Annotated in this window: 51 protein-coding genes and 4 pseudogenes (1 of these 55 running past the window's edge); 32 read left to right on the top strand and 23 right to left on the bottom strand. The window is 42.9% G+C overall.

What is annotated here, in order from left to right; all coding sequences use genetic code 11:
• Window positions 1–98: 98 nt before the first annotated feature.
• The 3 genes from H6G86_RS07785 to H6G86_RS07795 are packed head-to-tail and all read right to left on the bottom strand — an operon-like array spanning window position 99 to window position 1,759.
• Window positions 99–497 (bottom strand): anti-sigma regulatory factor, encoded by a 399-nt coding sequence (locus H6G86_RS07785; RefSeq protein ID WP_190933838.1) that lies wholly within the window; start codon window positions 495–497, stop codon window positions 99–101.
• Entirely contained in the window at window positions 484–897 is a 414-nt protein-coding gene (locus tag H6G86_RS07790; RefSeq protein WP_012408853.1) for an STAS domain-containing protein, read from the bottom strand. The genes H6G86_RS07785 and H6G86_RS07790 overlap by 14 nt, the downstream gene beginning before the upstream one ends.
• Window positions 898–907: 10 nt before the next feature.
• Complete coding sequence (locus H6G86_RS07795; RefSeq protein WP_190933839.1) at window positions 908–1,759, bottom strand: STAS domain-containing protein; 852 nt, start codon at window positions 1,757–1,759, stop codon at window positions 908–910.
• A 438-nt stretch (window positions 1,760–2,197) separates the two neighbouring features.
• On the opposite strand from H6G86_RS07795, the gene H6G86_RS07800 reads away from it, so the two are divergent.
• Window positions 2,198–2,737 (top strand): PAS domain-containing protein, encoded by a 540-nt coding sequence (locus tag H6G86_RS07800; protein ID WP_190933840.1) that lies wholly within the window; start codon window positions 2,198–2,200, stop codon window positions 2,735–2,737.
• An 80-nt stretch (window positions 2,738–2,817) separates the two neighbouring features.
• Here H6G86_RS07800 and H6G86_RS38570 read toward each other — a convergent pair whose 3' ends face one another.
• Both H6G86_RS38570 and H6G86_RS38575 read right to left on the bottom strand, forming a co-directional pair.
• Entirely contained in the window at window positions 2,818–3,006 is a 189-nt protein-coding gene (locus H6G86_RS38570; protein ID WP_242064729.1) for a helix-turn-helix domain-containing protein, read from the bottom strand.
• A gap of 13 nt (window positions 3,007–3,019) precedes the next feature.
• Window positions 3,020–3,460, bottom strand: coding sequence for a Crp/Fnr family transcriptional regulator (locus tag H6G86_RS38575; RefSeq protein ID WP_242064730.1), 441 nt, complete (start codon window positions 3,458–3,460; stop codon window positions 3,020–3,022).
• Between the two features lie 394 nt (window positions 3,461–3,854).
• Here H6G86_RS38575 and H6G86_RS38155 point away from each other — a divergent pair, with 394 nt between their 5' ends.
• The 5 genes from H6G86_RS38155 (at window position 3,855) to H6G86_RS07825 (ending at window position 10,448) form a co-directional block, all read left to right on the top strand.
• Window positions 3,855–4,943 (top strand): PAS domain-containing protein, encoded by a 1,089-nt coding sequence (locus H6G86_RS38155; RefSeq protein ID WP_199338195.1) that lies wholly within the window; start codon window positions 3,855–3,857, stop codon window positions 4,941–4,943.
• Window positions 4,944–7,097, top strand: a complete 2,154-nt coding sequence (locus H6G86_RS07810; protein ID WP_199338196.1) for a hybrid sensor histidine kinase/response regulator — start codon at window positions 4,944–4,946, stop codon at window positions 7,095–7,097.
• A 414-nt stretch (window positions 7,098–7,511) separates the two neighbouring features.
• Window positions 7,512–8,576, top strand: a complete 1,065-nt coding sequence (hemF, locus tag H6G86_RS07815; RefSeq protein ID WP_190933841.1) for an oxygen-dependent coproporphyrinogen oxidase — start codon at window positions 7,512–7,514, stop codon at window positions 8,574–8,576.
• A gap of 28 nt (window positions 8,577–8,604) precedes the next feature.
• Window positions 8,605–9,366 carry a biliverdin-producing heme oxygenase gene (locus H6G86_RS07820; protein WP_190933842.1) on the top strand — a complete coding sequence of 254 codons (762 nt, stop codon included), beginning with the start codon at window positions 8,605–8,607 and terminating at the stop codon, window positions 9,364–9,366.
• Between the two features lie 218 nt (window positions 9,367–9,584).
• Entirely contained in the window at window positions 9,585–10,448 is an 864-nt protein-coding gene (locus H6G86_RS07825) for a fatty acid desaturase (protein ID WP_190933843.1), read from the top strand.
• A gap of 289 nt (window positions 10,449–10,737) precedes the next feature.
• Here H6G86_RS07825 and H6G86_RS07830 read toward each other — a convergent pair whose 3' ends face one another.
• On the bottom strand, window positions 10,738–10,962 hold the full coding sequence (locus H6G86_RS07830) for a hypothetical protein (RefSeq protein ID WP_190933844.1): 225 nt from the start codon (window positions 10,960–10,962) through the stop codon (window positions 10,738–10,740).
• Window positions 10,963–11,081: 119 nt separating this feature from the next.
• On the opposite strand from H6G86_RS07830, the gene H6G86_RS07835 reads away from it, so the two are divergent.
• From H6G86_RS07835 to H6G86_RS07850, 4 genes are all read left to right on the top strand, one after another.
• Complete coding sequence (locus H6G86_RS07835) at window positions 11,082–12,050, top strand: DUF1822 family protein (RefSeq protein ID WP_190933845.1); 969 nt, start codon at window positions 11,082–11,084, stop codon at window positions 12,048–12,050.
• A gap of 180 nt (window positions 12,051–12,230) precedes the next feature.
• A complete protein-coding gene (locus H6G86_RS07840; protein ID WP_190933846.1) occupies window positions 12,231–14,567 on the top strand; it encodes a CHASE2 domain-containing protein in 2,337 nt (778 codons plus the stop codon).
• 78 nt (window positions 14,568–14,645) lie between these two features.
• The gene (locus H6G86_RS07845) at window positions 14,646–15,473 is read left to right on the top strand and encodes a DUF928 domain-containing protein (RefSeq protein ID WP_190933847.1); all 828 of its coding nucleotides are present in this window, start codon (window positions 14,646–14,648) and stop codon (window positions 15,471–15,473) included.
• 487 nt (window positions 15,474–15,960) lie between these two features.
• Window positions 15,961–16,485: a hypothetical protein gene (locus tag H6G86_RS07850; protein ID WP_190933848.1), complete on the top strand. Its 525-nt coding sequence runs from the start codon at window positions 15,961–15,963 to the stop codon at window positions 16,483–16,485.
• 320 nt (window positions 16,486–16,805) lie between these two features.
• Here H6G86_RS07850 and H6G86_RS07855 read toward each other — a convergent pair whose 3' ends face one another.
• Together H6G86_RS07855 and H6G86_RS07860 are read right to left on the bottom strand one after the other, a co-directional pair.
• Window positions 16,806–17,942 carry an AI-2E family transporter gene (locus H6G86_RS07855; protein ID WP_190933849.1) on the bottom strand — a complete coding sequence of 379 codons (1,137 nt, stop codon included), beginning with the start codon at window positions 17,940–17,942 and terminating at the stop codon, window positions 16,806–16,808.
• 90 nt (window positions 17,943–18,032) lie between these two features.
• On the bottom strand, window positions 18,033–18,224 hold the full coding sequence (locus H6G86_RS07860; protein WP_190933850.1) for a hypothetical protein: 192 nt from the start codon (window positions 18,222–18,224) through the stop codon (window positions 18,033–18,035).
• Window positions 18,225–18,536: 312 nt separating this feature from the next.
• On the opposite strand from H6G86_RS07860, the pseudogene H6G86_RS07865 reads away from it, so the two are divergent.
• Window positions 18,537–18,674: pseudogene (locus H6G86_RS07865) on the top strand (two-partner secretion domain-containing protein); the annotation flags it as partial.
• Between the two features lie 114 nt (window positions 18,675–18,788).
• Here H6G86_RS07865 and H6G86_RS07870 read toward each other — a convergent pair.
• Together H6G86_RS07870 and H6G86_RS07875 are read right to left on the bottom strand one after the other, a co-directional pair.
• Window positions 18,789–19,127, bottom strand: coding sequence for a type II toxin-antitoxin system PemK/MazF family toxin (locus H6G86_RS07870; RefSeq protein WP_012408876.1), 339 nt, complete (start codon window positions 19,125–19,127; stop codon window positions 18,789–18,791).
• Window positions 19,114–19,338, bottom strand: coding sequence for a ribbon-helix-helix domain-containing protein (locus H6G86_RS07875; RefSeq protein ID WP_012408877.1), 225 nt, complete (start codon window positions 19,336–19,338; stop codon window positions 19,114–19,116). Before H6G86_RS07875 ends, H6G86_RS07870 begins: the two co-directional genes overlap by 14 nt.
• A gap of 287 nt (window positions 19,339–19,625) precedes the next feature.
• Here H6G86_RS07875 and H6G86_RS07880 point away from each other — a divergent pair, with 287 nt between their 5' ends.
• Entirely contained in the window at window positions 19,626–20,273 is a 648-nt protein-coding gene (locus H6G86_RS07880) for a hypothetical protein (RefSeq protein WP_190933851.1), read from the top strand.
• 345 nt (window positions 20,274–20,618) lie between these two features.
• Window positions 20,619–20,702 (top strand): annotated as a pseudogene (locus tag H6G86_RS40135) (DUF8639 family protein); the annotation flags it as partial.
• A 115-nt stretch (window positions 20,703–20,817) separates the two neighbouring features.
• Here the strand turns inward: H6G86_RS40135 and H6G86_RS07890 are convergent.
• On the bottom strand, window positions 20,818–21,327 hold the full coding sequence (locus tag H6G86_RS07890; protein WP_190933853.1) for a hypothetical protein: 510 nt from the start codon (window positions 21,325–21,327) through the stop codon (window positions 20,818–20,820).
• 43 nt (window positions 21,328–21,370) lie between these two features.
• Window positions 21,371–22,285 carry a homoserine kinase gene (gene thrB, locus H6G86_RS07895; RefSeq protein WP_190933854.1) on the bottom strand — a complete coding sequence of 305 codons (915 nt, stop codon included), beginning with the start codon at window positions 22,283–22,285 and terminating at the stop codon, window positions 21,371–21,373.
• Between the two features lie 174 nt (window positions 22,286–22,459).
• Here thrB and H6G86_RS07900 point away from each other — a divergent pair, with 174 nt between their 5' ends.
• Together H6G86_RS07900 and H6G86_RS07905 are read left to right on the top strand one after the other, a co-directional pair.
• The gene (locus H6G86_RS07900) at window positions 22,460–23,200 is read left to right on the top strand and encodes an RNA methyltransferase (RefSeq protein WP_190933855.1); all 741 of its coding nucleotides are present in this window, start codon (window positions 22,460–22,462) and stop codon (window positions 23,198–23,200) included.
• A 173-nt stretch (window positions 23,201–23,373) separates the two neighbouring features.
• Entirely contained in the window at window positions 23,374–24,939 is a 1,566-nt protein-coding gene (locus H6G86_RS07905) for a serine hydrolase (protein ID WP_190933856.1), read from the top strand.
• Between the two features lie 928 nt (window positions 24,940–25,867).
• Here H6G86_RS07905 and dprA read toward each other — a convergent pair.
• On the bottom strand, window positions 25,868–26,986 hold the full coding sequence (gene dprA / locus H6G86_RS07910) for a DNA-processing protein DprA (RefSeq protein ID WP_190933857.1): 1,119 nt from the start codon (window positions 26,984–26,986) through the stop codon (window positions 25,868–25,870).
• 261 nt (window positions 26,987–27,247) lie between these two features.
• On the opposite strand from dprA, the gene H6G86_RS07915 reads away from it, so the two are divergent.
• A complete protein-coding gene (locus tag H6G86_RS07915; RefSeq protein WP_313930701.1) occupies window positions 27,248–28,342 on the top strand; it encodes an SGNH/GDSL hydrolase family protein in 1,095 nt (364 codons plus the stop codon).
• A gap of 118 nt (window positions 28,343–28,460) precedes the next feature.
• On the opposite strand, the gene H6G86_RS07920 is transcribed toward H6G86_RS07915, so the two are convergent.
• Window positions 28,461–29,150, bottom strand: coding sequence for an ElyC/SanA/YdcF family protein (locus H6G86_RS07920; RefSeq protein ID WP_190933859.1), 690 nt, complete (start codon window positions 29,148–29,150; stop codon window positions 28,461–28,463).
• On the bottom strand, window positions 29,150–29,806 hold the full coding sequence (locus H6G86_RS07925; protein WP_190933860.1) for a DUF2301 domain-containing membrane protein: 657 nt from the start codon (window positions 29,804–29,806) through the stop codon (window positions 29,150–29,152). The genes H6G86_RS07920 and H6G86_RS07925 overlap by 1 nt, the downstream gene beginning before the upstream one ends.
• 257 nt (window positions 29,807–30,063) lie before the next feature.
• On the opposite strand from H6G86_RS07925, the gene H6G86_RS07930 reads away from it, so the two are divergent.
• From H6G86_RS07930 to H6G86_RS07940, 3 genes are all read left to right on the top strand, one after another.
• Window positions 30,064–31,611, top strand: coding sequence for a hypothetical protein (locus tag H6G86_RS07930; RefSeq protein WP_190933861.1), 1,548 nt, complete (start codon window positions 30,064–30,066; stop codon window positions 31,609–31,611).
• A gap of 116 nt (window positions 31,612–31,727) precedes the next feature.
• A complete protein-coding gene (locus H6G86_RS07935) occupies window positions 31,728–33,719 on the top strand; it encodes an eCIS core domain-containing protein (RefSeq protein WP_190933862.1) in 1,992 nt (663 codons plus the stop codon).
• A gap of 56 nt (window positions 33,720–33,775) precedes the next feature.
• Window positions 33,776–34,387 carry a HEAT repeat domain-containing protein gene (locus H6G86_RS07940; RefSeq protein ID WP_163931296.1) on the top strand — a complete coding sequence of 204 codons (612 nt, stop codon included), beginning with the start codon at window positions 33,776–33,778 and terminating at the stop codon, window positions 34,385–34,387.
• A 137-nt stretch (window positions 34,388–34,524) separates the two neighbouring features.
• Here the strand turns inward: H6G86_RS07940 and H6G86_RS07945 are convergent, their stop codons facing one another.
• The 3 genes and pseudogenes from H6G86_RS07945 to H6G86_RS07955 form a co-directional block, all read right to left on the bottom strand.
• Complete coding sequence (locus tag H6G86_RS07945) at window positions 34,525–35,061, bottom strand: anthrone oxygenase family protein (RefSeq protein ID WP_190933863.1); 537 nt, start codon at window positions 35,059–35,061, stop codon at window positions 34,525–34,527.
• 44 nt (window positions 35,062–35,105) lie between these two features.
• Window positions 35,106–35,244 (bottom strand): annotated as a pseudogene (locus H6G86_RS07950) (IS4 family transposase); the annotation flags it as partial.
• Window positions 35,243–35,398: pseudogene (locus H6G86_RS07955) on the bottom strand (transposase); the annotation flags it as partial. The pseudogenes H6G86_RS07955 and H6G86_RS07950, both read right to left, overlap by 2 nt.
• Before the next feature lie 379 nt (window positions 35,399–35,777).
• Here H6G86_RS07955 and H6G86_RS07960 point away from each other — a divergent pair.
• The 6 genes from H6G86_RS07960 (at window position 35,778) to H6G86_RS07985 (ending at window position 44,391) form a co-directional block, all read left to right on the top strand.
• Complete coding sequence (locus tag H6G86_RS07960; protein WP_190933864.1) at window positions 35,778–36,488, top strand: response regulator transcription factor; 711 nt, start codon at window positions 35,778–35,780, stop codon at window positions 36,486–36,488.
• A gap of 127 nt (window positions 36,489–36,615) precedes the next feature.
• On the top strand, window positions 36,616–38,508 hold the full coding sequence (locus H6G86_RS07965) for a sensor histidine kinase (RefSeq protein ID WP_190933865.1): 1,893 nt from the start codon (window positions 36,616–36,618) through the stop codon (window positions 38,506–38,508).
• Between the two features lie 247 nt (window positions 38,509–38,755).
• A complete protein-coding gene (locus H6G86_RS07970; RefSeq protein WP_190933866.1) occupies window positions 38,756–39,487 on the top strand; it encodes a DUF928 domain-containing protein in 732 nt (243 codons plus the stop codon).
• 84 nt (window positions 39,488–39,571) lie between these two features.
• Window positions 39,572–42,892 (top strand): two-partner secretion domain-containing protein, encoded by a 3,321-nt coding sequence (locus H6G86_RS07975; protein WP_190933867.1) that lies wholly within the window; start codon window positions 39,572–39,574, stop codon window positions 42,890–42,892.
• Between the two features lie 241 nt (window positions 42,893–43,133).
• Entirely contained in the window at window positions 43,134–43,988 is an 855-nt protein-coding gene (locus H6G86_RS07980; RefSeq protein ID WP_190933868.1) for a uroporphyrinogen-III synthase, read from the top strand.
• Between the two features lie 103 nt (window positions 43,989–44,091).
• The gene (locus H6G86_RS07985) at window positions 44,092–44,391 is read left to right on the top strand and encodes a ferredoxin (RefSeq protein ID WP_190933869.1); all 300 of its coding nucleotides are present in this window, start codon (window positions 44,092–44,094) and stop codon (window positions 44,389–44,391) included.
• Window positions 44,392–44,632: 241 nt separating this feature from the next.
• On the opposite strand, the gene H6G86_RS07990 is transcribed toward H6G86_RS07985, so the two are convergent.
• A complete protein-coding gene (locus H6G86_RS07990; protein ID WP_190933870.1) occupies window positions 44,633–45,082 on the bottom strand; it encodes an Hsp20/alpha crystallin family protein in 450 nt (149 codons plus the stop codon).
• Window positions 45,083–45,595: 513 nt separating this feature from the next.
• On the opposite strand from H6G86_RS07990, the gene H6G86_RS07995 reads away from it, so the two are divergent.
• Window positions 45,596–45,916, top strand: coding sequence for a DMT family transporter (locus H6G86_RS07995; RefSeq protein ID WP_179075149.1), 321 nt, complete (start codon window positions 45,596–45,598; stop codon window positions 45,914–45,916).
• 330 nt (window positions 45,917–46,246) lie between these two features.
• Here H6G86_RS07995 and H6G86_RS08000 read toward each other — a convergent pair whose 3' ends face one another.
• Together H6G86_RS08000 and H6G86_RS08005 are read right to left on the bottom strand one after the other, a co-directional pair.
• Complete coding sequence (locus H6G86_RS08000; RefSeq protein WP_242064733.1) at window positions 46,247–47,314, bottom strand: FecCD family ABC transporter permease; 1,068 nt, start codon at window positions 47,312–47,314, stop codon at window positions 46,247–46,249.
• A 148-nt stretch (window positions 47,315–47,462) separates the two neighbouring features.
• The gene (locus H6G86_RS08005; RefSeq protein WP_190933872.1) at window positions 47,463–48,086 is read right to left on the bottom strand and encodes a 4Fe-4S single cluster domain-containing protein; all 624 of its coding nucleotides are present in this window, start codon (window positions 48,084–48,086) and stop codon (window positions 47,463–47,465) included.
• Window positions 48,087–48,289: 203 nt separating this feature from the next.
• On the opposite strand from H6G86_RS08005, the gene H6G86_RS08010 reads away from it, so the two are divergent.
• A complete protein-coding gene (locus H6G86_RS08010; RefSeq protein ID WP_190933873.1) occupies window positions 48,290–49,483 on the top strand; it encodes an NAD(P)/FAD-dependent oxidoreductase in 1,194 nt (397 codons plus the stop codon).
• A 208-nt stretch (window positions 49,484–49,691) separates the two neighbouring features.
• Window positions 49,692–50,336, top strand: coding sequence for an HAD-IA family hydrolase (locus H6G86_RS08015; protein ID WP_185583346.1), 645 nt, complete (start codon window positions 49,692–49,694; stop codon window positions 50,334–50,336).
• 306 nt (window positions 50,337–50,642) lie between these two features.
• Here H6G86_RS08015 and H6G86_RS08020 read toward each other — a convergent pair whose 3' ends face one another.
• Window positions 50,643–51,086 (bottom strand): hypothetical protein, encoded by a 444-nt coding sequence (locus H6G86_RS08020; RefSeq protein WP_190933874.1) that lies wholly within the window; start codon window positions 51,084–51,086, stop codon window positions 50,643–50,645.
• Between the two features lie 326 nt (window positions 51,087–51,412).
• Here H6G86_RS08020 and H6G86_RS08025 point away from each other — a divergent pair, with 326 nt between their 5' ends.
• From H6G86_RS08025 to H6G86_RS08035, 3 genes are all read left to right on the top strand, one after another.
• Window positions 51,413–51,679: a hypothetical protein gene (locus H6G86_RS08025; RefSeq protein ID WP_190933875.1), complete on the top strand. Its 267-nt coding sequence runs from the start codon at window positions 51,413–51,415 to the stop codon at window positions 51,677–51,679.
• 598 nt (window positions 51,680–52,277) lie between these two features.
• Entirely contained in the window at window positions 52,278–52,691 is a 414-nt protein-coding gene (locus H6G86_RS08030; RefSeq protein ID WP_190933876.1) for a XisH family protein, read from the top strand.
• Entirely contained in the window at window positions 52,679–53,020 is a 342-nt protein-coding gene (locus H6G86_RS08035; RefSeq protein WP_190933877.1) for a XisI protein, read from the top strand. The genes H6G86_RS08030 and H6G86_RS08035 overlap by 13 nt, the downstream gene beginning before the upstream one ends.
• Before the next feature lie 103 nt (window positions 53,021–53,123).
• Here the strand turns inward: H6G86_RS08035 and H6G86_RS08040 are convergent, their stop codons facing one another.
• Window positions 53,124–56,621, bottom strand: a complete 3,498-nt coding sequence (locus H6G86_RS08040) for a leucine-rich repeat domain-containing protein (RefSeq protein WP_190933878.1) — start codon at window positions 56,619–56,621, stop codon at window positions 53,124–53,126.
• A gap of 277 nt (window positions 56,622–56,898) precedes the next feature.
• On the opposite strand from H6G86_RS08040, the gene H6G86_RS08045 reads away from it, so the two are divergent.
• Window positions 56,899–57,671, top strand: the 5' portion of a protein-coding gene (locus H6G86_RS08045; protein WP_190933879.1) for a Tab2/Atab2 family RNA-binding protein. Its footprint extends 88 nt past the window's final position; only the first 773 of its 861 coding nucleotides appear in the window; the start codon lies at window positions 56,899–56,901; its stop codon lies beyond the right edge, outside the window.

The following is a 57,671-nucleotide window of genomic DNA, read 5'->3' on the forward strand; positions in this document are numbered from 1 at the left end:
ATACCCTTAAACGGCTGCCCATATACCTGTTACCGTGGTAGATACATTATGTGTATTTACTTATCTTTACACAATTTGGTTTTTTCACCCTGTCCTACTTATTTCCATCGTACAATTATTACCCGTGTTCCTTCTCCCACTACAGACTGAATCTCAAACTCGTTAGCAAGTCGTTTAGCACCGCTCAATCCCATACCCAATCCGCTACCCGTGGTAAACCCATCCTTCAGCGCCAGATCAATATCGGGAATTCCCGGGCCCCGATCTTCAAAGGTCAGCCGGAGTCCTCTTCGTCTCCCTTCCTGAAGCGTTTCTAGCTTGACTGTGCCACCTCCCCCATAGTCTAGGGTATTGCGGGCTAACTCACTGGCGGCGGTGACAATTTTAGTTTGGTCTACTAAGCCAAAGCCAATCTCCACGGCCAGATGGCGCACGGCTTGCCGAACTAAGACTACATCTGTAGAAGATTGAATGTCGATTGTTTCAGTCTTCTGCATCGTCATCTGCACGCCATTGAGTGGCAATCACCTGATTTGTGGTTTCATTGAGTGACGATCGCAACAGTGCCATTCCCTTTTCTACATTTAAGGCAGTGCGAATGCCTGTCAGCGACAGCCCCAATTCCACCAGCGTAATTGCCACAGCAGGCTGCATCCCAACGACAACTGTTTGGGCATCCAATACCCGTGATATTCTGGCAATGTTGCCTAAAATCCTCCCAATGAAGGAATCGACAATTTCTAATCCAGAAATATCGATCAAGACACCGTGAGCGTGAGTTTGAGTGATGCGGTTGGTCAAGTCATCCTGTAAAGTCATGGCAAGGCGATCATACATATCCACTTGGATTGTCACCAGCAGGAAATTGCCCATTTTGAGTATAGGAATACGTTCCATTGGTTCCTACCTATTTGGGTTGAGAGCGAGTAATGGTCGCTCCCAAACGTTTTAGCGCTATGAGAAAGGCATCGGCTAAGGTTGCCTTCGTTGTGATATCAGTCAAATCAATACCGAGATAAACGATTGTTTGGGCAATTTGAGGACGAATACCACTGATCATACAATCAGCTCCCATAAGACGGGCAGCAGTAACGGTCTTGAGCAGATGTTGAGCTGTGAGGGTATCCACGGTGGGAACCCCGGTAATGTCAATAATGGCAATTTCTGACCCGGTTTCAACAATTTTCTGCAACAATGACTCCATCATCATTTGCGTGCGGGCACTATCCAGGGTGCCAATAATGGGTAATGCCAGAATTCCGTCCCAGAGTTTAATCACTGGGGTAGACAGCTCCATCAACTCTTCCTGCTGTCGCAAAATCACCTCTTCCCGGGCCTTTTGATACACTTCAATTGTCAGCAATCCCAGTTGATCCAGTAAGTTGGTGGCTAGCCAAATCTCTTCACCCAACTCAATGGGGTCTTTCAATTGCTGACGCATTCGGTTGAAGAGGGGTTGCTTGAACGAAAAGACGAATGTAGCTGTTTCCGCCGGTGTGAAGCCTTTTTGCGATCGCGATCGAGAAATGCTGTTTAGTATCTCCCGCATATCTTGCCACACCCCTGCCTGAATATTGGTCAACTTGCCATGCCCAACGGCACTCCGAAACAAGCTCAGGAATTCCCGGCACTCCTCCTTTAGCTCGGCTTCTTTAATCAAGCCTTTCCGAATATTGACATTGGCTAACTCCTGCGTCCACTCTGACAGCAAGTCTGCCTCGAAGGTTTCCAGGATTTCTGGTATCTTACTTTCGCTCATTGTTCCTATAAGGGCAACCACTTTGATTAGTCCAAAATCAGTGTATGCTGATTCAGACCAACGTGAAAGCCGTTCGTTGGCAGCTCACATTAAACTAGTGATCGCTTCTACTAGTTCTTCGAGATCAATCGGTTGGGATAAGTGTCTTTAAAAACCTGCTGCGAGAGCTTGTTTTTGATCGGATTCTCCAGCATAAGCTGTTAACGATGCTTATCTTAAAAACTTCAGGAAAGGCGGAAACGACGCGATACACTTTTCGCTGCGGTATTTATAGTAATTCAGCCACACTGATTTGATTGCTGCGATCGCGGTTTTGTTGAGCTTTGGTAAAAGCATTATGCTTATACACTCAATGGTACGGTATCGGACGGACTCTCAACGTCAAATAACCGATTATAAATTGAGTAACTTTCCTTGTATTCAGGAATTTCAACTGGGATGTCACCTGAATTGCTCGTGAACCTAGATATGTTTACCCATCAGTTACAGTTATTACAAGGGTATTTAGCTAACTTGCACCAAGATACGAACACCGCAGTACAGCCAGAAGCCGATTTGCTGTTAGCGGCCTTGAAGGAACTTGAGACTGCTTCAAAAACCCTAGAAATAGCTACAGAGAAACTGTTCGAGCAAAGTCAAAAATTGGTAAATGTACAAGCGCGGCTTAGAGAGGAATACAAGCGCTACCAAGACCTATTCGAGTTCATACCAAATGCTTATTTAGTAAGTGACACACAAGGGAAAATTCAGTCAGCTAATAGTGCGGCTGCCATACTATTCAATCTTCAACAGCGATTTTTGGTAAACAAACCGTTAATCTGTTTTATCGCAGTCGAAGAACGTCAAGCGTTTCGTTGCCTACTAAACCAAATACACGAGTGTGAATGTGACTATGTGCAAGAGTCGATATTACACATACAGCCCCGTAAATGTGAGCCTTTTGAGGCTGCTATAACTGTAGCTTTAAAGGTAATTTAACAGGCTGGCGCTGGATGGTGCGCGACATCCATCATGTATCGCAACAGCCTTTATTAGCGCTAGAAAGATGAGAAAGAGTTTTATCTCTTTAGCTTAAAGTTTAGCAGGCGATCGTATTCCTGTTTGATTACCCCATAACACTCGCAGGAAATCTCTTCTAGTCCTTGCCGATCAATGGTTTTGATTTGATTTCGACTGTATTGAATGAGACCTTTGTCTTGTAATAAACTGGCGGTCTCGCTGATACTAGCGCGGCGAACGCCCAGCATGTGAGAGAGGAACTCATGCGATAGGAACAGTATGATCTGAGTCGAGACGGTCACTGGACTCGAGCAGCCAACGGGCCATGCGTTGTTCTATAGTATGAAGGCGGTTGCAGGCAACGTTCTGCGAGATTTGCGCCATATAAGCCTGCGTGTATTTCAGCATCACGTCGCGCAGCGACTTATTGGTGTCGAACTCATGGAGCAGCAAATCTGCTTTCATTTTTACCGCTTTGCCCGGTACCTGGACAATATACTCAGTCTGCGTCGTTTCCCGACCGCCCATGAAGGCGTTGATCCCTACCATCTCGCGGCTTCCGACCACTCCGGCTTCAACTGTGATGCCATCTATCATTGTAATGGTGACTGAGATCAAGCAGGTGAGAGGGAAGTAGACTTCTTCTATGGTTTCGCCGGGTCGGTTGAGGATCTCGCCGTATGAAAGCTCAACCTGCTCCATATTTTTTTGAGCTGCTTGTACAAATCAGGAGGCAAAGCAGCAAGCAGAAGGTTTTCAGTAGTCATATTTCTGTTTAAGTTTGTTTCTTAGCTATTGTTGATCCTCCTAACTTTGAAAATAAATAATACAGCAACTTACATTACACTATCCGGCGTGGGATTTCATCCAATACTTGTCGGTTAAAGGGAAAAGAACCTTATATATCTAGCCCTCCACTCCTTTTCCCTTTAACCTAGTAATATTGAAGAGGCAATAGGTAAAGAAGGCTTTTTGAGTTGTACTAAGTTTTTTCAAAAATCAAATATAATTTACTACATTCCCATACAGGCTAAGGATCAAACCAAAATGGCAGTAAGCAATTTTGGGTAGAAATCAGCTAATATAGTTGTTTGTTATGGAGCAAATGCGCTTGTGTGAAGCAGATCCTCCTTTAAAATCGCAAAGCTTCCCAGCCGTAAACACTCAGGAAGATGGTGATTCAGCATCGCCATCTGAAGAAGCCTTTTTCTTTGAGCGATCGCTCGATCTGCTGTCGGTCATTGGCCTGGATGGCTACTTTAAACGGATCAACCCTGTCTTTACCCAAACCCTCGGTTACTCAGAAGCAGAATTCTTAGCCAGTCCTTTTCTGGACTTTGTGCATCCAGATGACCACTCTGCCACACTGCGAGAAATGGAGAAGTTGAATACGGGAGTACCAACGCTCTATTTCGAGAATCGTTACCGGACGAAGGATGGCAGCTACCGATGGCTGGCATGGACAGCATCACCGCAGATTGACCGAGGAGTGATGTACTGCGTTGCCCGTGACATGACCCAGCAAAAAGAGACGGAAGCCGCTCTACAACACGCTAACCAAGAACTAGAACAGCGCGTTGCCGAACGAACTGCCCAGTTAGAGCAGGTAAATGCAGCACTGCGGGAGAGCGAAGAGCGCAACCAGTTGGCAATGGAAGTTGCCTGGATGTTTGCCTTTGACTGGCAGCCAAACCTTGATGTGGTCAAGCGATCGCCTCAATCTGCTTCCATCCTGGGGTTAAGGTCGTCATCGGCACAACAGGACACAGGTACCAGTTATTTTCAACAAGTCCATCCTGACGATCACGATCGCCTTTTGGCAGGCTTACAGGCACTTGCACCTGAGAACAGTACTTACAAAATCACCTATCGATTCGTGCGCCCGGATGGTCAAATCGTGATATTGGAGGAAAGCGGACGCGCGCTGTTTGACCAACAGGGACAGTTAACCCGATTGATTGGTATGACGGCAGATGTGACAGAACGTCAGCGACTAGAAGCCGAATTAGAGGAAAGTCGGGCAACCTTGCACAGACAACTGGCTGAAATTGAAACCATCTACCAGTCTGCTCCGATAGGGTTGAACGTTCTCGATACCGATCTGCGCTTTGTGCGGATTAACCAGCGATTGGCAGAAATCAATGGATTTTCCATAGAGGAACACATTGGGCGAACAATTCGATAGTTGCTACCTAACATTGCAGATACTGCCGAAGAGTTGCTGCGCCCGATCTTAGAAACGGGAGAACCACTACTAAACGTCGAAATTCGGGGGGAAACTCCAGCACAACCAGGAGTACAGCGTGTCTGGCTAGAAAGCTTCTTGCCGTTAAAGGATGGCGATCGCGTAATTGGTATCAATACCGTTTGTGAAGATATCACCGAACAGATTCAAGTCGAGGAAGCCCTACGCCAGAGTGAAGAACGATTCCGCAGTATGGCAGACAATGCACCTGTAATGGTTTGGGTCACTGATGCCACCGGATACTGCACTTACCTCAGCCAAAGCTGGTACGAATTCACAGGGCAAACCGAAGCAACGGGACTGGGTTTTGGTTGGCTGGACGCGTTGCATCCAGAGGATTGTGCATTTGCTAGAGAAAAATTTGTAAGCTCTAATAGTCGTCACGAAGCCTTTCGGGCAGAATACCGTTTACGCCGTCAGGACGGGGAGTATCAGTGGGCGATCGATGCAGCAAGCCCCTGGTTTGGGGCGGATCGTCAATATAAGGGCTACATCGGTTCAGTTATTGACATCACCGATCGCAAACAGGCAGAGGAAGCCCTGCGGGAGAATGAAGACCGTTTACGTATGGCAATCACCTCTGCCCAATTGGGAACCTGGGATTGGAATCTCATTACAGGAGAATTGAAATGGGATACAGGCTGCAAAGCGATGTTTGGGCTATCGCCCGATGGTGAGAGTAGCATTGAGTTATTTTTTGAGGGCTTACATCCCGATGACCGCGATCGCCTTCAGGAAATTATTCAAGCGGCGCTCAACCCAGTATCAGGTGGCTTTTATGACACCGAGTATCGGACAATCGGCATTGAGGATAAAGTTGAACGCTGGCTTAAGGCAAAAGGCCAAGCCTACTATGATGCAAAAGGAAAACCACTACGTTTCAGTGGTACGGTATTGAATATTACAGAGCAAAAACAAGCCGAAGCCCAACGGGAACAGCTACTTCGACAAGAGCAAGCGGCACGGGAAGCAGCAGAACGTGCCAACCGCATGAAAGATGAATTTCTTGCTGTTCTCTCCCACGAACTACGAACACCGCTTAACCCGATTTTGGGCTGGGCAAAACTACTACAATCACCCCTTGTCAGTTCCGACAAACTCCAGAAGGGGTTAAGCGCGATCGAGCGCAATGCCAAGCAACAGGCGCAACTTGTTGAGGATCTCCTCGATATCTCTCGGATAATTCGTGGCAAACTCACCCTTAGCTTTGGAGCTATCGATTTATCTGAGCCGATCGCGGCGGCTTTAGAAACCGTTAGTTTAGCCGCAGAAGCAAAAGCGATTCAGTTTGAGGTGTTGCTTGATCCATCGGTAGGGCAGGTGAGAGGGGATGCAGACAGGCTGCAACAGGTGGTCTGGAATTTACTGTCGAATGCGATTAAATTCAACTCTATAAGGGGACGGGTGACGGTGCAACTCACCTCTGTTGATCGTCATGCTCAAATTCAGGTAAGTGATACCGGAAAGGGCATCCAACCCGAATTTTTGCCTCATGTCTTTGAGTTATTCCAACAGCAAGACAGTTCTACGACTCGTTCTTTTGGCGGATTGGGCTTAGGGCTGGCGATCGCTCGTCAGGTGGTCGAAGCGCATGGCGGCACCATTACGGCTGTAAGTGCCGGCGAAGGGCTTGGGGCAACCTTTACGGTGCAGTTGCCATTAATGCCTGTACCAAGTCCCGATGCTCCTGATTACCTCAACAATCAAACGCTGAATTTAGCGAATCTGCGAGCGATAGTGGTAGATGATGAGGCAGATTCTCTAGAACTGGTTAAGGTTGTACTGGAGCAGGAAGGCGCGACCGTGCGGGCAGTCTCCTCTGCTACTGAAGCCTTGCGGTTACTGACCCAAGCTCAATTCGATCTGCTCATCAGCGATATTGGGATGCCAGAAATGGACGGCTACACCTTCATTCGTCAGGTTCGCGCTTTACCGCCTCAATTCAACCGGGATATTCCAGCGATCGGACTGACCGCCTATGCAGGTGAAACGAATCGACAGAAAATCCTCGTTGCCGGATTTCAAGTGCATCTGGCAAAACCGCTCTACCCGCAATGCCTGCTGGATGCGATCGCAACGGTTATCATCCCATGACAACTTATCCTGCATCTGATCGGTGAATCAAACTGTAAATTCCAACTAAAATTCAAGAACTTGAGATTTAATAGCTGGTTTTATGTTGATGATTTTAAATCATACAAAGTACATATAGCTATATAGGCATATAGCTCAAAGCTTGACAGAACCATAGACAGAAGAAAACTGTGAATCTGGCAAAGATTGTATTGCATTCATATTTGTTTCACTACGTAGAGTCTGTTGCTATCTTGCCTAATAGCTAATGAACCGTTCCCCGTAAAGCCTCAGTATCAATGGGTTTGATCAGGTAAACTAACATGGGTTGAAATAATTTATTAAGTTTTGAAACTTCTCTGACGCAATTCAACTACATAGCTATAAAGTTATTGAGTAGTAATTGCTCTTACTCAAAGTTTCAGAGGTTTTAACATGGGTCGTCATTCCGAGAATTCTCTGCAAGAATCTAGAAATCGCACAACATTACTGGCATCAGATACCAACATAATACCCAAGGATTCACGGCAGCGATCGCAGCAATTCATGCAGAACTTACAGGATGAAATTTGCACAGTCTTAGAGCAACTGGATGGAAAAGCACGCTTTCAACAAGACCATTGGGAACGAGCAGAAGGCGGAGAAGGACGTACTCGCGTGATTCGAGAAGGGCGGGTATTTGAACAGGGTGGTGTGAACTTTTCGGCAGTTTGGGGAAATAGCCTACCTCCAGCAATTTTGGCTCAACGTCCAGAAGCAGCCGGACATGAGTTTTTTGTCACAGGAACCTCAATGGTATTGCATCCCCGTAATCCCTACGTACCAACGGTACATCTCAACTACCGCTACTTTGAGGCAGGCCCGATTTGGTGGTTTGGTGGTGGGGCTGATTTAACACCATACTACCCCTTTGCCGAGGATGCAATTCACTTTCATCAGACGCTCAAAAATGCCTGTGATGTTCACCATGAAGAGTATTACCCAGCTTTTAAACTTTGGTGTGATGAATACTTCCACTTAAAACATCGCCAAGAACAACGAGGCATTGGCGGCATCTTCTTTGACTATCAGGATGCTAGTGGCAAGCTTTATGTTGGTTCTCAAACAGATAGTCCCGCAGCACTCTACAGTCAGCAAGTAGGAACGGTATCTCGGAACTGGGAAGATATCTTTGCCTTTGTGCAGTCTTGCGGTCAAGCATTTATACCCGCTTATTTGCCCATTGTTGAACGGCGACAGGGAATAGAATATGGCGATCGCCAACGTCAGTTCCAACTGTACCGTCGGGGTCGTTATGCAGAGTTTAATCTGCTGTATGACCGGGGAACTGTTTTTGGTCTGCAAACCAATGGGAGAACTGAATCCATACTCATGTCTCTACCACCTCTAGCACGCTGGGAATATTGCTATGAACCAGAACCAGGCACACCCGAAGCACAACTTACCGAAATATTTCTCCAGCCCAAAGATTGGACTAATGTGACTTTTGTCCAAAAATAACAACATTTTTAGTAATAAGGGTTTCACCATGAGCAGCCATTTAGATGTTCGCTTGCGAGAAGGCACGAAACATTCTCACACAATGACGGAAAACACGGCGTTTATGAAATGCTTTCTCAAAGGTGTAGTAGAAAAGAGCTTTTTTCGCAAATTGTTGGCGGATCTCTACTTTGTCTACAGCGCTTTGGAAGAAGAACTACAGCGCTATCAGCATCACCCGATTGTTGGGATGATGTACTTTCTTGAACTGCATCGTCAGGCAAATTTGGAGAAAGATTTAGCCTTTTATTACGGTGAAAATTGGCGATCGCAGATTGTTCCCTCTCCAGCGGGTCAGGTATATGTTGATCGCATTCGTGTCGTTGCCAATACACAACCGGAGTTACTGATTGCTCATGCCTATACTCGCTACATGGGAGATTTATCGGGTGGGCAAGCATTGAAAAATATTGCGCGATCGGCAATGGATTTACCAAGCGATCGCGGTACTGCAATGCATGAATTTGAACAGATTCCTACCCCGGAAGCTAGACGGGAATTTAAAGAGCAGTACCGTCAAGCATTGAATTTTCTAATTCTAAATGAAACAATGATTCAGAAGATTGTAGACGAGGCAAACTATGCCTTTACTCTGAATAGAGATGTTATTCATGAGTTGGAAGCAGATGTGAAGGCTGTGATTGGTGAGCATATCTTTGACCTGATTACTCGCCAAGATCAAGTTGGTAGCACATACACTGCTTCTGAAAGTGCTGGGGTCAAGATGATGAGAGTGGATTACAGCATTTAGCTATGTAGATGCATAGTAATATTTTCGACGTTGCAGAACAGTGGGATCAATTGAGGCAAGCGGGGGGAGAATTTTGGAAGTTGCTAAATCATTCTGCAACTATGCAACGCCATATTTTGATAGCTTCTTCGCCTCAGCGCTTCATGATATCTCTGCGTTTTCGTATCTTTTCCCAATCCCCAATCTGATTAAATTTGTGGTTGTTGAGGAAGTATTTCGTGAGATTTAATTCATTACAAACTTTGCCAGAGAACCCCCAGTCTCTACGGCTAGATTGGGTGGCAGTAGTATTTTTTACTACTATTCATGCACTGGCATTGCTGGCTCCTTGGTTTTTCTCCTGGAGTGCATTGGGTATAGCTGTGTTTCTACACTGGCTATTTGGCAGTATCGGGGTTTGCTTAGGCTACCACCGACTATTGAGTCATCGCAGTTTTAAAGTACCTCGGTGGTTAGAATATGCGATCGCCATTTTGGGTGCGCTATCTTTACAGGGAGGGCCGATCTTCTGGGTGGCTGGACATCGTTTGCATCATGCTCATACTGAAGACGAATACAAAGATCCTTACTCTGCGCGCCGAGGTTTTTGGTGGAGTCACATGCTGTGGATTTTTTATCCACGTCCAGAATTCTTTAAATATGAGCGCTATCAGCGATTTGCTCCTGATTTAGCGCGAGATCCCTTTTACCGTTGGCTCAATCGCTACTTTCTACTACTGCAAATTCCAGTTGGATTGTTGCTTTATGCACTTGGCGGTTGGTCATTCGTTATCTATGGTGTGTTTTTCAGATATGTGATTCTCTGGCATACGACTTGGTTGATCAACTCAGTCACTCATATGTGGGGATACCGCACTTTTGACAGCAATGATAATTCTCGTAATCTTTGGTGGGCAGCTATTCTCACCTATGGCGAAGGGTGGCATAATAATCATCATGCCTATCCTCATGTAGCCAAATGTGGTTGGCGCTGGTGGGAAATCGATATGACTTGGTGGGCAATTGGATTGTTGAAAACAGTCGGTTTGGCAAAAGATGTCAACCTGCCACCTGATCAGGCGATAAAAGCTGAAGATTTGTAGATTTTGTGGCAATCTGTAGGTATAAGAGTGGAAGTTGTTTTGCCAGATTTACCCCTTTCCTCAACCTCAAGCATTTATTTTTAATGACTATCTATGCAAAGCTTTCAGTTGAAGCTATAGCTCTGGCTACTCCTAGTGTTGCTAGCTAGTTCTTTGTTTTTGTTCCTCAACTCCACAATATCAGCGCTCTCTTATCTAGAGAGCGCTTTTCTCGTTTACAAGTTAAGGACAAAGTTTCACATGGAAATCCCCAAGTAGTTGTTGATGAGATGCCGATGCTGTACAGCCATTAATTCTTGCTTGCGTATTTGACCGCAAGTGACAGAGGTCTTTTTAGCCTAGAATGCCAATGTACTCGTAAATGTGGCAGCAAGTCATGAAATACCCGCTCAAAAAGCTCTGCTGGAAAACTGAGAAACTTTTGTGACAATACTTGTTGTGAAACTTTGACTGCTTTTCCCCACAACAATTCCTGTTGGTCAAACATCCGAGTCAGTTCTTGCAGCGATCGCATTTTCCCCAATTCCCAATCCCTAATTAAATTTTTCTAATAATCATTCTCTATTTTGTGGCATAAATTTAGTGAATGCGGATGATATGTACATAGCAGCATTGATCACTAAAGATTGATTTATGAATAACTCCACCTATCAGCTAGACGATTTCGCTTTAACATTACCGATTCCCCAATTAGCTCGGATCACTGCCCAGAAATTTGCTAACCAACAGCCAAATTCGGAAAAAGCAGAGCAAGTTCGGCTGAATACGCTAGCTGTGTGGGTGGTGAATGACTACTTGGAAATGATGGATATTCCTACCAACCTCCAAGCTAGCGACAGCTGGAACCCCATCATGCGCCTCTGTGGAAATGTTGCTGACTTAGAATTGCCCTCAGTTGGTCGTCTAGAGTGTCGCCCTGTCCATCAGCATCAACAGATATGTTCCATTCCCCCAGAGACCTGGGAAGAACGGGTGGGTTATTTAGTAGTTCAATTTGATGAATTACTCCAAGAAGCAAGGCTGCTTGGTTTTATTGCCAGTGTCGCAACTGAAACACTGCCTTTAAAACAACTACAACCATTGGAAGCATTTATCGACCACTTGGGAGAATTGCGTCAATCTCCAGTTAGTTCACTCGTGAATTTGAGTCAGTGGTTTACTGGTATATTTGAGGCAGGTTGGCAAACAATTGAATCTTTGTGGAACTTGCCGGAACTTAGACCAGTTTATGCCTTTCGTAGTACCGAGACTTTAGAACTCAATGCCCTCAATCAACCAGAATCAATTACTAAACGCGCAAAACTAATTGATTTAGGTATCCAAATTCTTAACCAACCCGTTATGTTGATTGTGGAAATCAGTCCAGAAAAAGATCAACAAACCAGTATTCATCTGCAATTGCACGCCACTGGGAATCAAATCTACTTACCACCCGGAGTTCATCTCACCGTTCTAGATAGTTCGGGAGCAGTATTTCTAGATGCTCAATCGAGAAAATCAGACAACTACATTCAGTTACAGTTTCGCGGTGAACCTACAGAACAATTTAGTGTTAGGGTAGCCATTAATGATACTAGCATTACTGAGCATTTTCGGATTTAAAACATCCAGTTATTTTCCCTCTTGTCGGTAATTTATTAAGTGCTAATTGGTTAATTAAAAATTAAAAATTAAAAATTCAAGCCAGTTTTGGGGATTTTGAAAAAAGTCTGTAAAAGCTTGTGGAGCTTGTTATGAGACATTAGAACAGGGGATGATTTTGCACAGAGGGATAGTGAGGTCATGGGTAAGTTAGTGGTTCTGAAGTTCGGAGAGGGTAGTTTTGAGCAGGGATTTGCTGTCACCCTCCAAATTGGTGAAGAACATGAGCGGGCGGCAACAGAAATCACGGGGAAACTACCTTCATTTCCTGAAATGCCGCTCTATTATAGTCATTGGCAGTCTAGTTATCGGCAGATAGGCAATCGTTATCGTCTCCATGCTGACAAAATGCAGGTGACGAATGTCTCGATGATTCAAGACTGCGAAAACACTTCCCGTATCTTACGGGCCCGCTTTAATACCTGGTTGCGAGCAGAAGAATTTCGCCCTTTAAGGGAAAAATGGTTAGAAAGATTGTCGTCCGAAGAAGAAGTACGAGTAATTTTGCAAACAGAAAATAGCCAATTGCAGCTATTGCCTTGGCATCTGTGGGAGTTGTTAGAACGCTACCCCAAGGCTGAAATCGCTCTTTCTTCACCATCCTACGATCGCATTCACAAGCCACGCCCAAAAAATCCATTAGTCAATATTTTGGCAATTGTGGGCAATAGTCAGGGGATTGATACTGAGGCCGATCAAGCTTTACTCCAACAGTGTGGTAACGCAGAAGTCTGCTTTTTGGTCGAACCACAACGTAAAGACTTAACCGAGCATCTTTGGGGAAAAAACTGGGATATTCTCTTCTTTGCTGGGCACAGTTCCAGTAACAAAAATGGAGAAAGTGGACGAATTTACCTGAATAAGACTGATAGTCTGACCATTGGCGAATTAAAATATGCTCTGAAGAAAGCCATTGAGAACGGCTTGCAACTAGCTATCTTCAACTCCTGTGATGGATTAGGATTAGCGCGAGAATTGGCTGATTTGCAAATTCCTCAAATAATCATCATGCGTGAACCAGTCCCAGACCAGGTTGCGAAGGAATTCTTAAAGTATTTTCTCCAAGGCTTTGGTGGTGGCGAGTCTTTATATCAAGCGGTACGCCAAGCACGGGAACGATTGCAAGGACTTGAGGATCGATTTCCCTGTGCAACTTGGCTACCAATGATTTGCCAAAATCCAGCACAGATACCACCCACTTGGGATGAATTAAGGTCTCCAACAAAATCTAAAGATACCCCGAATTTAGTTTTGTCTACCAAACGCAGATTAGCAACAACTTTGTTATCCACTTTGGCGATTACAGGTTTGGTTTTTGGGGTGAGATGCGTAGGATGGCTAGAAAGTGTAGAAATTCCCGCCTTTGACCAGATGATGCGATCGCGCCCTGCGGAGCCACAAGATTCGCGTCTGCTGGTAATTGCAATTGATGATGACGATCTGGCAATTCAAAGACAGAATAATGAGTCCTTGATTGGAGCTTCCATTTCCGAAAAATCTCTCAACAAAGTACTGGCAAAACTGAATAAATATCAACCCCGCGCGATCGGCTTGGATATTTACCGTGATTTTCAAGCCAAACAACCAGATTTAATTACTCGTCTTCAAAAAACTCAAAATTTGGTTGGCGTATGTAAAGGAAGTGATAGCACAGCAAACATCACTGGTATTAAGCCAGCACCAGAAATCCCCACAACAAATCTGGGATTCAGTGACTTTATTCACGATTCTGATGGAGTTATCCGTCGCCATCTCCTGTTCATGAACCAGGAGCCGACATCATTGTGTCCTGCTACCTTTGCATTCAGTCTACAACTAGCTTCCTTGTATCTGCGTCCTTTAGGAATTCAACCAAAGTTCACCCCTGAAGGGAATTTGCAACTCGGTAAAACTATTTTTCCGAATCTGAAGTCTCGCACTGGCGGCTATCACGATATTGATGCTAATGGTGGTCAAATCTTACTTAACTACCGTTCTCCAAAACAGATAGTCCAACAGGTGAAACTAACCCAATTTTTAGCTAGTCCAATTAACCCCAGTGCTATTAAAGACAAGATTGTTTTGATTGGTGTGACAGCAAGGGGGGATTCTCCAGACACTTGGCCCACACCATACGGGGCTCCTTTAGATGAGCAAATGCCAGGAGTGTTAGTACAAGCCCACATGATCAGCCAGATCCTCAGTGCTGTGCAGGATGGGCGGCCATTACTGCGAGTTTGGTCGCTGTGGGCTGAGGTGGCCTGGATTTGGGTTTGGTCTTTGATAGGAGGAGTTTTGGCTTGGCGAAAGTTTTCCTTACCTTGGTTGGCATTGGCAGTTAGCATTACCTTTGGTGTTCTCTATATAGTTTGCTTTGGTCTATTAATTTCGGGTACTTGGGTGCCATTTATCCCGTCGATTTTGTCCCTAGTAGCCACGGTTAGCCTGCTGTCAATTTATAATTCAGCCACAAAAGTGCAGGTAGAGAATGGGCAATAGGGAAAGATTTTTTTGATTAAATTTTGAGATAAGCAGCAGATAAATCTACCAGGCTTACATAGTTCAAGAAGGGTTTTTATGAAGTCAAATTCACAACCGATAAAACTGTTTTTAGTAGTAGCTTTTAGCTGTACCAATTTATTAGTTAGCCTGACTCCAGTACTGGCGAAACCAAACGTCGGTTCTTCAACTAGCGGTGGACTACGCCTACGCTCTGAAGCTAAAACAAGCCATACTAAATCCACAACCTTTAATCAACCAGCGATTCCATCTGGCCCTCCTCCTGGAGGCCGCGTTCGTGGTGGAGCAAAGCGCAACATAAATGGATGCCAAATTACTAAACATGACTTGACTGCTTTAGTGTCCTTTACTCAGGAAGCTAACTCAGTAATCAATGTCTGGGGAAAGACAACGCTAGAACACCCAAGTTGGTTTTTCTATGTGCCATATACTAAAGATTTTCCTTATGCAGTTGAATTTGTGCTGCAAGATCAAGACTCTAACGAGATTTATAAAAAACCGATCGTTCTACCAGAGAAAGCAGGAGTTATCAGTGTGTCTCTACCTACCACTTCTCCTGGCTTGGCACTAGACAAACAATATCGCTGGTTTTTTACCATTAGCTGTGATCAGGAAAAGAATGCTCCCCCGACTTACGTCGAAGGGGTAATACAAAGAGTCGAACTCAATCCCGCCGTAGTTAAAGAGCTAGAAACGACAGAACTTTTGAAGCGCTATGCTATCTATGCCCAAAACGGGATATGGTACGACGCACTTACCACACTGGCTCAACTACGCCAGAAAAATCCTAAAGATGCAAAATTACAAGCAGAGTGGCAGAATTTGTTAGGCAGCATCAATTTAGATGATGTTGCAGCAGAACCGATTTTCTCGGAGCAACCTTAGACTAAGAAACACATTTCTAGAGCAACTAATACCAATTATTTATGAAGCTGCATAGAATTCGCTCCCCCCTAGCCTCCCTTATTAAGGGTGGAACCGGAAAAACATCTATCAAAGTCCACTTTTTAAGGGGGATTTAGGGGGAATGAGATATCTAAATTTTATTGTTATTTTTTCTTTCCCTAAAGTAACAAAAGAGGGATAAGAAATTTTTTATTTCTATGGTTATTTATTAGTGTAGATGAGAATTAACGAAATATTAGCAATTAATGTAATCTTCTAAAAATATAATTTTTCAAAAATTAGAGAAATTTACTGATGTTGTTGAACTCTCAATAAGGTGAAGCTAAAAACAAACATCAAAAATAATTTATGACTCGGATAGGATGTCCTACTCCAACCCCATCTAAAGGAAGAATAGGTAGGGTTAAGTTTTAACAGCAGGGATGCTCTCTTATGCTTATTGTTCAAGTAAAGATAAGTTTTAGAAATGAAAGGCGATCAAACAATGCTGGCTTTAAGTTGTATAACTGTACTCACCCTAACCCTAATGAGCTGCGGAGGAAAAGTCAAAGTTGAATCACGCGTTAATTCTGGCACGCATATTTCTGCGTCAGGTAGCGTTGATATTTCATCAACAAAAGAAGGTGCAGAAGCAGAATGCCGACAAATCGAGAAGCTGGCAACAAATTCAAGCTCCGATGCACAGATTCTTGGCATGTTCCTTCCCAAGTCAGAGATGAATCCGCACATAGATCGAAAAATTACTGAGATTAGACAACATCTTGATCAACTTCAATCAGTGAGTATTAGCGATGTTACCGTCGTTTCACTTCGCTCAGAATATGTTTCAATGATGCAGTCCGCACTTCAGCCCGTTGAAGCTTGGTCAGCAAGTAAAGTTGATACCCAGCGTCAGCAAATTAGTAAAGCTTTCAGCACTCAAATATCAAAAGCAATTAATTTCCGTATTATGCGGATGTTTATAGGAAAATGCCAGCTTGGGGATGAGTGAGGAGCGTTCCGTTAGGTTGCCGGAGGCATCGCCACCATCACCCCATCCTTTCACCTTCACCCAATCACCTGACCTAACCCATTCATCACTGGAGTGGGCTTAATTTTGCGATTTAAGCAGCCTTGAGTGCGGTTTAGTACCTTGAAGATGCTGTAGGGGATTGAGGGAGAGGTAACAGTGGCAACAGTGGACAAGTTGAATTAAGAAATTAAGCCAAAGGGTAATTATTTAGTCACGCACGATCCCTTCCCTATATATATTGATTTCCGTCTAGCTACTTGCCTTTATCCAAAATGCAAAATTGATTAATCTTCTTTTTGTCAAATATCATCATCAATCCGTTGTTCCCGATTAATATCAGGACGATCTACTGTCCAATTTTCCTCTATTTCAGGAGATTCAGAAATCATCACCAACTCAGTCTCTTTTTTCTGATTATTTCCCCATTCATCTAAAACATCTTTGATTAAAACTTCTTGCAACCATATCTTAGCTACAACAGTCAGGGGTAGTGCTAGAAATAATCCTAAAAAGCCAAAGAAAGTGACGAAAAATAGTTGGGCAATTAAGGTTATGGCGGGCAGCAATGAGACTTGATGTGCCATCACCACAGGCGTAATGAAATTGCTCTCAACCTGTTGAATGATAAAGTAGAGAATAAAGACAGCGATCGCTTTCCAAGGTTCATCTAAGAAGGCGATCGCCATTGCTGGGATTACGCTCATCGTTGGGCCCAGGTTGGGAATCAAGTTAAAAAATCCCGCTAAAATCGCCAAAGCGAGTGCTGCCTTTACACCCAAAATTGATAAACCAACTAGACTCATTATCCCCACTACACAGATGGCAATGAAAGCACCTGTAATCCATCCCTCCAAAGAGACTTCGCACTTATTTAAAATTCCTTCCACCCGCCGCCGATAAAATGAGGGGAAAAGCCGCACAAATACTTTCCGATAGGCTAGAGGATCGGCTAACATCATTCCTGTTAAAACCAACACCAGCAAAATCTTAAGAACGACTTCTAAAGAGCCAGATACAAAGGCGAAGGAATTTCCCAGCACCCGATTGACGAATGGTTGTGCTTGTTGGATGAGGCTGTTGATATCTGGGATATAGGGAACTAACTCATTAGGAATGCGAGTTCTCAGAGCATCAAGCCAAGTATTAAAGCGCCCAAACCCTTTAGGAACCTGATAGGTTAGTTCTTGAAACTGCTGTGCAAATGGTGGGACAATAAGCCAGAAAAAACCCACAATGCCTGCGAAAAAGATCGCTACTGCCAGGAGAACGGCGAATCCACGCTTCATCCCAAAGCGTTGAAAGCGTTTTGCTAGCCGATTCAAGGTTGTGGCTAACACAACTGCGGCGAACATAAGCAAAAGCACTTCCCGGATTTGCCACAGGATGTATAAAGAAAGAACTATGGCGATTAAGCCGATCCATTGACCGAGGTTCACAGGCTAACTCCCAACGGTTGGCGAGATGCAATTTTGTTGTAATTCAGCTAGGTTAGCTGATTTTAGTCACTTGTGCGTAGATCGTTTGAGTTAATTTTGTTTCTGTGCTTGAAATCGCCACAGTAGCGCGATCGCTATAATTACAATTGGCAACAATACTATAATTAGCGCGTTGGTTCCTGTCGCCGGAATTGATAGACTTGGCCCCAAATATTTAATTAATAGTGATAACAAAGCCGACAGTAAAAGCAGTTTTAGAACAAATCCTAGTTGATTTCTCATAAAAGTACGGCATAAAATTTTTTGTGGTACATACGAGTTGGCACTGTACCGTTCAGTTTCTACAATAAACCTACAGATACAATCCTTTCCAACTTTCTTTAGGAAATGCGTTCGCTTTTTTACGTCAAACTCAACCAGCCAAAAATTTGTTCTACAGTCAGTTCCAACTCGATACCCTCTAGGATGGGTAATTTATCTGCACCTCGTATAATTCCACCCTCTGTCCAGGAAACACCCCCAGCACACTTTCGTCTTCGGGGTTGATTAACCAGTTTAATTCAGTACGATTGCGCGAACGGTGAAAAGCAATTAAATGCCGCAGATGTGCAAAATATCTTCAGTCGCGTCACTGGCGGCAGTGTTTCCAACGTTGATGGTTTAATTAAAGCCAATAGTAGCGCTAATCTGTTTTTGCTCAATCCTAGTGGGATTATTTTTGGCGCAAATGCTCTAAAAGCGGCTTCTGTTTGTGGTAGTCCTAACAGCTACTTTTGACCACTCCCCGCACACCAGAAAGCTAGCTTCCCGCCAAGAAAATTATTGTCGAGACGTTTGCTTTGGCATTCACTCCAACCCTAAATGGAGTTTGAGAGCAGCATCTACTAATTGCATCAACTCTTCATTTAAACTATTTACCACCTCTGACACAATCCTTCGCTTAGAAATTGTTCGTACCTGCTGCGCCTGTACTTTGGAAGCTAATGGTAAACCACTATTCTCTGGATTCAGTAAAACCTCGAACGGGTAAACACGGCTAACATTGGATGTAAGCGGTAAAATTGTTACCGTGCTAGCTGCACGATTATTGGCATCATTACTGACTATCAGCACTGGGCGGCGTTTATCCATCTCAGAGCCTACAGCCGGGCTGAGATTAGCGTAATAAATATCACCACGCTTCATCGGTTAATCCATCTGTAATCGTGATATCCCAATCATTCTCAACTTCAGCAGATGCTTCTCGGTAAGCCTCTTCTAGTTCCTGTGTTCGCAACAACTGCAATGCCTTTTCAATGACTTGGGAGCGAGATTTACAGTCATGAGCTACTTTGTAACCTTCAATAAATTGCACTAGGGACGCTGGTAAGGAAATTGATAATTTTTCAACTTGCATAGTCTTACCAAACAGTAGCAAAAATATTCTTACTTAACGGTAGTCTATAAAGTAGTAATAAATCAAGTACGAATTTCTCTATGTTGGGGTAGTGTGAAGGTGCTATGCAAAGGCGAAATACAAAAATCAATTCCTTAACTTTCCCTAACTTATCCTCATCGACTCCTAGAAATTTTACTAATAGAGTGAAAGTGTTCAAGAAAAACCGACTCTTGTCAAAGCCAAAACAAGCAGACCTTTCAGAAAATCTTGAACCAATTATTAGTGAAAACAAGGAGCAATTTATTATGAAAAAATCTACTCTTGTCAAAGCAACAATGGGTGCTGTCTTATTGTTAACTACAGGTCTATTCAGTGTTACCAATGTTAATTCGAGTCAGGCACATTCAGCAAACCAAAAACTCAGGTATGGACAAACATACAAGCTCGTTAATGGTTACGACAATTGGCAAGGAGGTTATTTAGACACGCGGGGAAGAGGCTGTTCTGAGAATCTGCTGTGTGTTTCTACAGCCAACAACCCCAACAGAGATAACGGTAGTGGGTCTTGGAAGATTCTATCAAAAACTGGCAAAACAGGAGTTGTTGAGTCGCTCGATGACGTTTACCTGCAAAATCAATATGAGCAAGGTGCTGGTGGTTACTTAGACACGCGGGGAAGAAACTGTTCTGAGAATCTGCTGTGTGTCTCTACAGCTAACAACCCCAACAGAGATAGTGGTAGCGGAACCTGGAAAATAATTTCTAAATACAAATCTTCAAATGACTTACGTGAAGATCAGCCTGTTCAACTTGTGAATGGTTATGGTAATGGTCAAGGAGGTTACTTAGATACCAGAGGTAGAGGTTGTGATGGAAATTTGTTGTGTGTCTCAACGGCTGCTGGCGCAGATAGAGATAGTGGTAGCGGAACTTGGAAATTTATTAAGCATTGACATCCTCCCACCGCTAATCAGGATTACCTGATATAGCGGGGATTCCAAAGATCGCTCTTTGGGTTTCCTCTTTCCACGACCCGGCTTACTTGGAGGGATTTCTCCACCCATGCTCTTGTCGATGTCTCCAGAGGCGATTAACGTTTCTGTGTACCCCAAGGAAATTGTGCAACAAGCTGTTGCACAATTTGCTCATCTGCGTAAGCTTCAGCAAAAGCCGTGAGAGAGTGCCGCTCAATCGAAGGCAAGGGGAAGTTCGATGATGGGTTAGCGTTAAGCAAACCGTTATAAGCATCGTAATTCAATGAAGAGTGAAAGTAGCACCATGCTATGTATGCACTGACAAAAGTTCTTTGTTCTCATTGTCAGCGCACCGCTACGAACGGTATTAAATGTAAAGGAATTTGTGTAGCTGACAATGACTATTAAGGGAGAACCCTAAATTTGCAATCATGGGCAGGCAAGATGCCTAACCCACAAAAGTTTGATGAAATTTGGTTATACAAATTAGATGTGTTTTCGCTTAATGCTGTAGCTCACAGAATTAAACAATCCGGTTGACAATTGTCCACACTTCTAAATCAGAGCGGACATAAGGAACGGAGATTGTTTTGAACCCAGTAATGAAAGGCTTATAATAAATCTGCCAATACATTGGACTCAGTTCATTGGCACAAGCTTTAAGAAAACGGACTTCTGCCGCCAATTCTCCAGCCAGTTGATTAATGCGTTGAGCATGAACCTGTGCCACTTCTTTCGCTTCTTCTAGCTGCTGTTGTTGGGTAAGTTGTTTTGATTCAACTTGCCAACGCACTAATTTATTTTGTTTTTGTTTGATTTGGACTTCCAAAGCTGCGATCGCAGCATCAATGCCCTGGATTTCAACTGATAATTGAGCATTTTCCCTGGCTTGACGGCGATATGCTTCAACCATTGCCTGGGGTGAATCATTCTCGCTAGAGATGACATTATTAATAGTGAGTGCAGCGCGTTCTTCTAAAAGAATTTCAATTTGAGAGTTAAGCGCCGCCATTTCAGCCTGAATTTGCTCCATAAATCGAGTTTTAAGTGCTGAGTTTTAAGTGCTGAATAAAATCTTAAAAGCTTTTTGCGCCTTGGGTATCGAGAGAAAGCGATCGCACCTCGGCTGTAATTCCTTCTTCTTGCCAAGCAGCTAACATCGCCGCCTCCACAGCCTCTGAGTGTAATTGATCTGCCAAAGCTAACAGTGTCGGCCCCGCACCACTAATTACCATACCATAAGCACCAGCACTAACAGCGGCAATGTTGAGAGCATCATAACCAGGAATCAAAGCTTTCCGATAGGGTTGATGCAACTTATCTTGCAAAGCTGTCTTTAACCATTGTCCGTTACCAGTTTCCAAGCCGCGCAACAGTAACCCCAAATGTGCCGTATTGAAAATCGCATCAGCGCGACTCACCTCAGTTGGCAAAACGCCCCGCGCCTCTGAAGTGGAAAGTTCAAAATTAGGAATAGCCACAACTGGTACAACATCTTTATGCCAGGGAACATCACAAATTTCCCAGGCTGTGCCACTGGTAGCAGCCAGACGGCATCCTCCCAACAAAGCTGGTACTACATTATCAGGATGTCCTTCCATTGCGATCGCTAACTCCATCACCTGCGACTGAGAAAGAGTAGCACCCTCAAGTTGATTGGCAGCAACTAATCCGCCCACAATTGCTGTTGCCGAACTACCCAAACCCCTCGCCAGTGGGACACCTAACTTAATCTCTATTTTCACAGTCGGCGGCGTTTGCTCTATATGTTGATAGAATTTGACAAACGCCTGGTAGAGGAGATTGCTTTCATCAGTTTGAACTCGTTCAGCTTCCGTACCAGTGACATGAATAATTAGCCCACCCTCTTCTAGGCGAGTGAATTTGAACTCGTTGTACAGCTTTAAAGCCGCACCGATGCAATCAAAACCAGGCCCCAAATTAGCAGTTGTGGCAGGAACAGTAACAGTGATGGCAGAAACAACAGACATTGGCAAAACTCACTAATCATCAATCAGCATCTCATAATAAGTGGTTGAATTTCATCCCTTCGAGGGGTGAGTGCGTCAAACAGGTAAAATGATTTCAAGAAAACTCTTCAGCAGAACTACAACGCTGAGAGTTAACCTAAAAATATTTTATGGTGCGATCGCAGGAGGCAAAAAATGGGCTTGGCTGGATTAAGAATTGTGTTGGTAGAACCAGCTGGGCCGATAAATATCGGGGCGATCGCCAGGGTAATGAAAAATTTCGGGTTATATAATTTAGTATTAGTGAACCCCCAATGCGATCCGCTCTCGACGGAAGCTTTGATGATGGCTGTTCACGCTCAGGAAATTATAGAATCTGCGGTATTAGTGGCAACCTTACCAGAAGCATTGCATGGATGTGTACGAGCGATCGCTACCACTGGTCGTGTTCGCAGTTTAGAAACACCTTTAGAAAACCCCCGCATTGCACTACCCTGGTTACTGGAGGAACCAGAAAAACCCACAGCACTAATTTTTGGCAGGGAAGACCGGGGATTAAGCAATGAAGAATTAAATTATGCCCAGAGGTTTGTTGGTATTCCCACCAGTAAAGATTATGTAGCCCTAAATTTAGCTACTGCTGTGGCAATCTGCTGTTATGAATTGTCACAATCTGCCCAACAATTTGACACTCAGACCATAACCCAAACTGAACTCGCACCCTTAGATGTTTTAGAAGGATACTACCAGCAATTAGAATCACTATTACTGAAAATTGGTTATGTATATCCCCATACAGCAGCTAGTCGCATGGGAAAATTTCGCCAACTATATAATCGCGCTCACCTGAAAACTGGGGAAGTAGCCATGCTGCGAGGAATTTTGCAGCAGGTAGAATGGGCTTTGAAAAACCAGAGGGATGGTGAAAACTTGTAATTATTCGTTTAATATATACGCAATCACCCCCCCAAATATTTAATATGGCTTAAACTAAACACAAAAATGCTACTTAGTAGCAAAGTGGAATTTGAGTATTAATATTGCTTAAAGATTAAGTTTTGGGTCAGGAGTCTGCAAGAAAACAGTCAAGTCGGTCACAAGGAGTAACTGTGTCAGAGTCAAGTGACGAACTAACAGCTTTCTCGCGGCGACAACCCCTAAATCGCCGCCAACGTCCACAAAAAGTTCAAAAAGTGGCGCAAAAGAAAGTTAAAGCTAATAGCCAGCAGCAAGTTGCTAATGGACGAGAAGGGGCGCTAGCACGCCAAAAAAATCGTGTTGCTCCCCCCCCAACCCCTGGTACTACACGTAGGGTAAAATCGGGATTAGTCATGCCAACGGCAGTAAAACCAATACCAACTGTAAAGGGGAAAATTCCTCCCTTTCGACCAGGTGCTGTAATGGTGAAAACAGTGCGGATGGAAAAGCCAAAAACAGGCCTGCGTTCATCGCGGAAAACGCGATTAAAGCCAATGGCCAAAACTATGTTGTATGTTGTGCGCTTGTTGATTGTGGGTATTGGGATGGGTGCAATTGTGGGCACGGTATTGTCAGTATTAGACCCGGCTAATCGCATCAGTACAACCTCTGCACCTCAATCTAATAGTAATGTAGCGCGATCGCAGCCACAACCTACCCAAGCTCCCCCAACTGCATCTTCGAGCCTATACCTATCCCAAGAAATTATCTCCTTGAAAAATGCCGTGCAAAATTTGGCAGCGAACAACCCAAATCTTGCACCCGGTGTTTTCTTGGTAGATTTGGACACTGGCAATTATGTAGATGTCAACGGCTCTACCAGTTTTCCCGCAGCTAGCACAATTAAAGTGCCGATCTTACTTGCCTTTTTCCAGGATGTGGATGCGGGGAAAATTCGCCTTGATGAAATGCTGATCATGCAACAGGATATGGTAGCTGGCGGTTCTGGAGATATGGGGTCAAAACCAGCCGGAACCAAGTACAATGCCCTGGAAGTCGTCACTAAAATGATTACAATCAGCGACAACACGGCGACAAATATGCTGATTGCTCGATTGGGAGGGATGGAGGCGTTAAACCAGCGTTTCCGCACTTGGGGATTGACAACCACAACAATTCGTAATAACCTGCCAGATTTGCAAGGGACAAATACTACTAGTCCCAAAGAATTGGCGAATTTGATGGCTATTGTGAGTCAGGGAAATTTAGTTAGTATGCCATCACGCGATCTCATGCTCGATATCTTGCGTCGCACCCAAAGAGACACTCTACTACCATCGGGTTTGGGAACAGGCGCAAGAGCATTCCACAAAACGGGCGATATCGGTACTATGCTGGCAGATACAGGTTTAATTGTTGTTCCCACTGGCAAGCGCTATATAGCTAGCGTCATGGTACAACGCCCCGAAAACGACCCTCGCGCCGAAAAACTGATTAGCTCAATTTCTCGTGCTGCCTACCAAGAGTTTAGCCAAAATGCTGTTACACCCAACAGTACCACAAGCACTATACCCGCAAATGGTTATCAACCCCAGATTGGAAGCCCTGCTTTACCCAACAGTACAACAGGTACTGTACCCATGAGTGGTTATCAGCCCCCTATTATCAGTCCTGTACCTAATGCAATGGGAAGTACTGTACCGGCAAATGGTTATCAGTCTCCAGTTATGAATCAACAGTATTATCCCCAAAGATAAGTAGGTCGGCGTATCGTTGGGATAAGACAGGGGACTAGGGGAACTAGCGGTATGCAAGCGCTGCAAACTATAAAGCCTATTCTGTAGAGGCTGGCGATCGCAATTGAAGTTACAATTTCTGTTTGCAAATCAAATAGGATTGCTATACCCGAAACTATCAACCAAATAGTCATTGCTCAAATTCAAACACTAATTGTCAAAATTCAAACGTTTGCAACAAATATTCTTCCATATATAAGAAACGCTTAAGTATTTATTGCAAAGGTATAATTAGTTGCAACAAATGCTTAATACTTTGCAACAAATACTCTTCCATATATAAGAAACGCTTAAGTATTTCTTGCAAAGGTATAATCAGTTGCAGCAAATGCTTAATACTTTGCAACAAATACTCTTTCATCTATAAGAAACGTTTAAATCATTGCAACAATTGTTGTAATGAACTTATGAATTGATTAGTTATTGGTAATTAGACTTCTTGCAAAAGTCCCTAATACCTCAATACGGTTCGGATAAGCATTTTTAACTTTCCTTGTGGTCTGGGTAAAGGGTAAGGGGTAAAGGGGAAAGGATGTATTCAATACCTTTTCCCTTTCCCCTTTAAGCGAACCGTATTGCCTAACACCTCTCTTTTAAGAACACACAAGTCTAATTACCCCCCTTAGAAAGGCTATGGTGTACACACAAGTAGGAAATATTAGTCTGTCAAGGAATAATTGACGAGTACATTCTTTGTAGAGACGGCGATTTATCGCGTCTCTCTAACGTGTCAGTCTTTTAGACGCGATAAATCGCGTCTCTACATGAGGACTTTCTTATCCCAAGCGTATTGGGATAAAACTAGGAGTAAACCGTAGCGTGGCACAACGGAGAAAGGCAACACCAAAGCAGTTTGGATTTACGATATGCGTACCAATATTTTTAACTCTTAACTCTTTTGATACCGCATTCCTGGTAATTGCGAAACTAAACCCATAAGTTCCAACTGCAACAAAGCACCGGAAACTGAGCCAGCAGCCATGCCGCTTTGTTGGACAATAAAATCGAAGGGTAAAGCATCACTTGTAAACGCATCCATTACCTTTTGCAATTCTGGTGATAAAGTTGGTAAACTTAACTGCTCTGGTGCTGTAGAAGCCTCAATTGCATCAATTTGTGGTATTGCTCCCAGCATTGTTAACAGTTCATCTAATTCCTTGACAATCAAAGAAGCTCCCTGACTAAGTAACTTTAAGCACCCTTGAGATGGATGATCGTCCACTCTTCCAGGTAAGGCATAGACATCTCTGCCAAATTCATTTGCGTATGTAGCCGTAATTAGGGCACCGGACTTTAATGGCGCTTCTATTACCAAGATGGCGCGGCTTAAACCCGCAATAATTCGGTTGCGGCGGGGAAAGTGAGTGCGATCGGGTGGGGTTTTTGTGGGGTACTCACTGACGACTAACCCAGCCGTCAAAATTTGCTTGTACAAATCCCGATTTTTATGTGGATAGATGACATCTACGCCAGTTCCCAAAACTGCGATCGTGCGTCCACCTGCTTTCATGGCGGCGCTGTGGCTTTCGGTGTCAATTCCCTCTGCCATCCCAGAAACAACTGTAAAGCCATTTTTAGCCAAAGCTGTACTAATTTGGCGAGTCCAACGGATGCCATATTCTGAGGGTTGGCGGGTTCCAACAATCCCAACCATCGGTTTTTGTCCGAGATTTTCTTGGAGTTCGACTTCACCGCGATAGTACAAAATCGGCGGTGGACTGGGAGTTTCTAGCAGTAAGCGGGGATAATCTGCATCTACTGGTGTCCAGAAATGAGAGTTTTCCTGCTGGTGCTTGGTGAATAGTTGTTCTGGGTGCAAACGCGATCGCTGTTGTACTACTTTTTCTAGTGTCTGAAAACCAAAACCCTCCACTTCTCCTAACTCTACCTTGGTAGCGTTCCAAGCTGTTGCCAGCGTGCCAAAATGCTGTTGCAGCCGTCGCAATAATACCGGGCCAATCCCCGAAATTTGCGCCCAAGCTAGCCAATATGCGCCTTCTTCTACCACCGTACCATCCTCACGCCTACTAGATTGAGTATTCCCAAATTGGGGTTGTTTGTTGATGTGGGGATGAGGGCAATGCTGTTCGGTTAAGGCAAGAGACGCGATGAATCGCCGTCTCTACAAAGACTTCTTTGCCAATTCCCCTTGACTTTTGACTCTTGACTCTTGACTATTAACTATTGACTATCTATATTCTGATCTTCTGTGATGAAATATTTTTATCGTCTTTTAATAGGCCTATCTGGGTGCTTAATATTTTTACTGGTGCATAGTGGCCTTAGTTTATTGCCTAGTTTGGCAGCCGAGAAAGTTACTGTCAGATACGGGTTGTTTGAGCAATCGATCCCAGTGGCAGATATACGCAACTATGGTAAGAAGCAAAAGCCTTCTAGCGATTTGCAATCTTTCTTAGATTACCTCAGCGCTAAAGAGAAAGAGAAGTTTCAAGAAGCCCTTCAAGTGAAAATGTCGCTTGATATTGTGGCTTTAGATAAGCTGATAAACACAGGAATGGGCAAGCAAATTTTATCTTTTGCTTCTGGTGCGATCGCTCGTCGCGATCAAGCCAGTACACAAGCCCTACGTTCTGCCATTATCATCGGAGCAAAATCACCAGAAGGTCTAGGATTAATCAGCTTTTTAGAAGCATATCCTAGTAATCAACTAGTTGTTGATGTGTCAAAAATTTCTAAGCTAGTTGGACTGGCAAATTCCGCTTCTAATTCTGCTGATGCACCACCAAAAGACAATGTAAGTTCTTCACCTTTTGGAAAAATTGCACTGCAATATCAAATACTCGCCGCCCAAGATAAACAGTTTTCAGGTTGCTTATTTGGCGATTCTATTTCGGCTGGGCTTGGTAATACCCTTGGGACTGGCACTTTTAATTTTGGGTTAAATGGCTTAAGCACAATCTCTTTACTAGAACAATTGAAAAGTTTAATCCCTACTAAAGTTAAATGCGAAAAAGCTATTATTGCTGTAGGTGGGAATGATGCTTGGTATGGAATTAGTGATGAATTGTTTAGCAAAAATCTCCAAGAGGCGATCGCACTTGTTAGAACAATGGGAAATAAAGAGATTTTTCTGATTCCGGCTTTTTATTCAACAGTTGCAGCCAGCTTAGATCCAACTTTATCAGCCCCACTTCCTAAAGTTGAACAAATTAATGTTCTGATTAATCAAGTCGCTGAAAAAGAAAAAGTTCCAGTCGCAGCAGCAGGGCTAGCACCATTGTATGAGAATAATGTTCTTAAAGAGAATTTGACGAGCGATGGCGACCATCTCAATGCTGAGGGTCTAAAAATTTATCGACAAGCATTATTACAAATACTAGATAATTCAGGTAATTCCAAATAGAAAAACATTCCAAATTTTCTTGTGTAATAGGTGTCCTAATTCAACATAAAACACTCATGTAGATAGATCCCCGACTTCTCAAAGAAGTCGGGGATCTGGGAATTACAAATTATTACTTTTAGGCTTTCCAATTCAAAAACCGCGCATAGATATAAGCGATGCCTTCATCAAGAATTGTCCGCACACCTTGGCTAGAAACCCACCATTTGTTTGGATCGTAATCATGAGTTTTAGCTGCGATCGCACCAACTTGGACTTTAGGTGTAAGTATTTTTCTGAATAGAAACCAACTCCTACGGGTGTGAACATCCAAAGAAAAAACATTAATTGATTGTAGCTTTAAATTGGAATCGGATAGCCAGCGATAAAATTCAGCAGCAGATGCATAACTACGATCCTTTATTACCATTGGTGTCGGAACAGCTACTACCTTCTCTGATTCTAAACCGAGTTTCTCGAAGGTAGCAGCTGATACTTCTGCAAAGCTTTTGTATTCGCTAAGATAATTTCCTTTTTCTATCGATCCTCCTGTAGTAATTACTAGATTATAAGAACCGTTTTTAAATTCAGTTAAAGCTTGTTGTATGGCATAATCTGGTAGCCATCCTTCAACAACTAATACTTCTGCTGATTTAACAGGGGAAGTCACGGCGAGAAATGAGTGTACATGAGTAATAGCGAAAAATATTAAATAACCAATCAAAGCGATCGCAATCGCCCACCCCTGAGCCGTAAGTGTCCACATTTGTTGGCGTTTTATTAGTTTGATTTTTGGAAAATTTTTACGCCGACGGTTTTTTGCCTGCATTAAATTTTGGCTAGACGTTGTTCTTCCAAGTAAGTAAATACAGATTTATCTCCAATATCAGCAGGAATTGCTTGCACTGTCTTTCGCAGAGCAAATATCAAAAACAACGTTGCCCAAATTCCTAATAAAACACTTTCGCCCTGAGTTGGTAAAATTCCCACTAAATGTCCTAATAACAGTAGCGGTACTATTAGGGTTAATACTTTAGTCTCTAAGCGATTGAAGCAAAAAGCCTCTTTAAAATAAATCCCTGTCAAAGCAACGAAAATAAAACCAATCCCAAATAAGGTAAGAGGCTGATTGTAAACAGTCAAAGCTAAAGGTTCAGTACTTGAGATTGCCAGAATAACTGATGCCATACTACCGATCGCCCAAAAAATTTGCAACATTCGATGCAGTGATGCCATGTAGATATGAATGGTAAATAAACTTACACCAAGAGCGAGACTAAAACAAGCATATAAAGGTGTAAGTGCAGTGACAACAGTCGGGTTATTGTTGAACAAAATCAAAGCGCTGCCTATAGCAAAGCTGACTGCTGCTACCATTAAGCCAGCGCGGTAGATAATTACGCCAGTGCGATCGCTCTGAGTAATTGTAAATTCCCCAAACTGACCTTGATAAACTTCTGGTGGAGGTAGTGTTTGCGTAGTCATAGTTAAAAATATTGTTACGATTTACTAATAGAGTACAATGGTAAATTGCTGAAGGGTTAGCTTTATTATCGATAATAAGACGAAGTTCGTGTCACACTCGCTAAAATTTAAGCAATTTTTGTCGTATTAGTATAGCTAAAAGTGAGATGAGCGATGGCATTACAGAATACTTTCCACTTAAGTCGATAGCGATCACAATTAGACAAAGTATATAATTCGTTTCAAAAATACGCCTTGTGAATCTAAGGTAGGGTGAGATGAGCGATCGCATAATTGGGCGCAAGAAATCAGCCGCATCAACTTTTACGAATCCGTCGCTTGCCTCACCAGGTATTCCGACACTAGCGAACCCAATACACGGCTTTGGTTCACAAATTAATACTGCCCCACTCCAAACAGTAACTGAAGTCGCCCCAGACCTTCAAGAAGCCCAGTCTGCTGATGGGCAATTATTAGAACCAGAAGCAATCAAAGAAAAGCCCCTTAGTCACGACATAAGTCGCATATCATTACGTCGTCCACAGGCAAAACTTACCGTTAGCCAGCCAGCAGATAAATACGAACAAGAAGCTGACATGACGGCAAATCAAGTCATATTGATGCCTGATTCTGGCGTACAACGTGACATTCTACCAGAAGAACAGATTCAAGAAAAGGTTCAAACCAAGCCTTTAGCAGCTGCAATAACTCCTCTAGTGCAAAGAGAGCAAAACCCCCAAAATATCCAACCTATTTCACAGGCTGTGATTCAAAGAGACGATCAGACTGACAAAAATCTTAATCCTCAAGAAGGAACATTGCTGCTGTTGGAAAAGAACCGTCCAAGTGTGGAATCTGCAAGAGCAAATGCACTGGTGCGGCTAGGAAAAATTACCAAGTTGCAGAGCGATGGCAACCGAGCCATTGGGTCGTTAAAGGGACAACTGCTAAGGGTCTCTGAGCGTTACGATCAAGCTTACAAACAGTTTGCCACAGTTATGGCTGCTGCCCAACAGGAAGCCCGCGATCAGCAAGAGTTAGTTGATCTGGTGGTAGGAATTGCCATTGGTGTTGCGGTTGGGCTTTGTTTTGAGGCAGTGGGAGCAGCAGCACTTGTAGAAGGATTAAGTAAGGGGGCTGCAACAGGATTGGGTAAATGGGCATTTATGGCAGCTGGTGAAGCTGCCGGTGAAGTTGGTGAGGCTGGTACTGCGAAGGCAACAGGTGGACTGACTGATGTCGCCGGGAAAGATATACAACCCGATGGGCTTAAACCTGAAGTGTTAAAGATGGAGATTTGGAAATCCTTGAGTAAACTGCATGAATCAATGGCAAAGATTGGATCGGGTAGTTTGGATCAGGCATTATTAATGGCCGCAGCAGAGTATGCAATCGGTGAGATCAAAGCACAGCGCGGCGGCGGTGCAGATATGACCCCTGACGAGGATGTTGATCTTGTTATGGCTGTCCTCAGTACTGACAAAGGATCTAAGGCATTGGATAAAGCACTTGACCAAGCGAGCGAAAAAATGTCTGCTTTAGAGGGGAGTATTGCCAGTATGCCTAACTATGATGTCATCCAGATGGAGAAAGATATTTGGATTTTATGGATGAGCAGGCTAAAGAAGGATTCTAACATCATAGATATCGATGCAATTGAGGATCATCTCGCATCACTTGGAATAGTGGATTTTGGTATGTATACAACAGACGCAGAAGAGAATGAAGCGATTGAAAAGGCACAACAGCAAGCTGCCGATGTCCGCAAGCGTCGTAACCAAGCTGTGAGTGCTGGTACCTCTGGGCCGACTCTAGGTAATCAGTAGTGCGATCGCATTACAAAATAATTTCCACTTAAGTCCATAGCGATCGCAATTAGATAAATTTTATGATGTGTGTTATCAATATCCCTTGGTTGAGCCATAAATGAAGGAAGGGTGATATGAGCAATGACGGACAACAAGCTTCTGGGCATCTACGCATAGTTCAGCGCCAAAAAGTAGGTATATCCAATTTTATAAATCCGTCTCTTGCCTCATCAACTATTCCCACACTGGCTTCTCCAATGCGTGGCTTTGGTTTACAAACAAATAATCCTCCAATCCAAAGACTAACTGAGGCAGCAACAGAGCTTCAAGAAGTGCAGTCTGCTGATGAGCAATTCTTGGAACCAGAAGCCGTCAAACAACAGCCCCTTAGTCATGATATTAGTCGCATATCCTTGCATCGTCCTCAGGCAAAACTCACGGTTGGTGCGCCAGACGACCATTATGAGCAGGAAGCCGATAAAGTTGCCGATCAGGTTATGCGAATGGCTGAACCAGAGCCAATAGGTTTGCAGAATACACAGACTCAAGACCAAGTGCAAACTAAGCCTCTAGCCTCTGCTATAACTCCCTTAGTGCAACGGGAGGCAATGCCAGAAGAAGAAGAAGAGGAACTACAAACGAAACTTATTAATGCACCTATCCAAAGAGAGATTTTACCAGAAGAAGAATTACAAACTAAGCGATCGCTACAACTCGCTACCAATGACAGCTTCCAAACTGGGGAAAACTTTGAGAGTCGGCTAAACAGCAGTGAAAGTGGAGGAAGCCCATTACCAGATACCGTGCGTTCTTTCATGGAACCACGTTTTTGTACAGATTTTAGTCAAGTACGGGTACATACAGGCACTCAATCGGTGCAAATGAATCAGGATTTAAATGCCCAGGCATTTACGCACCAGCAAAACATTTTCTTTGGTGCAGGCAAGTCACCAGGTAATGATGCATTAACCGCCCATGAACTGACTCATGTGGTACAGCAGACAGGAACAGCCCAGAGAAAATTGATTCAACGGGCAATTAACCCCACATACGACCTGACACACGGAATTTTTGAAGTAAATGCCACACCCAACGGCGCGAGTCTACCGATTACTATTCGTTTTAAACCCAAAACCACCGCTCCCTACTCTAACCAGATTGGACTGATTCAGATTGTGCGTCTGACAAATGCTACAGGTACAAATGTCGAACCTCAGTCTTTACCTGCTGCTAGTGGTGCTAGCCTCCGTACCACTGCTGATGCAACCACGGGAGTTGAGGGCGGATATTTCACTGATGCGCTGCATAATGATGCACCTGCCCACGGTGGTACAGGAACCAATGCCGCAGCCGGAAGTGCATTACCTGCCCAGTACCCCTTTGGTAACGACCCAGCCCAACCCAATCCCGCAACCCCTGGACTTTCACGACCCTCTTCTAGTGGGGCAAGTGGAGCCACTATTGGTTACAAACGCTCCGATGACCCTACCGACATCAAAGCAGCAGAACTAACCGATGCTCCCGGAGGAGCTGGTGAGTTCAACTTCGACTTTCAGACGGTGGCTAAGGGAGAAGACACCATGACAACTTACGGAGCGCTTCATTGGGGCTTCCAAATCCGTGCTGGCAAAGTTGAGAACGATCATGCATCAGCACAAGATGGTCAATCTGCCACCTTCGATGCAGCTTTGCAGAAGCATCAAGATTTTTACGTACACGAACCAGTCATTTTTTACTTTGATTTTGACAGCGACCAATTGAGTTCTAGTGAAACAGGCAAGATTGATACATTCTTAGATTACCTGCGGCGATTCCCTGATGTCAAAGTAACTCCCGAAGGCTTTGCTGACAGGCGCGGCGGTGCATCTGGGCACAACCTCGATCTATCTCTACGCAGAGCGCAGGCAGTCGGAGCAGCCCTACGTGCTAAGGGTGTAGCTGAAGCTCAAATTAGTGCTGTTACTATCGGCTCTGGCTCAACCCAAGACTTTACTCCTGATGCCACTACTAACCAAGATACAGAAGCGAATCGTCGGGGTAATCGCCGAGTTGTCTTGAGCTTTCAGCATGTGCCAGCAGCAGCACCAGCAGCACCAGCAGGGGGAGGAGGGACACCTTGCTCTTGAGAACAATAGGAATATTCGTGATAGTTGTGATGCTGGCCATCGGAGGAAATTTGTATATGAATAATCAAGACGCTACCGCGACACCTATGGAGCAGATCAAAGCACGTCTCTACTCTACAGATCAAGACACTAGCGCTTTAGCACTAGGTGAATTGATTCGTTTAGGCAAAAAAGCCACCCCGATTTTGTTGGAAGCCTTGACTAATCCCAACCCCCGTACCCGTCGGCTTGCAGCCGAAGGACTGAGCGAAATTGCCGATCCCGCTAGTGCCGATGCTTTGTTCCAAGCCACCCATGACACTAATCCAGAAGTGCGTGCCCGTGCTGCCACTGCTTTACACCAATTAGGCGATAAACGCTCATTATCCGCTTTGGTCGCTACCCTTGATGATTACCCTGACATTCTGCACAATCCCTACACAGCTTCGATGTATCCTTTAATGCGAGGTGGAAAAGAAGTTTTACCTTTGGTAATTCCTCTTTTGCAAGCACCAAACGATCTCACTCGTGAGCGGGCTTTTTTGATTGTTAAGGCTGTAGTGAGTAAGCTACCCCAAGGGCAAGACTGGAATCAGTTGTGGCAGAGTTTGGGAAGTTATGATCCCGCAGGCCAAAAGGCAGAACGTGACAAGGCTGCTCAAAAATGGCAGGAATGGTTGAGCAAATAATTTAATTAGTCACAAAAAAACCAAGTATGTTACGAAACGTAAATAGGCTTAAAACCCTTACTAATGACCAATGACAAAGGACAGCCTTAGCCAGTTAGCTTTAATTTCGCCGACTTACTTACCCATTAGTAGCGGAGTTACCTAACCGTATTATCGATTCCCTCTACGATTCTTGAACCCAAACAAAGCGCGATGGTGAGCGATGCCGCGGCTGCTAGCGCCGCTACCGTCCGAATGTGATTCCAGATTGTCCAGTTGGTCAAGTAGCTAGACCATAGGCTCGCACCTTCAGTACTATCCGGCTCGACTTTCGCCAGGGCTTCGTTGAGCGGTACATTGAAAACTATTGTCACGCCTAATGTACCAACGAGGTAGAGCAAGCTGCCGAGAAGCAAGTAGGCGGCACCGGGTTGATGCCACTTTAATAGCGAGGAGATTAAAAGAAAGATACAAGCCGCAGCCGTTCCCAAAAACGCTGTCATAAAAAATGGATTGATTACCGTGATATTGATGGATTGCATAGCGGCAATGCCCTGCGGCGGTTTCAGCCGAGCAAGGGCGTTCATCACGAAGGTCGAGAAGGCGAAGAAGACTCCGGCTATCAGCCCGCAGCCCAGTGCCGAGAAAAGCTTTAATGCGAAATAATATTGTTGAGTTATCAGATGTTGTAGCATCGCCTCACCGAAAAAATGGGTATGAAGCCCCGTCCTTGCAGGACGATCACCTGTTCTATCTGTATGGGAAACGAGTGCCTTTGCTCCACACTTACTAATGATAATGTAAAAAAAGATAGCCCTAATATTAGGTTTGCTAACCAGGCTAGGAAAAAATCTATCCAGTCCATAAGTTTTTTTACCTCATTAAAACATCACTTTCCCTACTTATCCATTGAAATTCTGAGTTGAGAATTTCTTCAACTGTAATGTCGGGAATTTGAGTTACCCATCTCACCCAGTTGTCGGGTGCAAGGCTAATTAAGCGTTTGGTGCTGACATCTGCGGGTTTTGTCATTGTCAAAAAATCATATCCAGATCCCCAGAACCTTCTCAGTGCATGAATTGAAAATAAGCTAGTAGTGATGCAATACTTTTCGGGTTTTGGGGGAAAGGGGAAAGGGAAAGGGTTTGAATTTCCCTTTCCCCATTGCCCTTTAACCCTTCCCCAGACAAAAAGAGAGATTATTGGGTTTAACCGAAAAGTATTGAGTAGTGATGAACAATCCCCTCTCAGCATTATTTGCACTTTTCTGTATATGTAGGACATTCATCTCCAATTAAAATAGGCGGAGACTTTAAAGAGGACATTAGAAGAGTGCTGATTTTAAATATTACCTGCAATGGCTAAGTATTGAGTAGTAAAGCTTAAAAAAACTTTTAATTTGGATAAAAATATGGTGATGAAAAGTTTGAAAGAACATCAAGTTTATGGGCATTTAGCAGTGGAAAAGAAGCTCGGTATTCTTGTTGTCGATGACCACCAATTAATTTTGACTGGTACTCTTGATGTCTTAAATCGAAAGTATCCTGAAGCTATTATTATCAAGGCTCAGACGGCAAAAGATACACTTTCTCAAGTGCAATGTTACCAGTTTGACTTGATTGTGATGGATTTATCAATTCCCGATCGCCAAGGGGAGACAGCAGAAATTGATACCGGAATTAAGTTGTTGCAAACTTTGCTTAAAGAATATCCCCATCAGAATTTCATAGTGCAAACTAGTTATGTAAAGGCATTAATCAGAATTAAACACGAGATTGATAATCATCAAGGTGGGTTTGCGATCGCAGATAAAGGATTACCCGAAGATGAAATGCTCATGCGGGTTAATTTAGCACTTCAGGGTGCAACTCACACAAAAGACATTAAAACAGGAATCGAACTCAAGCCGGAATGGTTGGATGTGTTGCGTTTGGCTTTTGAAGAGAGTTTGACAGATAAGGCGATCGCAGACAGAATGTATAAATCGGAGCGAGCGGTACGTACTTACTGGACGAAGATTCAGGATGTTTTAGGGGTGTATCCTGAAGACTGCAAGCAAAGTGGTAAGAATATGCGAATCCTCACCGAAATTCGTTCCCGCGAAGAAGGTTTAATTGATTAATTACAGCTATTTTCACCTAAATAGACCACACGCTAGAGGCATAGCAATAAGGTTCGGTTAAAGGGGAAAGGTTTTGAATACATCCTTAAAGATGCTGTAAATATAGGGAAAATAAATCCTAAATTAAATGAGAAGGGGAATCTGGAATCGTATTTGCCAAGAATTTGGGTTGTGGTCGCTGGCTGCACCTCCAGGGATTATAGTCCTATTTATGGTGATGTTGATCCGAATAACTGGGGGAATGCAATCTTGGGAATGGATGCTTCTCGATACTATGTTACGTCTACGTCCGGTAGAAAAACGTGATGAACATATAGTAATTGTGGGTATCGATGAAAAGGATATTACATGGGTTAAGCAGTATCCAATTCCAGATGAGAAGATTGCAGAGTTGCTCACCAAGCTAGAAACTTATAAACCTCTAGCTATTGGTTTGGATATCTTCAAAAATGTTCCTGTTGAACCTGGTGGCGAACAACTAGCGCAGGTATTACAGTCAAACTCTAATATTATTGGCATTGAAAAAATTTTACCACCCGGAGAAACTTCACCACCCCAGAGCTTGCCACCCGAAAGAGTTGGTTTTATTGATTTACCTAATGATGAGGATAGCAAAAATCGACGCTATTTGTTGTATACGCCAAATCCTAAAAATATCAACGAAGATAAATATTCTTTAGCATTGCGGTTAGTTACTAAGTATTTAGACGCAAAAGAAATTGAGTTACAAACGGGAAAAAATGACCCGAATACAATCAGATTCCGTGGGATTGAATTGCCCCGAATTACCCATAATTTTGGCGGATATGTCAGGGTCGATGATGGGGGATTGTCAATTTTAATGAACTTCCGCAACAATGAGCAACCTTTTAATGTTGTGTCGCTACGCGATATTCTCAATGGTCAAGTTGATGCAGAATTGCTGCGCGATCGCATTGTGTTAGTTGGCAACCGCAACCTAAGTACGGGAGATGCTATTTATACATCTGCCTTGCCTGGCTTAAAATTAAGCGGTCAAATTTATGGCATTGACTACCACGCTCATGTGATCAGTCAAATTTTGAGTACTGTAATGGATGGTCGCCCAATGTTGCACAGTTGGGGAGATATTGGAGAGTATACATGGATATTGATTTGGGGGTTTTTGCCGATTATGATCGGACGGCTGACCCAATCTGTTTGGAAAAATATACTGAGTGTGAGTGTAGCGGCATTTTGTCTGTTTAGCTGCGGGTATATGATGCTGTGGGTGTGGGGTGTATGGATTCCTGTAACACCGGGTTTGCTTGTATTAGCCGTAAATGGCGTAGGTTTGAGTGCTTTTGCATTTTACCAGCATGATAAATTCTTGCGATCGCAAATTCACGAACGTCAAAACACCATTCAAAATACTTTTACCGTAATTCATAATGGCCCTTTGCAAACCCTCGCTTATGGATTAAAGCATCTACGTGCTAAAGATATCTCTTACGAGCAATTGCTGGGACAATTTGAAAAACTCGATCGGGAGATTAGAGAGATTGGTGAATTTCTCAAACTCGAAGCATTAACTACAGAAGAGAGTTTGCGTTTAGGTAGTGGATTAATTATTGAATTGAATCGACCACTTCACGATTTGTTATATGAAGTTTATTCTAGTACCTTAGAGCGGAAGGATTTTGAAAATTTTAAAACATTAAAAGTTAAAATTCGCAATTTTGACCCAATTGATGATAAATATTTAAGTATGGAAGACAAACGAGGAGTTTGTCTTTTTTTGGAAGAAGCTTTGTGTAATGTTGGCAAACATGCCCAAGGAGTCAAGCGTGTAGAAGCATCAGGTATTTGTAGTTTAAATAACTATAAATTGTCTGTCAAAGATAATGGTTCGGGAATCACATCAAAACTAGAAAATAAAGGCACAAAGCATTCTAAAATACTTGCTCAACAATTAAGAGGAGAGTTTCTACGCGAATCACTTTCTCCTCGCGGGACTATCTGTGAACTTAGTTGGAAACTTAAAAGAGAATTTGAGCTTTAAAACTTTATATTTATGATTCTGCTCAGAGAATGTTTGAAAAGTAGCAAATTGTATTACTATCCATCCTATATCCCCCAAAGAATGGGGGAATAAGCACTCAAAGTCCTCCAATTTATCGGAGGATTTAGGAGGAGCTAAAAATATTTGATGCATAACTAGCAACTTTTAAAACAATCTCTCAATAGAAATAGGAAAAAATTAAGAATTTCAAAAGTTTCAGATAACCCTACAATCAACAACATCTACCATGAGTCATCAACATATTGGATTTTGGCGAAATAACCGCAGACTTACAAGCTTAGTTGTGGGCATGATTTTTCTAATGACAGCATTCCCAGCATTTGCTGAGTTTAAACCACGCGATCGCAAACCAGCTAGCGGACATTCCCGTGCGGGTGGTTCCCGTGGATGTCCAAGTAACGGCAGCATCCCTCTGACACAGCTTGCGCCTCAGACATATATCGGTAAAACCACTTCCACCCGTCCAATGTTGGCTTGGTATATGTCAAGTTCCCAAAATGTGCGATTCCGATTGGCTGAATTTGATTCAAGCAACAACCCTAAACAAATTGGCAAAGTTAAAGAAATACCCACAATCAAAGGGATTAACAAGCTAGAACTTCCCCGCGATTACCCCGAACTCACAGTGGGCAAAACATATTTATGGCAAATCTCAATTGACTGCGAAAATAGCCCGATTGTGAGACGTGCAGAATTTACTGTTATCCAGCCTCAATCACTTGCTAAAAACCAATTTACTAGCATTTCTGAAAGCGTAAATTATTATGCTGAAAACGAGCTGTGGTATGAAGCGCTCCAAGAAGCATTGAAAGGAACTGATAATGGTAAACTAGGGCAGAGCGGGGCAACTTTAGTTAAAAACCTTGCAGAGTCAGAAATATTGATAGGTAACGACGTAGAACAGAAAAATACTCAACAACGCATCGAATACCTCCAGAAGATTGCTAGCGATCGCTAAATTGATGGTTTAGATCCCCGACTTCGTAAAAGTTGTCGGGGATCTAGAATCTAGTCCTACAGAAAAAATAGGGAAATAGAAATTATGAAAATTTTGCGGTTTAGCGTCGCAGGATGGTTGGGGTGCGTGGGAGCAGTTGCAGTTTCTATTCATCCTGCTTTTGCTCAGTTAACTCCCGATGATAGCCTGGGGAAAGAGCGATCGCAAGTCATTCCTTTTAATCAAAATAATGACATTATCGATGGTGGTGCGGCTCGTGGCATTAACCTTTTTCACAGTTTTCAAGATTTTAACGTCGGTGTTGGTCGAGGCGTTTATTTCGCCAATCCAGAAGGGATAACAAATATCTTTTCTCGCGTTACTGGTAGTAACTCATCAAATATTTTCGGGAACTTGGGGGTATTGGGTGATGCGAATTTGTTTTTGTTAAATCCCAATGGCATTGTGTTTGGTCAAAATGCCCAGTTAGATATACAGGGTTCTTTTTTGGGGACGACAGCAAATAGCTTAGTTTTTCCCAATGGAGTAGAGTTTAACGCCACAAATCCTCAAGCACCGCCGTTGTTGGCTATCAATGTACCAATTGGCTTGCAGTTTGGTTCCCAACCCGGAAGTATTACTAACCAAGCAGTTAGTGGGTTGAATGTTGGCTCTAGTAGCACCCTAGCACTTCTGGGCGGTGAAATTGCCTTAGATGGTAGTTTTTTGTTTACTCGAAATGGACAAGTGAAATTGGCAGCAGTCAGTGGAGATACAACCGTTGGGTTGAATGTTAATGGCTCCTCATTGGGTTTTAATTTACCAGAAAATGTTGGACGCGCACCCATCAACTTAACGAATGGAAGAATTATCGCTACAGGTGAAAATAGTGGAATTGAGCTATTTGGCGGAAAAATCGCCTTAAACGGAACCCTTTCGTATCTATTTAGTTTCAATGGCGGCTCAATTGTTGTTGATGCGACTCAATTAAATTTAGACAATGACTCTAGCATTGTGAGCGCTACTTCTGGTGCAGCAAGAGGTGGTGATATTCAAGTTCAAGCCAGCAATACAGTAACTCTGGCTAGCAGCAGTTCCATTTTTTCCGCTAGCGATGATACAGGTGCGGGTGGTGATGTTACTATCAATGCCGGGAAAATCACAATTATCGGAGATGGAACACCGGAAAATATTGTTGGAATCTCTACATCTAGCAATGGGAAAGGTAATGGAGGGAATCTCACCTTAAATGCTACGGAGTCGGTTAACCTCAATGGCGGCTTTATCCAGGCTTACAATAACGGTGCAGGTAATGGAGGAAACTTGACTGTGCGAGCTACAGATGCAGTCAATATCACTGATAACGGCTCTTTAGGGCTATTCAGTAATGGCTCTGGTTCAACAGGGAATATACAAATTGAAACGGGCACTTTGCGAGTTCAAAACAATTTATCAGGAAGGGGAGTCACAGCACTTGCATCTGATGGTGGAAGTGTCGGTTCTATATCTATTCAGGCTCGGAATGCCGTTGAAGTAACTCAAAGTAATATATATACACTTATTTTTCTTCCACTCGGAAGTACAACTCAAGCAACAGCAGGGGATATCACCATTGAAACCCAGCGACTCAATCTCAAAGATGGGAGTGATATCAGAACTAATACTTATAGCAGCGCAAATGCGGCTAACATTTTGATTAAAGCTAGTGAATATGTAAGAATTAGCGGCAACAGCTATATATCAAGCAATACTTATAGTGGCTCAGGAAATGGTGGCAATGTAACAATAGAAACGCCTCAACTCTCCTTAACTCAAGGAGGACATATAAACACCTCATCTACTAGGAGCAGTGGTAATGCCGGGAATATTACCATCCGCGCCAAAGATGTAGAATTGGATGGGTTTGTTTTCGTACCTAAAGAACAGTTTTTGGCTGGACTTAATCAAGCTGCTGCGGAAGAATTTTTGTCTAATCCTCTAAGACAAGAATTTCTGTCTCGGTTCGGGGGTATTTCTGATATGAGTGACTTATCATCCGATGTGAGTGGAAGTAATCCAAATGCAAGAGGTGGCACGATAACTCTTGACACGGAACGGTTGCGGTTGAGTAATGGTGGAAACATCTCAACCTCAGTGTTAGCGGGACAGGGACAAGGGGGTAATTTGGTGATTCATGCCACTGATTCTATTAATATTACTGGGGTTGGTGGAGAACGACTAGATGGTTCATTTACACCATCAGGTTTATTTGCCGACGTGCAAACGGGGGGAATTGGTTCTGGGGGCAGTATTGACGTTACAACAGAACGCTTAAATCTCAGCAATAACGGACAAATTTCTGCCAGCACGTTCAATCAAGGTAATGCGGGAAATATTGGGATTAATGCCGAGCAAATTGATTTACGTGGAAGTAGTGGTATCATCACTCAGGTTGACGATAAAGCTAAAGGCAATGCAGGCAATATCAGCATCCAAACTCAACTATTAAATCTACAAGAACAATCGCAGATATCATCAGCAACTTTCGGAAATGGAAACGCGGGTAATTTAACAGTAAAAGCTGATAACATTAGCCTGATTGGTTCAAACGGTGAGTTATTCACTGGTATAACATCATCAGTTTACGAAGGGGCTAATGGTAAAGGTGGTGATATAGATATTACTACCAATAATCTTGATATACGTGATAATGGTCAAATTATCTCCGGCAGCCTCGGTATGGGTGACGCTGGAAATATCAAAATTAATGCTAATGTTCTGAAAATTATTGGTAAACTCAGTGCGATCGCTTCTTCAACGAACGCAGGTAATGGTGGTGACATAAACCTCAATATCGCTGATTTATTGCTGTTACGCGGTGGTGCTTTCATTTCAACTACCGCAGGTAGAAGCCAAGCTGGTGGCGATGGCGGTAACATCAATATCAACTCTAAATTCATCGTCGCCACCCCTGATGAAGACAGTGATATCAAAGCTAACGCATACACTGGGACAGGCGGAAATGTCAAAATCAACTCGCAAGGTATCTTTGGTATCGAGTTGCGGACAAAGCCAACTCAAGAAAGTGATATTACTGCAAGTTCCGAATTAGGCGTTTCAGGCATAACAAATATTAACGCACCCGATACCAATTCTATTCAAAACAGCTTTACTCAAGCATCTCCAAACCTCATCGACACCAATGCACTCATCGCCAATAGTTGCATTTCACGCAGTTCCAAGCAAGGTGGTACATTTTTCATTACTGGTTCTGGCGCTTTACGCAATAGTCCAGGGAATGGATTAATTTCAGTATATTCCACTGGTAAGGTGCGTAATGTTGAACCAACATCACGTGCTTGGAAAAAAGGCGACCCTATTATCGAAGCAGAAGGGCTTTATCGACTGGCTAATGGAAAGTTGCTACTCAGCCGAGGATGTCGGTGAAGAAGTCAGGAATTTATCTGTTGCTGTCAACCCCATCTAAATCCCAATGCTCATTTTGGATCTGACTTTTTACGTTATGTGGAAAAGCCCACCAAAAGCCTAACCCCCTTCCCGACGCGGGAAGGGGAAAATTCACAGTCTCTCTCCTAAAACAAGAGAGAAATAGAAGTGAGGTTTTCCAGATGCCGTGAAAAGTCAGATTTTGGATAAGGTTGAGCTTATATCATTTATTGATAAACAAATGCACACCCAATCAAAACAACTCAACCTACTCACTCCATCTAGAGAGTTACCTCTATATGGCAAGAGAATTTTAGTAACAGCACCGAGAAATTATGCTTATAGGTTATCTGAACAAATTATCAAACAAGGTGGTTTACCTGTTTTCATGCCTACTATCGAAACCTGCTATTTATCAAACTACGGTAAGTTAGATGCCGCTCTTAACCACATAACTGAATTTGATTGGATTGTCTTCACAAGTAGAAATGGCATCACTGCATTTTTTCACCGGATGAATGATTTAAATATTCCTGTATCTGTGGTACAAAAATGTCAATTATGTGCTTTGGGAAAAGATGCAGAAAGCCTATTGTCTTTTTGTGGCAAGGTAGATTTGATTCCAACAGAATCTAGTCCAGCCGGGATTGTGGCGGAATTAGCGAAAATTCCGCAAATTTATGGCAAAAAAGTGCTGATACCCGCCCCAGAAGTTGTTGGTTTGCCTGAGCCTGATGTTGTACCCAATTTAATTACGGATTTGCAGCAATTGGGCATAGAAGTAACTCGCGTACCCACATATATTACACAGGGCTTAGACACAAGTATCTACAGTATTGAATTAAACCTGATAAATCAAGGAATGATTGATGTCATTGCCTTTAGTAGCACGGCGGAAGTAGAAAGCTTTTTGACAATGGTCAACTCGCAAAGTGACTATGAAGGTTGCATTGTTGCATGTTTTGGCCCTTATACAACTGCCAATGCGCGGAAGTTGGGTGTGAATGTCTCCATCGTGTCTAGGGATTATAGTTCATTTGAGGGATTTGCTGAAGCGATCGCAGAATTTTTTACTCTCACTTCCAACTCACACTAAGCACTTTAGGATGTAGAGTAATCAACCACATTTAACTCTAGACTAGCAGCACATAAACCCGTAGGATCAACAATGTAGTTCACGTTTAGCTAGGGATTGTTACATGGCAACTTATAAAGTCACATTAAAGACTCCAGATGGAGAAAAAACTATTGAAGTTCCTGATGATGAGTACATCTTAGAGATCGCTAACGAAGAAAATGAGATGGACTTGCCTTACTCTTGTAATGCTGGTTCTTGCTCAACCTGCGCTGGTAAGCTGATTTCAGGTACAGTTGACCAATCAGATCAGAACTTCTTAGACGACGATCAAATAGATGCAGGATGGGTTCTCACCTGCGTTGCCAGACCAACTTCTGACTGTGTAATCCTAACCAATCAAGAAGATGAACTTAACGGTTAACTAAGAAAGGTGAATTTAAGAAAGAGCAAGTTTTGCAGGATGCGTTAGAACATTTGTGCTAGCGCAACTAAAATCTGAGGTAGTGCTTTACTCTCGGCAATAACACACTCTACAAGATTTAGAATTTTGCACTTTCCTAAAAAATCTATATAGCCTGAGTCATTCACACTAAAAAGCGCTCTCTAAAAAGGGAGCGCTTTTTATTTAGTTTAATAAATAGCTAGCAGATATAAAGCAGAAATTAGCCAGATGATGCTAGATTAACTTTGACGACTTTGTTCTTTTCTTCTTCAGCTTTGGGTAGCGTCAGGTTCAAGATGCCATCTTTATAATCTGCCTTGACGTTAGTATTTTGAATCCGGGTAGGTAAAGGAATTACACGTTGGAATTTGCCGTAGTGGAATTCGCTCTTGATTACACCTTTCTCTTCAGATTTAGCTTCAGACTTCCGCTCACCACTTAGGTATACAGCATTTTCTGTAACTTGCAAATCCAGGTCTTTAGCTTCAATTCCCGGAAGTTCTACTTTTAGATGAATTGCATCTTCAGTTTCTTTTAACTCAGCAGCAGGAACCCTAGAGTAGCCTCTCTCTAAAAATGCAGATGGTAAAATTTCTTCATCAAATAAACGATTGATTTGACGTTGTATTGTGTTCAATTCTTGCCAGGGGTTCAAACGTACTAATGCCATCTTTCTACCTCGTTTAATCAGTATGTTTGCTGTTCAACTAATTGAGGATTTGTTTCCTTGCTTTTCATAGTATTTAAAAATAAAAGTGGTGTAAATTCGGTTTTTATCACATGATTTATGATGATTACCGAACCACAATAAATGTAGGGTAATCTGAACTAGCGAGGTTCGGTAAACTCGACAAGAGAGACTTGAATTTAAAAATTCTCTAATTTATAATTTCTAGAATATGCCTCTAAGCTAATATTAGGTAGATAGATACCTAGCTTATTTGAGAAGCCAGGCATCGGAATTACTAACCTATTTATCAAGAACAATAATATACAGATTACATTTTAGATTGTTTCTAAATAAGGTGAGTTTGCCGCAAGTTTGAACCAGATTATTCTGTGCAGTTTTACAAACAATTGGTATTAGGGTATTTACTCAATCACTAATATCAATTAAAAGTGTTGTATTTTCTTGTTTTCATAGAGATAATAAAAGACTGCTAACAAACCGCTCATAAAAGACATGTCAACAAGTTGGATTTATCTCATCGCAGCAATACTTTTTGAGGTTTCAGGCACAACTTGCATGAAGTTATCAGAAGGATTTACTAAATTAGTCCCTTCAGTATTAATATTTGTTTTTTATGGACTTTGTTTTAGTTTTTTAACTCTTGCTCTCAAGAGACTTGAAGTAAGCGTGGCTTATTCTGTCTGGGCTGGGTTGGGAACTGTCCTAATTGCAATCATTGGTATTATTTGGTTTCGTGAATCTGCTACATTTATCAAACTTTTGTCAATCGCCCTCATAATTTTAGGTGTAATTGGTATAAATGCAAGTGAATAAATAAAAATACCTCGTCTATTTTAAAATAGACGAGGTAAATAAACCAAAACTGATCATTCTGCTTGTTGCTGTTGTAGTGAATACACCAGCAATTTTTATTATTCCGTTAGCAAAGCAAAATGAGCGGACTTAGTAAAATGCTTTTAAAAGTATAGTAAACCTCGGTAAATATAGCCCACAAGTAATTTACTTTTAATATTTTACCAGACACAACCAAACTCATACAGCCAATTTGGCAGGTTTTTTATACACTGAGGCGTAAAAGATATTATTTTATAGTCTCAACTTAAGCTAAAAAAACAATTTTGGCTTTAATCCAAGTAGATTAGCTCAAAATTTATTAAACTCAGCAGAACGACGATAAAGTAACCAGATAAATAGCGGTGAACCCAGCAACGCAGTGACAGAACCTACTGGTAGTTCTACCGCTCCTAATCTAGAGAGTAAATCTGCAAAAGTCAGTAACCATGCACCTGCAAGGGCGGAAAGTGGTAAAACAAAGCGATGATCTGTACCAACAATGAGGCGGACACCGTGAGGGACAACAAGACCAACAAATCCAATCAAACCACTGATGCTGACTGCACCTGCGGCTAAGAGAGTGGCGACACCACCAATTAACAAGCGCGATCGCGTCAACGAAACCCCCAAACCCACAGCCAAATCATCTCCCAAAGCCAGCACATTTACTGATCGCGCTAGTAAGCATCCCCCAATTAATGCAACAATAATGTAAGGGCCAGCCGTCGAAATTTCTTGCCAACCGCGTCCATTGAGACTACCAACTAGCCAACTGAGCGCAATTTGAATTTGACCATCTTCAGCTAAAAGCAGCAACGTACTTTGTATAGCACCAAACAAAGAACTCACCGCCACCCCGCCTAAAATCAACCGTTCAACCGAAATTCCCGACCCCGCGCGACCGAGTAAAATAACGATCGCAGAAGTCAAAATTGCCCCCATCCACGCTGCTAAAGGAATTGCGATCGGGAATATTTGCCACACAATCATCACAATCACAATTAAGCCAGCACCCGCAGAAATGCCCAAAATAAATGGATCGGCAAGACTATTCCGTAACATCCCTTGCAGTAATGCTCCTGACATTCCCAAAGCTGCGCCGACAATGAGAGCAGCCGTAATGCGCGGGAGACGTAAATCCCAAAGAATTGTCTGTTTAATTGGATCGCCTTTGTGGAGTATGGCTTGCCAAAATTCCGACATACTTAAAGGTACTGCTCCTTGAGAAAGCGACAGCACTAGCGTTACCACCAGTGCTGCACTAAGGAGTAAAACAGCCCAAAGTACGCGGTGTTCAGTAAAAATTGTCTTAAATGGTTTAGTCAAATTTAGATATGCATTTTTTTTAAATATAATGCGTCTCAAACACAGATGCATTGGGCATTAGGCAGGAGGGAGGGAAGTTAAAATTTAGACATTGAGCTTCTGAAGGTGGACGTTGAGTCTCAGAAGGTGGACGTTGAACCTCAGAAGGTAGAATCTTTAACTTTTCATTCCCAATTCCCAATTCCCAATTCCCAATTCCCTACGATAATTCCAGCCCACCTTGATAACCAGTGACAATGCGGCCACCATCTTTGAGAATGTGGACTTCTATCTGATCGCTAGCCCAAGTAATTTGGTCTTGAAAAGCCGGGTTTAACACACGAACCCGTTGATTGCTAGAAGAAACTGGAGAGTTAGGAGAATTAATTGCTAGAGATTGGACAAAAGGCCCGTCAATCAAGATATCAAGTTGTTCTAACAATTCTTGAGAACCTGGCGGCGCAGATTGAGATTGTAGCTGCTTAAGAGTGAACCCAGAAAAAGACATTACATTTAACCCAGCAGCTTTTACCTTACGCGCTAAAGATGCCAATGCGGTTGCTTGCCAAAAGGGTTCTCCACCAGAGAATGTTACACCCGTGTTGTGGGGATTGCTGAGAATATTCTCGGCAAGGGTATCAACAGCAATCAATTGGTTAGGCTCAAATGACCAAGAGTTAGTATTAAAGCAGCCAGGACACTCACGAAGACAACCTTGTACCCAGACAACTGCACGACAACCAGGGCCATTAACTTCTGACTGATCGACGTAACCCATAATGTTGAGATAGCCGGGGGGAATTTCCATGAGTGCTAGCGATGGGTCAGTTGGCTTAATTTCCATCTCTTTAACTCCTTTTAGCCGTTACCTGTTAACCGTTAACTATAGCGAATTTCCAATTATATAACTGTAACTAATGACAAATGACTAATGACAAATGACAAATGACTAATGAAAAACTTGATGGGATTTTGAAAAGTCCGCTTTAACTGACTAGACTGAAGTTAGTTGCCCAGCTAGTATTAATCCTTTTATAGATAAAATCGATGACTGAACAAAATTCTAGAATTTGTATCCTTGGCGGAGGCTTTGGTGGTCTTTACACAGCCTTACGCTTAAGCCAGTTACCTTGGGAATCTACGCAAAAACCCGAAATTGTTTTGGTAGATCAAAGCGATCGCTTCCTATTCTCTCCTTTACTTTATGAATTACTCACTGGTGAACTGCAAACCTGGGAAATTGCCCCACCCTTTGAAGAACTTTTACAACGCACAGGGGTGCGTTTTTATCAAGGGGTTGTGTCTGGAATTGACATCGACCAGCAACGGGTAAATATACATGAAGGGCCAGAAATCCCTTACGATCGCTTAGTGCTGGCACTAGGAGGTGAGACACCGCTAGATTTAGTCCCCGGTGCGGCAACCTACGGCTACCCATTCCGCACCATCTCTGATGCCTATCGCTTGGAAGAACGCCTGCGATTTTTAGAAGAATCGGATGCTGATAAAATTCGGGTGGCAATTATTGGTGCTGGCTACAGTGGTGTAGAGTTAGCCTGTAAGTTAGCCGACAGACTCGGTGAAAGAGGACGCTTTCGAATCGTTGAAATCGCCGATCAAATTTTGCGAACTTCCCCAGAGTTTAACCGGGAAGCAGCAAAAAAAGCTCTAGAAGCCCGTGGTGTGTTTCTAGATTTAGAAACCAAAGTCGAATTAATAGAGCAAAATAGCATCACCCTAGAGTACAAAAACCAGTTAGACACGATTCCCGTAGATTTGGTAATTTGGACTGTGGGAAATAGGGTTGCGCCTGTAGTGAAATCTCTTCCCCTCAAGCAAAATCAGCGCGGTCAAATTAACACTACATCCAATCTACAAGTCATCGATCATCCAGAAATATTTGCCTTGGGAGATTTAGCAGACTGTCATGATGTTGAAGGACAGCAAGTCCCCGCCACGGCACAAGCGGCTTTTCAACAAGCTGATTATACTGCTTGGAATATCTGGGCAAGTCTCACTAATCGTCCTCTCCTTCCCTTCCACTACCAACAGTTAGGAGAAATGATGACATTGGGTAAAAACAACGCCACCCTTACTGGTTTGGGAATTAAACTAGATGGCCCCTTGGCATCCGTCGCCCGTCGGATTGCCTATTTATATAGGCTGCCAACTTTAGACCATCAACTCAAAGTTGGTTTTAATTGGCTAGTGCGTCCAATCATCGAGACACTTTCTAAGTAACTGAATTGGGAATGGGGAATGGGGAATTGGAAATGGGGAATTGGGAAATGGGGGATGGGGACTAATGACCAATGACCAATGACAAATGACAAATGACCAATGACAAAGATTTGCTTTATTTTCGTCAAGCTACTTAGCAGATGCTAGACTCTACCCACAGAACCTCTCTAACGAGCCAAAATCTAACATTCAAAATCTTCAAACTTTGATGGAACAACCGAAAGTTATTTTTTTAGATGCTGTGGGTACACTCTTCGATGTTAAAGGCAGTGTGGGCCAAGTTTATAGTCAGATAGCTGAGGAATTTGGTGTGACGGTTCCAGCCGAAACATTGAATACAGCTTTCATCAAAAGCTTTAAAGCAGCCCCGCCGCCGATATTTCCAGATGCAGAACTCCAAGATATTCCCCAGCGCGAGTTTGATTGGTGGCGGATAATTGCCCTGAACACTTTTGAAAGTGCAGGTGTCCTCAAGGAATTTTCTGACTTTTCGGCTTTTTTTAGCGAACTTTATATCCACTTTGGCACTGGCGAACCGTGGTTTGTCTATCCCGATGTCTTGCCAGCTTTAATCAACTGGCGGCGCTTGGGGGTTACTTTGGGGGTGCTATCCAATTTTGATTCCCGGATTTATTCAGTATTGCAAAGTTTGGGATTGAGAGAGTTTTTTACCTCCGTCACCATTGCTACCCAGGTACGTGCAGCTAAACCCGATCCTCAAATTTTTGCTATTGCCTTAGATAAACATAAATGTTCTCCTTCAGCAGCATGGCATATTGGCGATAGCGTTGTAGAAGACTACTACGCCGCTAAAGCAGCTGGACTCAGAGGCGTTTGGATCAATCGTGGTTAATAAGGAGATACTTTAGCGATCGCTATTTTGTCTCAAACCTAAACACAGCAATACTCAACAAAAAATATTCTGAACAAATAGAAATAGTCTGCTCTCAGTGCCGCAACACCATGAGCATATTCAAACTAGAAGACTTGATTCCGACTGAACTTTATAATTCAATACGGTTCACTTAGCGCCAAAAATTTTCTATGCAAATTATCAGTGCGATCGCACTGAATAATTTGCAATAGCAGACATGGCATTGTTTATAGCGATCGCTTGGCTAAAAAAGAGCCGGACGATCGCACCGATCAACTAATTTCCTTACTTTAGCAACGTCTTCGCGCCATTACCATTTGTCGTCTCTTTCTCTGTATTCGGTGTCATCACTGCTGCGATCGTCGTTGTTGGCGCAGTCTTTGGTGCAGTATTCCCCACGGATCGCTTACTACTCTTGCGTGGTTTACCCCCTGCCTGCATATACTGCAAACTGTTCTTACCGTAGCGCGTCGCCACACTCATTAACATTTTTTCCGAGTAGCTTCTCAAATCCTGCTCTAGCAATTCAATCTGCCCTACCGCTTCATCAACTGTAGAAAGCATTGTGTTGTAGCTCGATAGCTTCGTTTGCAAGGTTTGAATCCGCCTTTCATACTCCGCTAAATTTAAGCTATTGCTAAACTCAAGCGTTTCGCTAATCGATCTCATCCCCGATATCCGTAGCGTTGCCTTATCCAATACCGTAGAACTGCGTTTCAGTCGCGCCATGAATCCCTCTCCTGCAAAAACTTATATGAGAATTAGTACAGACTTGTGGTTCCACTTTAGCTATTTGCTATTCCTCTTCCCCTGAGTAAAAATCACCAAAACTAAAGTGAAGTTTCCGGTAAAATCTGATATTTATTCCCTAATTTCACTTGAAATATTTAAAATTATTTGTATAAAAAATTTTATAAGAAGAATTTAGAACTTAGGTGGCCACTAAGCGTAGTCGAAGTCCCCCTTTTTAAGGGGGATTTAGGGGGATCTAGAATGTTTTGCTACCAAGAATAGGACTTTTCAAACATCCTCTAAGACTGGGTGATAACAAAGCGTTGGCAAGTCCACAAGTACTCAAATATCGTGTTGAAGTACCTAAATATCATGTTGAAGTACCCAAATATCGTTTTGAAGTACCCAAATATCGTGTTGAAGTACCCAAATATCGTGTTGAAGTACCCAAATATTGTGTTGAAGTACCCAAATATCGTGTTGAAGTACCTAAATATCGTGTTGAAGTACCCAAATATTGTGTTGAAGTACCCAAATATCGTGTTGAAGTACCCAAATATCGTGTTGAAGTACTTGCGTTGCTTTTATAAAAAGTAAAATCAAATTGACGCTGATTAAAATTATTCACAGGTTGATATGGGTATTCTTCAACTTTGTGATTTTCTATATGCTTTATGCCGCGTAGGCGTAGCCCGTCGTAGACATCGCAATCTTGTAATTGGTTTTTCGTGCATAGCCATCGCGCTGAAGGTTTTGAGTCCGTCAAATTTTAGCTAAAATGTTCTAGTGGTCTATCGCAAAAGTTTTGATAGGTTTGTAGTGAGCGATTTATCGCTCAAATCAAGGACTAAAGTCCTTACTACGAACTTTTATAACCCTTCAGAATTAATGCGATGAACCACTAGTGGTCTATCGCAAAAGTTTTGATAGGTTTGTAGTAAGCACTTTAGTGCTTGAATATTTGAGGACTAAAGTCCTCACTACAAACGTATTTACCACTCATAACTAATGCGATAGACCACTAGTAGTGCGCCAAGTCAACAATGCTTGGTTTGTAGTGAGCGCTTTAGCGCTCGAATTAAGGACTAAAGTCCTAACTACGAACTTATTTACCTATCAAAGTTGGTGTGGTGTACTAGTGCCGTGATTTGTTAGCGATCGCTCAAGTTTCTCAACACAACCTATAATATGGCAAAAGATTTGTATCATGAGCAAGTTAAACGCGCTCTTGAAAAAGACGGATGGCAAATAACTCACGATCCATACGAATTGCGTATAGGCGGAGTTGAAATGTATATAGACATTGGGGCGGAACAGATTATTGGTGCCGAAAGGGGAAATGATAAAATTGCGGTTGAGGTGAAAAGTTTTATTAGTCCCTCAAGGATTTCTGATTTTCACTTGGCGCATGGACAGTTTTTAGATTATCGCTATGCTTTAGAAGATAAAGATCCAGAACGAATTTTATATTTAGCAGTACCTCGTTTTGTTTATCAAAGCTTTTTTAACTTAGCCTTTATTAATAGTGTGGTACAACGCAGTCAAATTAAACTTTTAGTTTATGACTTAGAAAAGGAGACGATTGAGCAATGGATAAAGTAGCTCTCTACAGGCAATATATTCAACAACTAATCCAAGCAAAAGCCGATCGCTCAATGAAATCGGCAAAAGATGTTGAGGCTCAACCTATTTTTGATACGGAGCGCGATCACTATCAATTAGTGTATGTGGGTTGGACGCAGAATGATATCAGGGATTATGGATGTTTGCTACATTTGGATATTAAAAATGGCAAAATTTGGATTCAATATGATGGTACGGAAGATGGTATCGCTTATGAGTTATTAAAATTAGGTGTACCACATGAAGATATAGTTTTAGGTTTTCAACCTGCTAGGGTGCGCTCTGATACTGAGTTTGCTGTAGGTTAAGTTTAAATATTGATTGATGAATAGCGATCGCTAGTTCAATTTTCATCAAGTCAAAGGCGGGTATCATTTCAACCTATGCGATCGCCTCTAGAGTTAGAAAAGTCTATTTAACAGGGGGAAGCTTTAGTTCTATACCTAACTTGCTTCCTATTTCCATAACATCCTTTGTAAAGCTTGTCATACCTGCAATCGGGGCAGCGACTAGAGTACCAGCAGCTAGTAAAGCTACTAGACGCTTTTTGAGTTTGGGTAAATTGCGTTCTTTTTCTGGCTTTTGAATTTCTACTTCTACATCATCAATATCGATGATAATGTCGTCGTGGGTTTCTGGTGGAAATTGGGCAGCAGTTTGGCGTAAGTTGCCGATCAGTTGCATTAGTTCTGCTACGCTTGCGCCGCTTGTTTGGTTGAAGTTAGAGGCTTGCTGACTGGCGTTGTCTTTGACTTGGTTCGCAAGGTTGGCGATGTTTGCGCCTTGAAAGTTGTTTGTGAATTGAGGATTTTCTGACATAGCATTTGCCTCGGCTTTATTATTATTATTAATTTTAATTTCTCTGCTGACAGCTAGTTTAGCAATATCTCGCATATCTTCATAAGCAGTCCTATCATCTAAATCATTATCTGCTTTTTGTGATTTTCGACGCGATTCTACTGATTCATAGCCATCTAAAAGTTGACGTAAATCGAGTTTTAATTTTAGTTTGCCGATGGTTATTATGCTTTCACCCATTGATTCGAGTCCGAGGAGTTCTTGGTAATCGAGGGGTGGATGGTTGCGATGGCCGGGAACGGGAACCCATTCGGTGATTTCGAGATTGGGGAGACTTTTGTGGATTTTTTTGAAGACATCGCGGAGGATGCCGAGAAATAAGCGGCGGGTTTCTTTACGTCCACTAATGGTGATGAAGATTTTTTTATCTTCGGGATCGGCTTTGATGCGAGCGATGTTGTAGATTTCGTTGTTTTCTTGATATTGCAGCATTACGCCACTGCGCCAATAGATTTGCTTATGAATTTTTTCGTGGGTGTTGACGATGAAGCGGGAAATGATGCTTTCGGGGAGAACTTTGTAATGGTATTGAAATTCCAGGGTTTCGGCTTCTAGTTCTGTTTCGTCTGGTTGGTCTTTGGGCAAAAGTCCCGCAATCAGAAATTGTGGTGGGTGACAAGCTAATTCAAAGCCAAGCTCAAATTCTTTCATCAGTTCAATCAGATAGCCATGACGCTGGGTGGGATAGCGCTCTGGGTCAAGGATACGGATGAGATCGGCGGGGGTGAAAATGCCTTTGGTTTTAGTTTTGAGGTTTTCATCGCTCAGGAGCGCGTAAATGCCTTCTGTCACCCAGTTGGGTTTGAGGACGTTGGTATCTTTGAGGATGGGATGATCGCGGAAGTTGAGAACTAAGCCGAGTCTATGGAGGAGATCGATGAGTTGCTCTTGGTTTTGTTCTTCAGGAATATTGTTTTTGTAGTAGATGCCGATATAACTGCTGTAGGTGATGAAGTCTTGGGGCATGGATTCGAGTTGTTGTTTAACCTCAAACCATGTCAGGGGTAGAAGATCGTAGACTTCTTTGAGTTTGCCGACTTGCTGGAAGATAGCAGTGCGAAGTTCATCAATGCCGATATTGTTTTGGCATGAGGTTTCGATAATGTCTTGGATGTTGGGATATTTTTCGCGTAATGCCTTGCGGTTGATGTCGAGGGGTTGTTCGTCTTTTTTGTTGCCAACGATAATCACGGGGGACTGTCCGCCGAAGCTTTCGATTAGTTTCAGCCAATATTCGATGCGGTTTTCTTCTTCGCTGGTGCGACAATTACAGACTAGGAGATAGAGGCTGCGCTTAGTCAGGAAAAACTGATGGGTGGCATGATAAATTTCCTGTCTCCCAAAGTCCCAAACATTGAGGCGGATGTCTTTGCTATTGACCTGCACGTTCCAAGTTTCTACATTGAGTCCGTCGGTTTGGGGTTGATTTTTATCATATTTATTGCGGATTAGTCGCTCGATGAGCGATGTTTTGCCGACGCTGCCTTGTCCGATGAGCAAGAGTTTGGCTTCGTTGAGTGGACGCACTTCACCGCTACGCACTAATCGCAAGTAATTGAAAATGTCTTCAACTGAACCAACATCATCAGAAGATCCTAATATCTCTGGTGAAATAGGAAGCGGATTTCCCCGTAAATCTAGTTTTTCCAATTTCGGCAAACTTTCGATCGCCTCTGGAATCTGGGTTATTTTGTTGTAACTGAGGTAAAGCTGCGTCAGATTGGTTAAATTAGCGATCGCCTCTGGAATCTGGGTTATTTGGTTGGAACGGAGGTGAAGCTGCGTCAGATTGGTTAAATTTGTGATCGCCTCTGGAATCTGGGTTATTTGGTTGGAACGGAGGTGAAGCTGCGTCAGATTAGTTAAATTAGCGATCGCCTCTGGAATCTGGGTTATTTGGTTGTCACTGAGGTGAAGCTCCCTCAGATTGGTTAAATTAGCGATTGCCTCTGGAATCTGGATTATTTGGTTGTCACTGAGGTGAAGCTCCCTCAGATTGGTTAAATTAGCGATCACCTCTGGAATCTTGGTTATTTGGTTAGAACTAAGGTGAAGCTGCGTCAGATTGGTTAAATTAGCGATTGCCTCTGGAATCTGGGTTATCTGGTTGTTAAAACTGAGGTAAAGGCTTGTCAGATTGGTTAAATTAGTGATTGCCTCTGGAATCTGGGTTATTTGGTTGTTAAAGAGGTAAAGGCTTGTCAGATTAGTTAAATTAGCGATCACCTCTGGAATCTGGGTTATTTGGTTGCTATAAAGGTAAAGGCTTGTCAGATTGGTTAAATTAGCGATCGCCTCTGGAATCTGGGTTATTTGGTTGTTACTGAGGTGAAGCAGCGTCAGATTGGTTAAATTAGCGATCGCCTCTGGAATCTGGGTTATTTGGTTGTTATTGAGGTGAAGCTGCGTCAGATTGGTTAAATTAGCGATCGCCTCTGGAATCTGGGTTATTTGGTTGTTACTGAGGAAAAGGTTCGTCAGATTGGTTAAATTAACGATCGCCTCTGGAATCTGGGTTATTTGGTTGTAAATGAGGAAAAGGTTCGTCAGATTGGTTAAATTAGCGATCGCCTCTGGAATCTGGGTTATTTGGTTGTTATTGAGGTGAAGCTGCGTCAGATTGGTTAAATTAGCGATCGCCTCTGGAATCTGGGTTATTTGGTTGTTACTGAGGAAAAGGTTCGTCAGATTGGTTAAATTAACGATCGCCTCTGGAATCTGGGTTATTTGGTTGTAAATGAGGAAAAGGTTCGTCAGATTGGTTAAATTAGCGATCGCCTCTGGAATCTGGGTTATTTGGTTGTTATTGAGGTGAAGCTGCGTCAGATTGGTTAAATTAGCGATCGCCTCTGGAATCTGGGTTATTTGGTTGTAACTGAGGTAAAGGCTTGTCAGATTGGTTAAATTAGCGATCGCATCAGGTATTTCAGTTAGCTCTACTCGAATTAAGATAAGTTCCTCTAAATGTAGTATTTGCGTTACCACATCGGGAATGCTCTCTAAAGGATTGCCACTAATATCCAACTTAGGATAATTACTATAAAATTTCAAGTTAGGATGAAATAAGGGACAGAGATTTTGTTGTCATGAATAAGAGGACTCAACTGCTCGAAGTAATTGCAGAACAAGTCTCCCTTGTCTCTTCTTAATGCCCAATGCCCCATTCCCCATACTTATCTACGAGAGGCTGCGCCCTAAGCGTAGCTATGCCGCAGGCTTTACGACTGCGCTCAGTACAAGTTCCCAATGCCCAATGCTCCATGCTGCCCCAACACTCGTATGATCTACATATCAGGAAAACATAACAGCCAGATTTTTACCGCAAAACATGGGCAGTATTTGGGAAATCGATTTTTACTCCCGTCCGATTTTGGACGATAATCAGAAAAAAATTTGGGAAGTCTTGGTCTGCGAAAGCCCCTTGGATATAGGCACAAAACCAGATTCTTTGTTTCGCTATGCTCAATATTGTCCCAGTACCCAGGTAAACTCGGGCTGGTTGCGGACAGCATTGCAAGAGGCTATTAACCAAGCTGGAAAAGCACCAATTAAAATCCGCTTTTTCCGCCGCCAAATGAACAACATGATTACTAAAGCCTGCCAAGATATAGGCATTCCCGCCCAGCCTAGTCGCCGTACTTTGGTTCTTAACCAATGGCTAGAAGAGCGGATGAAGGAAGTGTATCCTCAAGAGGCAGGGTATCAAGGGGGGACTAATCCCTCAGTCCGCTTGGAGAAACCTTTGCCGCAACGTTTACCAGATGCTTTGGAAGGGCAACAGTGGGTATTTGTTACCTTGGATGCTGCGGATTTAGCAGAGATGCCAGAGTGGGAAATTGGCTTTGGTGAAGCTTTCCCTTTAGAATTGGTGAAAGTTTCACCCGAAGCCCGTATTCCTGGTATTTTGATTTTCTCACCGAGAGCATTACCCTTGGCTGGCTGGATGTCTGGTTTGGAGTTGGCTTTCTTAAGATTTGACACCAGTGAAGAGCCGAGATTGCTTTTAGAAACGGGGGTTAATGAAAGCTGGATTGTGGCAAATATCAAAAAACCTCAAGTTTTGGCAGAGGCCAAAGGTTTTGAAGAAGCCAAGCAAAAAGC

Origin of the sequence: Nostoc sp. FACHB-133 (genome assembly GCF_014698055.1) — a bacterium.
GTDB lineage: Bacteria > Cyanobacteriota > Cyanobacteriia > Cyanobacteriales > Nostocaceae > Nostoc.

Excerpts from the sequence above, each read along its gene's own strand:
- H6G86_RS07785 (WP_190933838.1), bottom strand. The coding sequence starts at position 497 with ATGCAGAAGACTGAAACAATCGACATTCAATCTTCTACAGATGTAGTC.
- H6G86_RS07790 (WP_012408853.1), bottom strand. The coding sequence starts at position 897 with ATGGAACGTATTCCTATACTCAAAATGGGCAATTTCCTGCTGGTGACA.
- H6G86_RS07795 (WP_190933839.1), bottom strand. The coding sequence starts at position 1,759 with ATGAGCGAAAGTAAGATACCAGAAATCCTGGAAACCTTCGAGGCAGAC.
- H6G86_RS07800 (WP_190933840.1), top strand. The coding sequence starts at position 2,198 with ATGTCACCTGAATTGCTCGTGAACCTAGATATGTTTACCCATCAGTTA.
- H6G86_RS38570 (WP_242064729.1), bottom strand. The coding sequence starts at position 3,006 with ATGCTGGGCGTTCGCCGCGCTAGTATCAGCGAGACCGCCAGTTTATTA.
- H6G86_RS38575 (WP_242064730.1), bottom strand. The coding sequence starts at position 3,460 with ATGGAGCAGGTTGAGCTTTCATACGGCGAGATCCTCAACCGACCCGGC.
- H6G86_RS38155 (WP_199338195.1), top strand. The coding sequence starts at position 3,855 with ATGGAGCAAATGCGCTTGTGTGAAGCAGATCCTCCTTTAAAATCGCAA.
- hemF (WP_190933841.1), top strand. The coding sequence starts at position 7,512 with ATGGGTCGTCATTCCGAGAATTCTCTGCAAGAATCTAGAAATCGCACA.
- H6G86_RS07820 (WP_190933842.1), top strand. The coding sequence starts at position 8,605 with ATGAGCAGCCATTTAGATGTTCGCTTGCGAGAAGGCACGAAACATTCT.
- H6G86_RS07830 (WP_190933844.1), bottom strand. The coding sequence starts at position 10,962 with ATGCGATCGCTGCAAGAACTGACTCGGATGTTTGACCAACAGGAATTG.
- H6G86_RS07835 (WP_190933845.1), top strand. The coding sequence starts at position 11,082 with ATGAATAACTCCACCTATCAGCTAGACGATTTCGCTTTAACATTACCG.
- H6G86_RS07840 (WP_190933846.1), top strand. The coding sequence starts at position 12,231 with ATGGGTAAGTTAGTGGTTCTGAAGTTCGGAGAGGGTAGTTTTGAGCAG.
- H6G86_RS07845 (WP_190933847.1), top strand. The coding sequence starts at position 14,646 with ATGAAGTCAAATTCACAACCGATAAAACTGTTTTTAGTAGTAGCTTTT.
- H6G86_RS07850 (WP_190933848.1), top strand. The coding sequence starts at position 15,961 with ATGAAAGGCGATCAAACAATGCTGGCTTTAAGTTGTATAACTGTACTC.
- H6G86_RS07860 (WP_190933850.1), bottom strand. The coding sequence starts at position 18,224 with ATGAGAAATCAACTAGGATTTGTTCTAAAACTGCTTTTACTGTCGGCT.
- H6G86_RS07870 (WP_012408876.1), bottom strand. The coding sequence starts at position 19,127 with ATGAAGCGTGGTGATATTTATTACGCTAATCTCAGCCCGGCTGTAGGC.
- H6G86_RS07875 (WP_012408877.1), bottom strand. The coding sequence starts at position 19,338 with ATGCAAGTTGAAAAATTATCAATTTCCTTACCAGCGTCCCTAGTGCAA.
- H6G86_RS07880 (WP_190933851.1), top strand. The coding sequence starts at position 19,626 with ATGAAAAAATCTACTCTTGTCAAAGCAACAATGGGTGCTGTCTTATTG.
- H6G86_RS07890 (WP_190933853.1), bottom strand. The coding sequence starts at position 21,327 with ATGGAGCAAATTCAGGCTGAAATGGCGGCGCTTAACTCTCAAATTGAA.
- thrB (WP_190933854.1), bottom strand. The coding sequence starts at position 22,285 with ATGTCTGTTGTTTCTGCCATCACTGTTACTGTTCCTGCCACAACTGCT.
- H6G86_RS07900 (WP_190933855.1), top strand. The coding sequence starts at position 22,460 with ATGGGCTTGGCTGGATTAAGAATTGTGTTGGTAGAACCAGCTGGGCCG.
- H6G86_RS07920 (WP_190933859.1), bottom strand. The coding sequence starts at position 29,150 with ATGCAGGCAAAAAACCGTCGGCGTAAAAATTTTCCAAAAATCAAACTA.
- H6G86_RS07925 (WP_190933860.1), bottom strand. The coding sequence starts at position 29,806 with ATGACTACGCAAACACTACCTCCACCAGAAGTTTATCAAGGTCAGTTT.
- H6G86_RS07930 (WP_190933861.1), top strand. The coding sequence starts at position 30,064 with ATGAGCGATCGCATAATTGGGCGCAAGAAATCAGCCGCATCAACTTTT.
- H6G86_RS07935 (WP_190933862.1), top strand. The coding sequence starts at position 31,728 with ATGAGCAATGACGGACAACAAGCTTCTGGGCATCTACGCATAGTTCAG.
- H6G86_RS07940 (WP_163931296.1), top strand. The coding sequence starts at position 33,776 with ATGAATAATCAAGACGCTACCGCGACACCTATGGAGCAGATCAAAGCA.
- H6G86_RS07945 (WP_190933863.1), bottom strand. The coding sequence starts at position 35,061 with ATGCTACAACATCTGATAACTCAACAATATTATTTCGCATTAAAGCTT.
- H6G86_RS07960 (WP_190933864.1), top strand. The coding sequence starts at position 35,778 with ATGGTGATGAAAAGTTTGAAAGAACATCAAGTTTATGGGCATTTAGCA.
- H6G86_RS07965 (WP_190933865.1), top strand. The coding sequence starts at position 36,616 with ATGAGAAGGGGAATCTGGAATCGTATTTGCCAAGAATTTGGGTTGTGG.
- H6G86_RS07970 (WP_190933866.1), top strand. The coding sequence starts at position 38,756 with ATGAGTCATCAACATATTGGATTTTGGCGAAATAACCGCAGACTTACA.
- H6G86_RS07975 (WP_190933867.1), top strand. The coding sequence starts at position 39,572 with ATGAAAATTTTGCGGTTTAGCGTCGCAGGATGGTTGGGGTGCGTGGGA.
- H6G86_RS07980 (WP_190933868.1), top strand. The coding sequence starts at position 43,134 with ATGCACACCCAATCAAAACAACTCAACCTACTCACTCCATCTAGAGAG.
- H6G86_RS07985 (WP_190933869.1), top strand. The coding sequence starts at position 44,092 with ATGGCAACTTATAAAGTCACATTAAAGACTCCAGATGGAGAAAAAACT.
- H6G86_RS07990 (WP_190933870.1), bottom strand. The coding sequence starts at position 45,082 with ATGGCATTAGTACGTTTGAACCCCTGGCAAGAATTGAACACAATACAA.
- H6G86_RS07995 (WP_179075149.1), top strand. The coding sequence starts at position 45,596 with ATGTCAACAAGTTGGATTTATCTCATCGCAGCAATACTTTTTGAGGTT.
- H6G86_RS08000 (WP_242064733.1), bottom strand. The coding sequence starts at position 47,314 with ATGCATCTGTGTTTGAGACGCATTATATTTAAAAAAAATGCATATCTA.
- H6G86_RS08005 (WP_190933872.1), bottom strand. The coding sequence starts at position 48,086 with ATGGAAATTAAGCCAACTGACCCATCGCTAGCACTCATGGAAATTCCC.
- H6G86_RS08010 (WP_190933873.1), top strand. The coding sequence starts at position 48,290 with ATGACTGAACAAAATTCTAGAATTTGTATCCTTGGCGGAGGCTTTGGT.
- H6G86_RS08015 (WP_185583346.1), top strand. The coding sequence starts at position 49,692 with ATGGAACAACCGAAAGTTATTTTTTTAGATGCTGTGGGTACACTCTTC.
- H6G86_RS08020 (WP_190933874.1), bottom strand. The coding sequence starts at position 51,086 with ATGGCGCGACTGAAACGCAGTTCTACGGTATTGGATAAGGCAACGCTA.
- H6G86_RS08030 (WP_190933876.1), top strand. The coding sequence starts at position 52,278 with ATGGCAAAAGATTTGTATCATGAGCAAGTTAAACGCGCTCTTGAAAAA.
- H6G86_RS08035 (WP_190933877.1), top strand. The coding sequence starts at position 52,679 with ATGGATAAAGTAGCTCTCTACAGGCAATATATTCAACAACTAATCCAA.